Origin of the sequence: Stenotrophomonas sp. CC22-02 (assembly GCF_004365115.1) — a bacterium.
GTDB classification, from domain to species: Bacteria; Pseudomonadota; Gammaproteobacteria; order Xanthomonadales; family Xanthomonadaceae; genus Stenotrophomonas; species Stenotrophomonas forensis.
Genome location: NZ_SOCO01000002.1, coordinates 339,935 through 391,629 on the forward strand (window position 1 = coordinate 339,935; position 51,695 = coordinate 391,629).

42 protein-coding genes and 1 pseudogene (1 of these 43 cut by a window edge) are annotated in these 51,695 nt (G+C 68.2%); 22 read left to right on the top strand and 21 right to left on the bottom strand.

The features are described 5' to 3' along the window. The 3 genes from N440_RS19385 to N440_RS19395 form a co-directional block, all read left to right on the top strand. On the top strand, nt 1-616 hold the final stretch of the coding sequence (locus tag N440_RS19385; protein ID WP_133936334.1) for a polysaccharide deacetylase family protein. Its footprint begins 2,057 nt before the window's first position; only the last 616 of its 2,673 coding nucleotides appear in the window; its start codon lies beyond the left edge, outside the window; its stop codon occupies nt 614-616. A gap of 3 nt (nt 617-619) precedes the next feature. After that, the gene (gene mnmE, locus N440_RS19390; RefSeq protein WP_133936335.1) at nt 620-1,969 is read left to right on the top strand and encodes a tRNA uridine-5-carboxymethylaminomethyl(34) synthesis GTPase MnmE; all 1,350 of its coding nucleotides are present in this window, start codon (nt 620-622) and stop codon (nt 1,967-1,969) included. A gap of 195 nt (nt 1,970-2,164) precedes the next feature. Continuing rightward, entirely contained in the window at nt 2,165-3,280 is a 1,116-nt protein-coding gene (locus N440_RS19395; RefSeq protein ID WP_133936336.1) for a glycerophosphodiester phosphodiesterase, read from the top strand. 90 nt (nt 3,281-3,370) lie between these two features. Here N440_RS19395 and N440_RS19400 read toward each other — a convergent pair whose 3' ends face one another. Together N440_RS19400 and N440_RS19405 are read right to left on the bottom strand one after the other, a co-directional pair. After that, nucleotides 3,371-4,141, bottom strand: coding sequence for a rhomboid family intramembrane serine protease (locus tag N440_RS19400; RefSeq protein ID WP_006479183.1), 771 nt, complete (start codon nt 4,139-4,141; stop codon nt 3,371-3,373). 106 nt (nt 4,142-4,247) lie between these two features. After that, on the bottom strand, nt 4,248-5,210 hold the full coding sequence (locus tag N440_RS19405) for a TerC family protein (RefSeq protein WP_005411722.1): 963 nt from the start codon (nt 5,208-5,210) through the stop codon (nt 4,248-4,250). A 290-nt stretch (nt 5,211-5,500) separates the two neighbouring features. On the opposite strand from N440_RS19405, the gene N440_RS19410 reads away from it, so the two are divergent. Further along, complete coding sequence (locus tag N440_RS19410; RefSeq protein WP_133936337.1) at nt 5,501-6,670, top strand: class I SAM-dependent rRNA methyltransferase; 1,170 nt, start codon at nt 5,501-5,503, stop codon at nt 6,668-6,670. Between the two features lie 95 nt (nt 6,671-6,765). Beyond that, nucleotides 6,766-8,001, top strand: a complete 1,236-nt coding sequence (locus N440_RS19415) for a dipeptidase (protein ID WP_133936338.1) — start codon at nt 6,766-6,768, stop codon at nt 7,999-8,001. Between the two features lie 73 nt (nt 8,002-8,074). On the opposite strand, the gene N440_RS19420 is transcribed toward N440_RS19415, so the two are convergent. From N440_RS19420 to N440_RS19430, 3 genes are all read right to left on the bottom strand, one after another. Next, the gene (locus N440_RS19420) at nt 8,075-9,502 is read right to left on the bottom strand and encodes an amino acid permease (protein WP_053451211.1); all 1,428 of its coding nucleotides are present in this window, start codon (nt 9,500-9,502) and stop codon (nt 8,075-8,077) included. 245 nt (nt 9,503-9,747) lie between these two features. After that, nucleotides 9,748-10,377 carry a leucine efflux protein LeuE gene (leuE, locus tag N440_RS19425; protein ID WP_133936339.1) on the bottom strand — a complete coding sequence of 210 codons (630 nt, stop codon included), beginning with the start codon at nt 10,375-10,377 and terminating at the stop codon, nt 9,748-9,750. A 15-nt stretch (nt 10,378-10,392) separates the two neighbouring features. Next, nucleotides 10,393-11,364 (bottom strand): LysR family transcriptional regulator, encoded by a 972-nt coding sequence (locus N440_RS19430; protein ID WP_133936340.1) that lies wholly within the window; start codon nt 11,362-11,364, stop codon nt 10,393-10,395. A 91-nt stretch (nt 11,365-11,455) separates the two neighbouring features. Between N440_RS19430 and N440_RS19435 the strand changes: the two genes are divergently transcribed. Then, nucleotides 11,456-12,463: a zinc-binding alcohol dehydrogenase family protein gene (locus tag N440_RS19435; RefSeq protein ID WP_133936341.1), complete on the top strand. Its 1,008-nt coding sequence runs from the start codon at nt 11,456-11,458 to the stop codon at nt 12,461-12,463. 27 nt (nt 12,464-12,490) lie between these two features. Here the strand turns inward: N440_RS19435 and N440_RS19440 are convergent, their stop codons facing one another. Further along, nucleotides 12,491-13,096: a glutathione S-transferase N-terminal domain-containing protein gene (locus tag N440_RS19440; RefSeq protein ID WP_133936342.1), complete on the bottom strand. Its 606-nt coding sequence runs from the start codon at nt 13,094-13,096 to the stop codon at nt 12,491-12,493. A 44-nt stretch (nt 13,097-13,140) separates the two neighbouring features. On the opposite strand from N440_RS19440, the gene rmuC reads away from it, so the two are divergent. The 3 genes from rmuC to N440_RS19455 all read left to right on the top strand — a co-directional run bounded on the left by rmuC (nt 13,141) and on the right by N440_RS19455 (nt 15,850). Continuing rightward, nucleotides 13,141-14,697, top strand: coding sequence for a DNA recombination protein RmuC (rmuC, locus tag N440_RS19445; protein ID WP_133936343.1), 1,557 nt, complete (start codon nt 13,141-13,143; stop codon nt 14,695-14,697). A gap of 71 nt (nt 14,698-14,768) precedes the next feature. Beyond that, the gene (locus N440_RS19450; protein ID WP_133936344.1) at nt 14,769-15,167 is read left to right on the top strand and encodes a hypothetical protein; all 399 of its coding nucleotides are present in this window, start codon (nt 14,769-14,771) and stop codon (nt 15,165-15,167) included. Nucleotides 15,168-15,304: 137 nt separating this feature from the next. Then, nucleotides 15,305-15,850: a glutathione peroxidase gene (locus tag N440_RS19455; protein WP_133936345.1), complete on the top strand. Its 546-nt coding sequence runs from the start codon at nt 15,305-15,307 to the stop codon at nt 15,848-15,850. Between the two features lie 100 nt (nt 15,851-15,950). Here the strand turns inward: N440_RS19455 and N440_RS19460 are convergent, their stop codons facing one another. From N440_RS19460 to N440_RS19485, 6 genes and pseudogenes are all read right to left on the bottom strand, one after another. Continuing rightward, nucleotides 15,951-16,967, bottom strand: a complete 1,017-nt coding sequence (locus N440_RS19460) for a VacJ family lipoprotein (protein ID WP_133936346.1) — start codon at nt 16,965-16,967, stop codon at nt 15,951-15,953. A 1-nt stretch (nt 16,968) separates the two neighbouring features. Then, the gene (locus N440_RS19465) at nt 16,969-17,280 is read right to left on the bottom strand and encodes an STAS domain-containing protein (protein WP_008266246.1); all 312 of its coding nucleotides are present in this window, start codon (nt 17,278-17,280) and stop codon (nt 16,969-16,971) included. Beyond that, nucleotides 17,270-17,932 carry an ABC transporter substrate-binding protein gene (locus N440_RS19470; RefSeq protein WP_133936347.1) on the bottom strand — a complete coding sequence of 221 codons (663 nt, stop codon included), beginning with the start codon at nt 17,930-17,932 and terminating at the stop codon, nt 17,270-17,272. Before N440_RS19470 ends, N440_RS19465 begins: the two co-directional genes overlap by 11 nt. A gap of 56 nt (nt 17,933-17,988) precedes the next feature. Next, a pseudogene (gene mlaD, locus N440_RS19475) lies at nt 17,989-18,453 on the bottom strand (outer membrane lipid asymmetry maintenance protein MlaD); the annotation flags it as partial. Between the two features lie 59 nt (nt 18,454-18,512). Next, nucleotides 18,513-19,262, bottom strand: coding sequence for an MlaE family lipid ABC transporter permease subunit (locus N440_RS19480; RefSeq protein WP_005414955.1), 750 nt, complete (start codon nt 19,260-19,262; stop codon nt 18,513-18,515). Next, entirely contained in the window at nt 19,262-20,050 is a 789-nt protein-coding gene (locus tag N440_RS19485; RefSeq protein ID WP_040009260.1) for an ATP-binding cassette domain-containing protein, read from the bottom strand. Before N440_RS19485 ends, N440_RS19480 begins: the two co-directional genes overlap by 1 nt. Nucleotides 20,051-20,239: 189 nt before the next feature. Here N440_RS19485 and recC point away from each other — a divergent pair, with 189 nt between their 5' ends. From recC to recD, 3 genes are read left to right on the top strand one after another with little or no spacing between them, the layout of a single operon-like run. Further along, on the top strand, nt 20,240-23,587 hold the full coding sequence (gene recC, locus N440_RS19490; protein ID WP_133936348.1) for an exodeoxyribonuclease V subunit gamma: 3,348 nt from the start codon (nt 20,240-20,242) through the stop codon (nt 23,585-23,587). Further along, the gene (gene recB / locus N440_RS19495; protein WP_133936349.1) at nt 23,584-27,264 is read left to right on the top strand and encodes an exodeoxyribonuclease V subunit beta; all 3,681 of its coding nucleotides are present in this window, start codon (nt 23,584-23,586) and stop codon (nt 27,262-27,264) included. Before recC ends, recB begins: the two co-directional genes overlap by 4 nt. Continuing rightward, a complete protein-coding gene (recD, locus tag N440_RS19500) occupies nt 27,261-29,141 on the top strand; it encodes an exodeoxyribonuclease V subunit alpha (RefSeq protein WP_133936350.1) in 1,881 nt (626 codons plus the stop codon). The genes recB and recD overlap by 4 nt, the downstream gene beginning before the upstream one ends. A 110-nt stretch (nt 29,142-29,251) precedes the next feature. Here the strand turns inward: recD and N440_RS19505 are convergent, their stop codons facing one another. From N440_RS19505 to N440_RS19530, 6 genes are all read right to left on the bottom strand, one after another. Continuing rightward, complete coding sequence (locus N440_RS19505; RefSeq protein ID WP_133936351.1) at nt 29,252-29,647, bottom strand: hypothetical protein; 396 nt, start codon at nt 29,645-29,647, stop codon at nt 29,252-29,254. A gap of 61 nt (nt 29,648-29,708) precedes the next feature. Continuing rightward, nucleotides 29,709-31,748, bottom strand: a complete 2,040-nt coding sequence (locus tag N440_RS19510; RefSeq protein ID WP_133936352.1) for an FUSC family protein — start codon at nt 31,746-31,748, stop codon at nt 29,709-29,711. A 3-nt stretch (nt 31,749-31,751) separates the two neighbouring features. Next, entirely contained in the window at nt 31,752-33,212 is a 1,461-nt protein-coding gene (locus tag N440_RS19515) for an efflux transporter outer membrane subunit (RefSeq protein WP_133936353.1), read from the bottom strand. Beyond that, a complete protein-coding gene (locus N440_RS19520; protein ID WP_166671587.1) occupies nt 33,209-34,126 on the bottom strand; it encodes an HlyD family secretion protein in 918 nt (305 codons plus the stop codon). The genes N440_RS19515 and N440_RS19520 overlap by 4 nt, the downstream gene beginning before the upstream one ends. Further along, the gene (locus N440_RS19525; RefSeq protein ID WP_025875651.1) at nt 34,123-34,332 is read right to left on the bottom strand and encodes a DUF1656 domain-containing protein; all 210 of its coding nucleotides are present in this window, start codon (nt 34,330-34,332) and stop codon (nt 34,123-34,125) included. Before N440_RS19525 ends, N440_RS19520 begins: the two co-directional genes overlap by 4 nt. 107 nt (nt 34,333-34,439) lie before the next feature. After that, nucleotides 34,440-34,895, bottom strand: coding sequence for a MarR family transcriptional regulator (locus tag N440_RS19530; RefSeq protein ID WP_133936355.1), 456 nt, complete (start codon nt 34,893-34,895; stop codon nt 34,440-34,442). 596 nt (nt 34,896-35,491) lie between these two features. On the opposite strand from N440_RS19530, the gene folE reads away from it, so the two are divergent. From folE to N440_RS19550, 4 genes are all read left to right on the top strand, one after another. Continuing rightward, nucleotides 35,492-36,103 carry a GTP cyclohydrolase I FolE gene (gene folE / locus N440_RS19535; protein ID WP_008267997.1) on the top strand — a complete coding sequence of 204 codons (612 nt, stop codon included), beginning with the start codon at nt 35,492-35,494 and terminating at the stop codon, nt 36,101-36,103. 112 nt (nt 36,104-36,215) lie between these two features. Continuing rightward, the gene (locus N440_RS19540; protein ID WP_006478041.1) at nt 36,216-37,685 is read left to right on the top strand and encodes a DUF3375 domain-containing protein; all 1,470 of its coding nucleotides are present in this window, start codon (nt 36,216-36,218) and stop codon (nt 37,683-37,685) included. Beyond that, nucleotides 37,672-38,373 carry a DUF4194 domain-containing protein gene (locus tag N440_RS19545; protein WP_107231280.1) on the top strand — a complete coding sequence of 234 codons (702 nt, stop codon included), beginning with the start codon at nt 37,672-37,674 and terminating at the stop codon, nt 38,371-38,373. The genes N440_RS19540 and N440_RS19545 overlap by 14 nt, the downstream gene beginning before the upstream one ends. A gap of 16 nt (nt 38,374-38,389) precedes the next feature. After that, nucleotides 38,390-41,770 carry an SbcC/MukB-like Walker B domain-containing protein gene (locus tag N440_RS19550; RefSeq protein WP_133936356.1) on the top strand — a complete coding sequence of 1,127 codons (3,381 nt, stop codon included), beginning with the start codon at nt 38,390-38,392 and terminating at the stop codon, nt 41,768-41,770. Between the two features lie 106 nt (nt 41,771-41,876). Here the strand turns inward: N440_RS19550 and N440_RS19555 are convergent, their stop codons facing one another. Further along, on the bottom strand, nt 41,877-42,665 hold the full coding sequence (locus tag N440_RS19555; protein ID WP_219626123.1) for a TSUP family transporter: 789 nt from the start codon (nt 42,663-42,665) through the stop codon (nt 41,877-41,879). 93 nt (nt 42,666-42,758) lie between these two features. Between N440_RS19555 and N440_RS19560 the strand changes: the two genes are divergently transcribed. After that, complete coding sequence (locus N440_RS19560; protein ID WP_133936357.1) at nt 42,759-43,151, top strand: YchJ family protein; 393 nt, start codon at nt 42,759-42,761, stop codon at nt 43,149-43,151. A gap of 3 nt (nt 43,152-43,154) precedes the next feature. On the opposite strand, the gene N440_RS19565 is transcribed toward N440_RS19560, so the two are convergent. Continuing rightward, entirely contained in the window at nt 43,155-44,435 is a 1,281-nt protein-coding gene (locus N440_RS19565; protein WP_133936358.1) for a GGDEF domain-containing protein, read from the bottom strand. A gap of 150 nt (nt 44,436-44,585) precedes the next feature. Between N440_RS19565 and egtB the strand changes: the two genes are divergently transcribed. From egtB to N440_RS19590, 5 genes are all read left to right on the top strand, one after another. Further along, nucleotides 44,586-45,857: an ergothioneine biosynthesis protein EgtB gene (egtB, locus tag N440_RS19570; RefSeq protein WP_133936359.1), complete on the top strand. Its 1,272-nt coding sequence runs from the start codon at nt 44,586-44,588 to the stop codon at nt 45,855-45,857. Next, a complete protein-coding gene (egtD, locus tag N440_RS19575) occupies nt 45,854-46,828 on the top strand; it encodes an L-histidine N(alpha)-methyltransferase (RefSeq protein ID WP_133936360.1) in 975 nt (324 codons plus the stop codon). Before egtB ends, egtD begins: the two co-directional genes overlap by 4 nt. A gap of 83 nt (nt 46,829-46,911) precedes the next feature. Beyond that, complete coding sequence (locus tag N440_RS19580; RefSeq protein WP_133936361.1) at nt 46,912-48,177, top strand: lytic murein transglycosylase; 1,266 nt, start codon at nt 46,912-46,914, stop codon at nt 48,175-48,177. 40 nt (nt 48,178-48,217) lie between these two features. Beyond that, nucleotides 48,218-49,084, top strand: a complete 867-nt coding sequence (locus tag N440_RS19585; protein ID WP_133936362.1) for a D-hexose-6-phosphate mutarotase — start codon at nt 48,218-48,220, stop codon at nt 49,082-49,084. Nucleotides 49,085-49,135: 51 nt separating this feature from the next. Next, nucleotides 49,136-49,909 carry a GYF domain-containing protein gene (locus N440_RS19590; RefSeq protein WP_133936363.1) on the top strand — a complete coding sequence of 258 codons (774 nt, stop codon included), beginning with the start codon at nt 49,136-49,138 and terminating at the stop codon, nt 49,907-49,909. Nucleotides 49,910-49,915: 6 nt separating this feature from the next. On the opposite strand, the gene N440_RS19595 is transcribed toward N440_RS19590, so the two are convergent. Further along, nucleotides 49,916-51,103: a benzoate/H(+) symporter BenE family transporter gene (locus tag N440_RS19595; RefSeq protein ID WP_133936364.1), complete on the bottom strand. Its 1,188-nt coding sequence runs from the start codon at nt 51,101-51,103 to the stop codon at nt 49,916-49,918. Nucleotides 51,104-51,695 lie beyond the last annotated feature (592 nt).

A 51,695-nucleotide genomic window follows, 5' to 3' on the forward strand; every position in this document is an offset into this window, starting at 1 on the left:
GGTATCGGCGGTTTCGCACCAGACCCCGGCGTTTGGCAGCCTGCCCGGCTCGCAGGGCGGCGAGTTCGTGTTCCAGGTGCCCGACAGCCAGGAGTTCCTCACCGCCGATACGCGCCAGCTGACCGCCGATGCGATCGCGCTGAACAACAAGGTCGATGCTGCCAGCGAGGCCAAGGGCACGCAGGCACCGGTGACCGTGGCCGACCTGCAGGGCGGCAAGGCCAGGCTGGTAGTGCCCAGCGCCGGCCCGGCCTCGGACCGCCAGCGCGCGCAGCAGGCCAACGACCGCGGCCTGCAGCTGTACCGCGAAAAGCAGTACGACGAAGCGGTGGCCCAGTTCACCGAAGCACTGAAGCTGCGCCCGGACTTCGCGCAGGCGGCGAACAACCTCGGCTTCGTCTACTACCGTCAGCAGCGCTATGCGGAAGCGGCGCGTTGGCTGGAGAACACGCTGAAGATCGACCCGTCGCGCGCGGTGGCCTATCTCAACCTGGGGGATGCCTACTTCAACGCAGGCGACAAGCCCAAGGCCAGGCAGGCCTACACCACCTACCTGGCGCTGCAGCCGCAGGGCAGTGGTGCGGCGCAGGCGCGCGCGCAGCTGGAGAAGCTCTGAGCCATGGATACCACGATCCACACCGACACCATCGTGGCCATCGCCAGCGCACCCGGCGCCGGCGGTGTCGGCCTGCTGCGCCTGTCCGGCCCGCGCGCGGCGGCCATCGCCAACGCACTGGGTGCGCCTGCACTGCGCCCGCGCCATGCGCATTACGCGCGCCTGCGCGACGCCGACGATGAGGTGATCGACGATGGCATCGTGCTGTGGTTCCCCGCGCCCAACAGCTTTACCGGCGAAGACGTGGTGGAACTGCAGGGACACGGCAGCCCCGTGCTGCTGCAGCAGCTGGTCGCACGCTGCATCGCACTGGGTGCGCGCCAGGCGCGGCCGGGTGAGTTCAGCGAACGGGCCTTCCTCAACGGCAAGCTGGACCTGGCCCAGGCCGAGGCCATCGCCGACCTGATCGCCGCCGGTGACAACCGTGCCGCGCGCGCTGCACGACGTTCACTGGATGGCGTGTTCTCGCGCCGCATCGAGGCGGTGCTCGAGCAGCTGGTGCTGCTGCGCATCCACGTGGAAGCGGCCATCGACTTCGCCGACGAACCGCTGGATACGCTCGGTGGCGCGCAGGTACGGCGCGGGCTGGAACAGGCGCGCGCCGACCTGGCCCTGCTGCGCCGCGACGCCGAGCGCGGCCGTCGCCTGCGCGACGGCCTGCATGCGGTGCTGATCGGCCCACCGAATGCCGGCAAGAGTTCATTGCTCAATGCGTTGGCTGGCAGCGAGCGTGCGATCGTTACCGACATCGCCGGCACCACCCGCGACACGCTGCGCGAGACGATCCGCCTGGACGGCCTGGAACTGACCCTGGTCGACACCGCCGGCCTGCGCGACGGTGGAGACGCCATCGAGCGCGAGGGCATGCGTCGCGCGCATGTGGAAATCGAGCGCACCGATCTGGCGCTGATCGTGCTGGATGCACGCGATCCGGCGGCCGGTGAAGCGGCCCTCGGCGAGGCGGTGAGCGCGGTGCCGCACAAGGTCTACATCCACAACAAGTCGGATCTGCTGACGGCGCTGCCGACGTTGGACGATCCCGATCGCGTGTTCGTTTCGGCGGCCACCGGTGCCGGGCTCGATGACCTGCATGCGCGCCTGCGCTCAATTGCGTCGGCCGGGGCAGGCGAGCAGGTGGACGGCGAATTTTCCGCACGCACCCGCCACGTCGATGCGATCGAGCGCGCGCAGGAACATGCGCAGCGCGCCGATGGTGAGCTGGCCCATGAGCACCTGGAGCTGGCGGCAGAGGAACTGCGGCTGGCGCACGATGCACTGGGTGAGATCACCGGGCAGATGAGCGCCGATGACCTGCTGGGGCGGATCTTCTCCAGTTTCTGCATCGGCAAGTAACGCTGGGGCCAGATCCCCGAACGGGCTCACGCTCTGGTGGGTGCCAACCTTGGTTGGCACAGGGCGTCCGGGGTCATCGACGTCGGCTGGCAGAGCGCCGACCAAGGTCGGCGACTACAGGATGCATGGGGTCCCCTGCCTGTCACATTGCCGCCGCATACTGACGCCCATCACATACCGCTTGGGGAAGTCGCAGTGAAGTCGTGGGGTTGTGCGTTGCTGTTGTCGCTGGCCGTGGCACCATCGGTGGCCATGAGTGCTGAATCCTCCACCCCGGCCGCGCACAAGGTGTCGGTCTATGGCCACCGCGGTGCAAGCGCGCTGCTGCCCGAGCACACCCTGGCCGCCTATGCGCAGGCGATTGCCGATGGCGCCGACTACATCGAACCGGACCTGGTGATGACCAGGGACGGGAAGATGGTGGCCCGCCACGAGAACGAGATCGGTGGCACCACCGACGTGGCCTCGCATCCGGAGTTCGCCAGCCGCCGCACCAGCAAGGTGATCGACGGGCAGAAGGTCGAGGGTTGGTTCACCGAAGACTTCACCCTGGCCGAGCTGAAGACCCTGTACGCGCGCGAGCGCCTGCCGGAACTGCGCAGCACCGCCTACGACGGCCAGTTCCGCATCGCCAGCCTGGACGAGATCCTGGCCTTCCTGGTGCAGCAGGCGGGCCGTGCCAACCGTGGCATCGGCCTGGTGCCGGAGATCAAGCACCCGACCTATTTCCAGTCGATCGGCCTGCCGATGGAAGACAAACTGCTGGCTGCACTGCGCGGCAACGCCTATACCAACGTCGGCCCGGTCACCATCCAGTCGTTCGAGACCGCCAACCTGCGCTACCTGCGCGGCAAGATCCCGCGCGACAGCAACATCCGCCTGCTGCAGCTGCTGTGGAAGGGCGATACCCAGCCGGCCGACATCGCCAAGGCCGGTGGCACGCTGACCTACGCGCAGATGATGACCCCGGCCGGCCTGAAGGACATCGCCGTCTACGCTGACAGCATCGGCCCGGAGCTGCGCTCGATCATTCCGCTGGATGACAAGGGCGCGCTGGGCACGCCCACCTCGCTGGTGCGCGATGCGCATGCGGTGGGCCTGATGGTGATCCCGTACACCTTCCGCCCGGAGAACCACTTCCAGGCCAGCAACCTGCGCAAGGGTGCCGACAATGCACGCAACGCCGAGGGTTCGATCGCCGAGATGCGCGCGTACCTGGCCACCGGCATCGATGCCTTCTTCACCGACGACCCGGCGCTGGGCCGGCAGGCGGTGGATGGGATGGGTGCGGCGGGGAACGCGGCCAACTGATCCGTCCGATCGCCGAATGCCGTGCGATAGTGGCCAACCTTGGTTGGCCCCATGGGAACAGCGCCGACCAAGGTCGGCATCTACCACACCTCAGCCGCGCGGATCATCCGGCCGCCGGAACGGAATCACCACGTAGTCCTGGCCCTCGCGTGGTTGCCACAACACCGGCACGCGCTGCGGCGACGGCGGCTCCAGCTCGTCGTCGGCCAGCGGTTCGGACTCATCCTCTTCGTCTTCCCAGCTGTAGCGCTGGCGCGGCGGCAGGGGGTCGGCGTTGCGGAACAGCAGCGCGGCAATGATGCCGGCGAAGGCGCCACCCATGTGCGACTGCCACGACACGCCGTCGGCGTGGGGCAGGACGGTCATCAGCATGCCACCGTAGAACAGCATGCCGATCAGGCCGGTGGCGATCGCCGCGCGGTCGCGACGCAGCAGGCCCAGGCTGGCCAGCAGGAACATCAGGCCGTGGGTCACGCCACTGGCGCCCAGGTGCACGCTGCCCGGATTGCCCAGCATCCAGGCACCCAGGCCCGAGCCCAGCCACAGCAGGGGCAGGGCGCGCACGGTGGCTTTTGGATAGACGCTGCCGGCCAGGGTGCCGAGGATCAGGATGGCGATGCTGTTGGCGGCGATGTGCTCGACCGAGGCATGCAGCATCGGGCCACCGACCAGGCCGAGCAGGCCCTTGGCTTCCAGCGGCGCTACCGCCCAGGGGCGCCAGTCGAACGTGCCCTGCAGGGCGAACACGGCCACCAGCACCAGCACGGCGGCCAGGCTGACATTGAACGCCCGCAGGATGCGCGAGCGGTCATTGCGGGGGGCCGGTACGTCGCCGGCGGGCAGGGGCGCGTTGTTGTCCATACCTCAGCAATGGCGGTGGTTGCCGCGAAACCAAGGCCGCTGCGGCGGGAGAGTGGAGGCGGCCGGCGGGACAATCCCGCCGGCCGTGCCGTTCAGCGATTCAGGTTCAGGCGTGGCCCGATCCTTCCTTCGGCGGGTACTTCAGGCTCAGCACCACGGTGGCGGCGATGATCACCGCGACCACGCCCAGCGACACCGGGGTCGGGATCTTGAACAGGTCGATGATCATCATCTTGATGCCGATGAAGCCCAGCACCAGCGCCAGGCCATACGGCAGCAGGTGGAAGCGGTCGGCCATGCCGGCCAGCAGGAAGAACATCGCGCGCAGGCCCAGCACCGCGAACACGTTGGAGGTGAGCACGATGAACGGGTCGGTGGTGATCGCGAAGATCGCCGGGATGCTGTCCACGGCGAAGATCACGTCGGTGACCGCGATCAGGATCAGTACCGCGAACAACGGAGTGAACCAGCGCACGCCATCGCGCTTCACACTCAGCGCGTTGCCGGCGTAGTCCGGCAGCAGGCGCAGGTGCTTGCGCATCCAGCGCAGGGCCGGATTGGTCTCCAGATCGGGTTCCTGGCCGGCGGCGAACCACATCTTCCAGCCGGTGAACAGCAGGAAGGCACCGAACACGTAAAGCAGCCAATGGAACTGGCTGATCAGTACGCTGCCGGCAAAGATCATGATCGTACGCAGCACGATCGCACCCAGGATGCCGATGATCAGCACCTTCTGGCGCTGTTCCTCCGGCACCGCGAAGTAGCTCATGATCATCAGGAAGACAAAGATGTTGTCGACCGCCAGCGCCTTCTCGACCAGGTAGCCGGTCAGGAATTCGAGGCCGACCTTGTTGGCCACGACCTGGCCGGCGGTCTCATTCAGGTAATACCAGAGGCCGGCGTTGAACAGCAGGGCCAGCGCGACCCAGCCGATCGACCACCACAGGGCCTCCTTGAAGGTGACCTTGTGCGGTCCACCATGGCGCATCAACACGAGGTCGACCAGCAGGGCGATGACAACCACCGCTGCGAAGCCGCCCCACAACCACACGTTACCGATCGTCTGCATTGGGAATGTCCGTTGGAAAGATGAATGCCAGGCCGGACGGCGAGGATCTGCAACGGAGGATCGGGAGGGGATCCAGGGACAGAGCTTCGCCAGTACGGCGAAGGTCTCGCTCGCAGTTCCAATGGCTGGAACTGCCGTTGCACCGGAGCCTGCGGGCTCGAATTGACGGCGACAACGTCTGGGAGCTACTCCCCTTCTGGCGCCGATTCTGCCGTCTGCCCGGGCCGCCGTCAATTGCCGCGCCCGTGCTGGATTTCCGGCCCCCGCCGCCCCCCGGCTACAATGGGCGGATGAATACCCCCCTTCCGATTGTCCGCCTCAAGAATGCGTGGCGTTCCAGCCACCCGTGGATCTTCCAGAAACTGGTCGAGAAGCCGACCGTCCGGCCCAAGCCCGGTTCCATCGTCGACGTGGTCGGCATCGATGGCGAGTTCATTGGCCGGGGGTTCTACAACGGGCATTCGCGCATTGCCGTGCGCATCCTCGAAACCGACCCGAACGTGCCGGTCGATGCCGGCTGGTTCTCGCGCAAGATCGCCCAGGCGGTGTCGCTGCGCCGTGAGGTGCTGAAGCTGGATGTGGTGTCCGACGCCTGGCGCGTGGTGCACAGCGAAGGCGACGGCCTGTCCGGCCTGGTGGTCGACCGCTACGGCGACCTGGTGGTGGTCGAATTCTTCGCCGCCGGCATGTTCCGCCACCGCGAGTGGATCTACGACGCGCTGCGCGAGCAGTTCCCGGGCTGCCGCTTCCACAGCTTCGCCGACGAGCACGTGCAGAAGCAGGAAAGCTTCGACTTCCACGGCAATACCACCACCGAAGCGTCGGTGATCACCGAGTACGGCATCAAGTTCCGCGCCGACCCGGCCGGTGCCCACAAGACCGGTTTCTTCGCCGACCAGCGCGAGAACCGCGAGTGGCTGAGCCAGCAGGTGGAAGGCAAGAGCGTGCTCGACCTGTGCTGCAACACCGGCGGTTTTGCGGTGTACGCGGCCGCGCGCGGCGCTTCTGAGGTGGTCGGCATCGACATCGATGAAGACGTCATCCAGATCGCCAAGGGCAATTCGCGCCTGAACAACGTGCGCCCGAAGTTCATCCAGTCCGACATCTTCCCGTGGCTGCGTGATGCCGCCAACCGCGGCGAGCAGTACGACGTGGTGATCCTGGACCCGGCGAAGATGACCCGCGACCGCGACCAGGTGATCACCGCGCTGAAGAAGTACCTGGACATGAACAAGCTGGCGCTGGGCGTGGTCAAGCCCGGTGGCCTGTTCGCCACCTTCTCCTGCACCGGCCTGGTGGCCGAGGACCAGTTCCTCGACATGCTGCGCCGCGCGGCGTATTTCTCCGGCCGCACGATCCAGATCCTGAAGGTGGCCGGCGCCGGTCCGGACCATCCGTTCATGGCCCACGTGCAGGAATCGCGTTACCTGAAGGCCGTGTTCTGCCGCGTGGTCGATTGACCGCGTGACGTTGTAGCGCCGAGCCCATGCTCGGCTCTACAAAACGGCGGGCCGCAGCGCTATGGTCGGGCTCTTCCCAATGCCGGTGAGAGCCCATGCCTTCGTTGCGCCACCTGTCCGTCGTGCTTGCCCTGGCGCTGTGCGCGCCGCTGTCCGCCCACGCCGTCGAGTTCAGCGCGCAGGAGCTGGCCCGTGCCAAGGCGCTGCAACAGCGCCTGGTCACCCTCGACAGCCATCTGGATACGCCGGCCAACTTCGGTCGCAGCGGTTTCGACATCGAGCAGCGCCACGACCGCAACGCGCTTTCGCAGGTGGACTACCCGCGCATGGTCGAAGGGGCGCTGGACGGCGGCTTCTGGGCGATCTACACCGACCAGGGCGACCGCAGCGCAGCGGCTCACCTGGCCGAGCGTGACCATGGCCTGCAGCGGTTGCTGGAAATCCGCGAGATGCTGGCGGCCAATCCCGAGCGCTTCGCGCTGGCGCTGACCGCCGATGACGCCGCGCGGATCAAGGCCGCCGGCAAGCGCGTGGTCTACATCAGCATGGAAAACGCCAGCCCACTCGTGGCCGATCCCAGCCTGCTTTCGTTCTATCACCGCGCCGGCCTGCGCCTGCTCAGCACCGTGCACTTCGCCAACAACGAGTTCGCCGATTCGGCCACCGACCCCAAGGGCGCGGAGTGGAAGGGGCTGAGCCCGGCGGGCAAGGAGCTGGTGCGGCAGGCGGTGAAGCTGGGCATCGTGATCGACCAGTCGCATGCCTCCGACGCGGTGTTCGACGACCTGCTGGCGATGATGCCGGTGCCGTTCGTGCTGTCACACAGCTCGGCCAAGGCCGTGTACGACCACCCGCGCAACCTCGACGATGCACGCCTGCGCAAGCTGGCCAAGGCCGGCGGCGTGATCCAGGTGAATGCCTATGGCGGCTACCTGATCGACACCGCCAAGACACCGGAGCGCAAGCAGGCCGAGGAAGCGCTGAGCAAGCAGCTGGGTGGCTGGGAAGGGATGGGCATCGAGCAGGGCGTCGCCCTGCTGAGGGCCGAGCAGGCGCTGGATCACGAGCACCCGGTGCGCCATGCCAGCCTGGACGATTTCTTCGCCCACTTCGAGCACATCCTCAAGGTGGTCGGCCCCGAGCATGTGGGCATCGGCCTGGACTGGGATGGCGGCGGTGGCCTGAGCGACCTGCCCGATGTCAGCCAGCTGCCGAAGATCACTGCGTGGCTGCTGCGCAAGGGCTACACCGAGCAGCAGATTGCCGGCATCTGGGGTGGCAACCTGCTGCGGGTGATGCGCCAGGCGCAGGATTACGCCGCGGGCAAGTAGAGTCGAGCCATGCTCGACTGCTTCCGGTAGGAACCGCGCGAGTCGAGCATGGCTCGACTCTACAATGCGGCCCTTATTTCGCGATCAGCGCGTGGCGGCGGCTGTACAGGAAGTACAGCACCAGGCCGGCCACGTTCCACAGCAGGAAGTACAGCTGGGTGCGGTGCGGCAGGCTGATGAACAGGTAGATGCAGCCCAGTGCCGCCAGCGGGCCGACCACGAAGGCCAGCGGGGTGCGGAAGGTGCGCTCGCGGTTCGGTTCGCGCAGGCGCAGCACCACCAGGCAGATGCCCACCGCGGTGAACGCGGCCAGGGTGCCGGCGTTGGCCAGCGCTGCGATCTCGTCCAGGCGCGCCACACCGGCCAGCGCCGACACCACCACCGCGGTGAACAGCGTGGTCGCCACCGGCGTGCCGGTGCGGGCGTTGACCTTGGACAGCCCGCGCGGCAGGAGGCCATCGCGGCTCATCACGAAGAAGATGCGGCTCTGGCCATACAGGAAGGCCAGCAGCACGGTCGGCAGCGCGATGATCGCGATCACGCCGATCACCATCGCCGCGGTCGGGTGGCCCAGCTGGCGCATGATCAGGGCCAGCGGCTCGGCGCTGTGGCCGAACACCGCGTAGCTCATCGCACCGACTGCCGCCAGCGCCACCAGCACGTAGACGATGGTGCAGCCGATCATCGAACCGATGATGCCGATCGACAGGTCGCGGCCCGGGTTCTTGGTTTCCTCGGCGGCGGTGGAGATCGCATCGAAGCCGTAGAACGCGAAGAAGATGATTGCTGCCGCCGCCATTACGCCGTGTTCGACGCCATCAGGGCCGATCGACTTGGCAAAGCCATACGGCATGAACGGCTGCAGGTTGGCGCTGTCGAAGGCGGGCAGGGCGACGGCGACGAAGATGGCCAGCGCGATCAGCTTGAACACCACCAGGATGGCGTTGAGGGTGGCGCTCTCCTTGGTGCCGGCCATCAGCATGCCGGCCACCAGCCAGGTGATGACGATCGCCGGCAGGTTGATCATGCCGCCTTCCACGTGCGGGCCGGCGGCAAGCCAGGCCGGCAGGTGCACGTTCCAGCCGAACTGGGTGTGCACCCATTCCAGGAAACCGACGAAGTAGCCGGACCAGCCGACCGCCACCGTACTCACCACCAGCGAGTACTCCAGGATCAGGCTCCAGCCCACCACCCAGGCGAACACCTCGCCCAGCGCACTGTAGCTGTAGGTGTAGGCGCTGCCGGCGGCCGGCATCATCGTCGACAGCTCGGCATAGGACAGCGCTGCGCAGGCGCAGACCGCGCCGGCGATGGCGAAGGAGATCAGCACGGCCGGGCCGGCCAGGTTGGCGCCGACGCCGATCAGCGTGTAGATGCCGGTACCAACGATGGCGCCGATGCCCAGCGCGATCAGGTGTGGCCAGCTGAGTGTGGGGATCAGACGCCTGCCCGCTTCGTGGACGGTGACGGAATCTAGGGACTTGCGCCGGAACAGGGACATGCAGGCCTCGGAAGGGGTGACTAAGAACGACAAGTTCCCGAGTGTGACCGAACGCAGCGCAGCATTACCACTGACGGGGGTCGTGCATGGGTTGAATGCGTCAGCGATGGTGGCTCGCCATCAGCTGAAGTGACGAAATCAGCACAATTGCAGGCAAAGATCGAATTCGTCCGAGGTCCCTCCGGTCGGCAGAGCCGATTCAGCGGGCGGGCGTCCACAGCAGTGGGGTCACTGGGATGGCCGGTTCATCCATTCAGCCCCAGGCGGATACCGAAGCCGACCAGGAACAGGCCGGCCACGCGGCGCAGCGCGTCGCTGATCCGCGGGTGCTGGATCAGCCGGCGGCGGGCCAGGTTGCCGACGCCGATCAGCATCGAGCAATAGGCGATGCTGACCACCAGGATGATACCGGCCAGCGCCGCGAAGGTGGCAATGCCCTGATGGGCCTTCGGGTCGATGAACAGCGGCAGGAACGCCATGTAGAACAGGATCGCCTTCGGATTGAGCAGGCTGACCAGGATGGCCTGCTGGAAGTAGCGGCCCGGCTGCATGCGGATCGGTCCGGCTTCACCCCCTTCGTGCTTCGGGGTCCGCAGCAGGCTGATGCCGACCCACACCAGGTAGGCCGCACCGAGGTACTGCACGGCATGGAACACCAGCGGATTGGCTTTCAGCAGCGCGGCCACGCCGGCCAGGGCCAGCCACATCAGGATCTGGTCGCCGACCAGCAGGCCGGCCAATGCAGTGTAGCCGCCACGCACGCCGCCACGGCCGGTGGCGGTCAGCAGGGTGAAGGTACCGGGGCCGGGCAGGGCGAGAAACACCAGCACAGCGACCAGAAACGTCCACAGGTCCTGGATGCCCATCCACGGCATGACGGTGTTCTCTTGTTACGGGGGGCCGCCATTGTCGGCCAGCGACGCGATTGGCGACAGAGGGCTGACGGGGCCACCGGGCATGCCAGACAGCAGCGGTTGCAGGTGCTGGCGCAGCTGCGCGTGCAGTTGCCGTACCGCCGGCGAGAACTGTTTGCGATGCGGGCACACCAGCTGCAGCGGGATGCTGCTGCCGGCACCGTCGAGCAGCAGCTGCAGGCGCCCGGCCTGCACATCCTCGCGCAGGTCCAGCCAGGACTTGTAGGTGATGCCTTCGCCGGCCACGGCCCAGCGCCGCACCACATCGGCGTCGTCGCAGACCAGCGGGCCACGCACCGGAATCACGCTGCGGCGCCCTTCGACCTCGAATGACCAGCGGTCGTAGGCGCGGCCACTGAGCTGGTAGACCAGGCAATCATGCTCGCGCAGGTCTTCCAGGCGGCCGGGTGTGCCGCGGCGCTGCAGGTACCCGGGCGAGGCCGCGAGTACGCGCCGGTTGCCTTCCAGCAGGGGCAGGGCGACGTAGCTGGCGTCGTCGAAGTGGCCGATGCGGATGGCTACGTCGACCGGGTCGCGGAACACATCAGCCACTTCGTCGGACAGGCGCAGGTGCAGGCGCAGCCGCGGATGCGCGGCGCGGAAGGCGCTCAACCAGGGCAGCAGCAGGTTGCGGCCGAAGTCCGACGGCGCCGACAGCTGCAGGGTGCCGTGCAGTTCGGTGTCCTCGCCCTGCACGCGCGCCTGGCCCTCGCGCAGGGTGGCCAGCACCTCCTGGGCATACGGCAGGTACAGCGCGCCCTCGCCGGTCAGGCGCAGGCTGCGGGTGGTGCGCACGAACAGGCGCAGGTCCAGCTCGCGCTCCAGCCGCGCCACGGCAGCCGCAACCTGGCCGGGCAGCAGATCGGCCTCGCGCGCGGCCTGCGAGAAGCTGCCCAGTGCAGCCGTGCGGACGAACAACTGCAGGTCGTCGAAACGGATCATTTTCATTGCCGGAGTGAAAGTGCTGCCCGATTCTGCGCCTTTCTGCAGCGCCGCGCGCGGCGCAACCTGTGTGCTCCTTCCCCACTGGACCGCTGCCATGCGCGCCATTGCCTACACCCAAGCCGGCCTGCCGATCGATGATGCCCAGGCCCTGATCGACATCGAACTGGAGATGCCGCAGCCCGGCCCGCGCGACCTGCGGGTGGCGGTGCGCGCGGTGGCGGTGAATCCGGTCGACACCAAGGTGCGCCGCGGCGTGGCCACCGATGGCCCGCGCGTGCTCGGTTGGGATGCGGTCGGCATCGTCGACGCGGTGGGCAGCGAGGTGACCCTGTTCCAGCCTGGCGATGCGGTCTACTACGCCGGCGTGATCGACCGCCCCGGCAGCAATGCCGAATACCAGCTGGTGGACGAGCGCAGCGTCGGCCGCAAGCCGGCCAGCCTCGACGATGCCGCCGCCGCGGCGCTGCCGTTGACCGCGATCACCGCCTGGGAACTGCTGTTCGACCGCCTGCGCATCGCCGAGGGCGGCGGCGAAGGCCAGACCCTGCTGGTGATCGGCGCTGCCGGTGGCGTCGGATCGATCCTGGTGCAGCTGGCGCGGAAGCTGACCAAGCTGACGGTGATCGGCACCGCCTCGCGCCCGGATACACAGGACTGGGTGTATGCGATGGGGGCGCACCATGTAATCGACCACAGCCTGCCGCTGGCCGAGGGCCTGGCGCGGCTGGGCATCAGCGAGGTACAGCACGTGGCCAGCCTGACCCATTCCGACCAGCACTACGTGCAGATCGTGGAGCTGCTGGCGCCGCAGGGCCAGCTGGGGCTGATCGATGATCCCGGCCAGGTCGATGTGATGGCGCTCAAGCGCAAGGCGCTGTCGCTGCACTGGGAGTCGATGTTCACCCGCCCGCTGTACAAGACCGCGGACATGCAGCGCCAGCACGACCTGTTGAACCGGGTGGCCGAGCTGATCGACGCCGGCGTGCTGCAGACCACGCTGGGCGAGCACTTCGGGCGCATCGACGCGGCCAACCTGCGGCGCGCGCATGCGTTGCTGGAGAGCCACCGTGCCAGGGGCAAGATCGTGCTGGAAGGCTGGTAAGGCCGGGGTCGTTCCCGCGCCCCTGCCTCAGGCCACGCCGTTGTCGACGTGTTCGGCAAAACCGGCTTGCTGGCGCAGGCGTTCGAACCAGGCCTCCACGTTCGGCAGCGTGGGCGTGCTGCCGGGCGTGCTGCGCCAGCGCTGGGTCGACAGGCCGAGCACGATGTCTGCGAGGGTGAAGGTGTTGCCCGCCACGTAGCTGCCCGTAGCGGCGAGCTGCGCATCAAGCACGCCCATCAATCGATTCCACTGCACCAGGCTGGCCTCGGCGCGGGCATCATCCGGGTAGTCCGGGTGTTGCCGCACCCGGGCCATGAACACGTGGCGCCAGGCGCTGTTGAGGTCGCTGGCCTGCCAGTCCATCCACTGCTCGACGCGGGCCCGCGCCTGAGCGGTGGCGGGCAGCAGGTCGTCGCGCCTGGCGCGTGTGGCCAGGTAACGGCAGATGCTGTTGGACTCCCACAGCACGAAGCTGCCGTCGCGCAGTACCGGTACCTGCCGGTTCGGGTTCAGCGTGGCCAGCAGGTCCGGCGCCGGCGCCGGTTCGTGGTGCAGCGGCAGGTCAAGCCCGGCGCACAGCCACAGCACCTTGCGGACATTGATCGAGGTCGGCTTTCCGTACAGTTCCAACATGGCCCGGCGCAGCGTTTGAGACGGTGCCAGCCTACACTTGCCACATGCAAACCGAATTCCTGCTCATCGGCGGCCTTCTATTGGCCGTGCTCATCCTGCAGCTGGTCGCCCTGCTGCGCCGCCCGCCGCATGACCGCCTGGAACAGGCCGTACGCGAGGAGGCCCGCTCCGGGCGTAGCGAACTGCGCGAGCAGCTCGATGGATTCGCCCGCGCGCTGACCGATCTGTCGACCCGCACCGACCAGCGCCTGGACCTGCTGCGCGAAGCGCTCGGCGAAGACGCCCGCAAGGCACGCGCCGAGGCCGCCGACAGCCAGCAGCGTGGCGCGGCATTGATGGGACAGCGCCTGCAGGAACTGCGCGGCCAGCTGGAAACCTTTGGCCAGCAGCAGGAAGCGCGCATCCACGCCTTCGGCCAGCAGCTGCAGGAGCTGACCGGACGCACCGACACCCAGTTCGGCGCGCTGCGCCAGACCCTGGTGGACGATGCGCGCAAGGGGCGCGAGGAAGGCGCGCAGTCGCAACAGCGGTTGACCGAAAGCCTGGGCCTGCGCCTGCAGGAACTGACCCAGCGCAACGAGCAGCGCATCGCCGAGATGCGCACCACGCTGGAAGAACAGCTGCGCGCGCTGCAGAACGACAACGCGCAGAAGCTGGAGCAGATGCGCCACACCGTCGATGAGAAGCTGCAGTCGACGCTGGAAACCCGGCTGGGCAATTCCTTCAAGCTGGTTTCCGAACGGCTGGAACAGGTGCAGCGTGGCCTTGGCGAGATGCAGCAGCTGGCCACCGGCGTGGGCGACCTCAAGCGCGTGCTGACCAACGTCAAGAACCGCGGCAGCTGGGGCGAAGTGCAGCTGGAGAACATCCTCGAGCAGACCTTGACCCAGGAGCAGTACGCGCGGGCGGTGAAAGTGCGCCCGGACAGCGGTGAAATGGTCGATATCGCGGTGCGCCTGCCGGGGCGCAGCAGCGACGACACGCCGGTGTGGCTGCCGATCGACTCCAAATTCCCGCGCGAAGACTACGAACGTCTGCTGGATGCGCAGGAGCAGGGCGATGCCGAAGGCGTGCGGCTACAGGGCATCCAGCTTGAGCGCGCGGTACGCGTGCAGGCCAAGTCGATCTGCGACAAGTACATCGCGCCGCCGCACACCACCGACTTCGCAGTAATGTTCCTGCCCACCGAGGGCCTGTATGCCGAGGTGATCCGGCGCCCCGGCCTGGTCGACCTGCTGCAGCGCGAGCATCGCGTGGTGGTGGCCGGGCCGACCACGGTCACCGCGCTGCTCAACAGCCTGCAGATGGGTTTCCGCACGCTGGCCATCGAACAGCGCTCCAGCGAGGTGTGGAGCCTGCTGGGCGCGGTGAAGAGCGAGTTCGGCAAGTTCGCCGGCATCCTCGAGAAGGCCGAAAAGCAGATCACCACCGTCGGCCGCAGCATCGGCGAGGCCAGCCGCAAGACGCGCACCATCGAGCGCCGTCTGCGCGGCGTGGAATCGCTGGCTGCCGAACAGGCGCAGTCGCTGCTGGGCGACCTGGCCGAGGGGGACGCCACGGGAGAGGTCGAGGACGAGGGCAGCGACGGCGAGGAGGCCTGAGCCGCGCTGACACGTCGCCTGCACCGTCGATGCGTATGCTGGCGGCCTGTCCGTTTCGATCAGGTATCGCCATGCGCCTGCGCTTCTGTACCAGTGTTGTCCTGACCGTGTTGCTTGCCGCCTGCAGCAGCACGCCACCGGCCGTGGGTACGGCGGGGCAGGCCGGCGCGGCCGCCACGCCCGAAGCCACCGAGGCCTACCGGGAAGCACGCGACGTCGACTGCCAGGCCGCCGGTGGCACCCTGCAGCGGCTCGGCCGCCTGCAGCGCGAGCAGTGCGTGATTCCCTATGCCGATGCCGGCAAGGCCTGCAGCGGCAAGAGTGACTGCACCGGCCAGTGCCTGGCCGGGGGGGAGGTGGCCGCTGGCGGCGCCACCACCGGTACCTGCCAGCGTGATGCCAGCCAGAACTTTGGTTGCCGCCAGCGCATCGAGGACGGCAAGGCGCAGGGCACGATCTGCGTGGACTGATCGTAGTGCCGGCCGCTGGCCGGCAACCGCGTGAACGGCTGGGAACGATCGCACCATTGCCGGCCAGCGGCCGGCACTACCAGCATCGTGCGGCGCTATGCTGGTGGGCCATTCCCCGCTGTAGCCGGAGCCCCCGCGTGAGCACTTCGATCCAGGATATTTCCCTCACCACCATCGACGGCCAGCCGTCCTCGCTTGCCGACTACCAGGGCAAAGTGCTGCTGCTGGTCAACGTCGCCTCCAAGTGCGGCCTGACCCCGCAGTACGAAGGCCTGCAGGCGCTGTATGCGGAAAAGCACGCACAGGGCCTGGAAGTGCTGGGCTTCCCCGCCAACAACTTCCTCGGCCAGGAGCCGGGCAGCGAGGCGGAAATCCAGCAGTTCTGCCAGCTCACCTACGATGTCAGCTTCCCGATGTTCTCCAAGATCAGCGTGGCCGGTGAGGACACCCACCCGCTGTACCAGCAGCTGACCGCCGCCCAGCCGCAGTCGATCGGTGAAGGCTCGCTGCGCGAGCGCCTGGCCAGCAAGGAGATCCCGATCCACGCCGCGCCGGCGGTGCTGTGGAACTTCGAGAAATTCCTGGTCGGCCGCGACGGCAAGGTCGTCGCACGCTTTGCCCCGGACGTGGCCGCCGACGATGCGCGCCTGCGCGAGGCCATCGAGGCGGCGCTGGCAGCTTGAGGGAAGCGTGCCAACCAAGGTTGGCACCTACCGGAAAGAAACGTCGCCGGAAAAGAAAAACCCCGCCGAGGCGGGGTTTTTCATGCAGCGATGAAACGACTCAGTGGGTCCACTGCGGCATCGGCATCGCATCGACCGGGATCGGCGAATTGGCATCGTCATGGCCACGGTCGCGCTTGCTGCGCAGATCGTTCTCGATCTGGTAGTTGCGGCGCTGCATCCACGCATCGCGGACCAGCGAATACTCGTCCACGGCGGTGTCGCGCAGGTCGTCGATCGCCAGCAGCTGTGCGCGGGTATCGACCAGCTGCAGGCCCTGCAGGCCGATGCGGACCTTGTCTTCTTCGATGCGGCGGATCGGCGACAGCGGAATGTCACCGGCCAGGCCGAACACATCACGCACGGTACGCGGGCCGAAGAACGGCAGTTCCACGTAGCGCGAGCGACGCCAGCCCCACACCCCCAGGGTCTGGCCGAAGTCTTCATTGCGACGCGGCACCATCGCCTTGCTGGCCGGATCGAACAGGCCGCCGATACCCAGCGTGCTGTTCATCAGGAAGCGGCCCAGGCTGTCCCATGCATCGGCCCCGCGGCCCTGCAGCAGCTGGTTGGTGATGGTCACCGGCGCACGCAGGTTGCTGAAGAAGTTGCTGACGCCGGTGCGGGCGAAGCGCGGCACCACGTGGGTATAGGCGGTCGCCAGCGGACGGGCGATGCCACGGTCGACCGCGTTGTTGAAGGTATGCACCTTGCGGTTGAACGGTTCCCACGGATCGTAGGCCGCCACGTTGGTGGTGTTGCCGGCGCCGCCATAGAGGGCGTCGAAATCATCGTCGCCGCCGGGTGCGGTGGCTGCTGCGGTGTTCGCTGCATTGCCATCAACGGGCGCTGCCGGAGTGGCCGGCGATGGGGCCGTGGCAACCGGCGCCTGCGCCGCGGGAGCGGCCACGGCAGGGTCGACCGTTCCGCCATCGGCAACTGCAGCGGGGGCTTCTGCAGCGGCATTGGCCGGAACCACGGTGCTGGCCGTCGGTGCGTCGCTGCGTGCGGGCTTGCCGGCGCAGGCGGTCAGGGCGGTGGCCAGGACGATCAGGGGGAGAGTGCGTACGACGTTCATGTCAGCTCGCAGCAGAAGTAGCGTTGAAATCCAGGTCGGGCGACAGCCGGTAGGCCGCGCTCAGTTCGTTGTAGCCGGCCGGCGCGCCGGAGATCGCCAGCGGATGGCCGGCCTTGCGTGCACGTGCCGCCAGTTCGGCCAGCAGGGCCAGGCCGGCGCTGTCCACGCGCTCGACCTCGCCCAGCTCCAGCCTTGCCAGCTGGGCGGGCAGCGCCTGCAGCTGCGGCCACAGTGCGATCACTGCGGCACGATCCAGCACCCCGCGCAGGCGCAGGGTGTCGCCTTCCAGCAGTGCCAGTGCGTTACTTGCCATTGCCCGCGGGCCCGGCCTGCATGCTGCCGCTGTGCAGCTCGCTGGCCACCTGCTTGATGCCCTTCTGGCGCAGCGGGGTGTCGAACTGGTTGCGGAAGGTCTGCACGTAGGAGATGCCTTCGATGTTGACGTCGAAGATCTTCCACTGGCCGTTGACGTTGCGCATCCAGTACTCGACCGGGGTCGGCTCGCTGCCGGCACGCACCAGTTCGGTGCTGACGCGCACGCCGCGGTTGCCCGGCAGCGGGCTCTCGCCCTTCAGGCGGAAGTTCGGCTTGCCCTGGATGTTGAGCAGGGTCGAGCCGTAGCGCTGCATCAGGCTGTCGGCCATAGCATCGGCGAACAGCTTGATGTCGGCATCCGAGGCGCCGCGGGCGTGCGGGCCCAGCACCAGGCGTGCGGCATAGTCGCGGTCGAAGGTGCGGTTCAGTTCGCTGTCGATGTAGCTGCGCAGGCTGGCCGGGTTGCTGCTGAACTCGCTCCGGCGCTGCTGCAGGGTGGTGAGGATGCGCGTGCTGGCATCGATCACCACCTTGCCGGCCTGGCCCTGGGTCGCGGCTGCGGCGGGGGCGGCGGCCTGGGCCTGGGCGAGGAACGGAGTAGCTGCCAGCAGCGCCGAAGCGAGCAGGGCCGGGATCAGTTTCATCTTCATGGTTGCGGTTCCGTTGCAGGCGCCTGCGCGCCATCGTTGGGCTTCTGGCCAGCGCCGCCACCGGCGCCGCCACTGAACATGTACTTGCCGACCAGCTGGATCAGGTCCACGGCGGGCTGGGTGAAGACGATCTCATCGCCGGCCTTCAGTACGTCCGGATCACCGCCCGGCTGCAGACCGATATAGCTCTCGCCGAGCAAACCACTGGTGAAGATGCCGGCCGAGGTGTCTGCCGGCAGGTCCTTGACCTTGCTGTCCATGCGCAGGGTCACGATCGATTCGAACTTCACCGGGTCCAGGTCGATCGAGGCGACCTGGCCCACGGTGACGCCGCCGATCTTCACCGGAGCCTGCTTGCGCAGCTGGCCGACCTGGGAGAAGCGTGCTTTCAGCTCGTAGCCTTCGCTGCCCCAGCTCCAGCGCTGGTTGGTCGAGGCCACGGCCAGCACCATCAGCGAGGCCAGGGCCAGCAGCAGGAAGGCGCCGACGGAGAATTCGAGTCTGGGACCGCGGATGGCCATGTGGATTACCTGATCGAGTCGTAGTGGCCGCGCGCGCCTGCGCACCGCCGGTGGAGGGGTTAGGTGAACAACATTGCCGACAGCACGAAGTTGAACATCAGCACCAGCAGCGAGGCGTTGACCACCGCACGGGTGGTCGCCACCGAGGTGCCCTCGATGGTCGGCTCGGCGTGGAAACCAACGTAGGCGGCGACCAGCGCGGCGGTACCGCCGAAGATCGCCGACTTCAGCATCGCCACGCCGAAGTCGTCCCAGAAATCGACGCTGTTGCGCAGCGCCGACCAGAACACGCCGTTGTCCAGGCCCAGCACATGCACCGCTTCGAAGTAGCTGGCACTGATCGCCAGCGAGCAGAAGATGCCGGTCAGCAGCGGCACGGTCAGCACCGCCGCCCAGAAGCGCGGCGCCACCGCCTTGGCCACCGGATCGATCGCCATCAGTTCCAGCGCCTTGATCTGGTCGGTGGCACGCATCAGGCCCAGCTCGGCGGCGATGGAACTGCCGGCGCGACCGATGAACAGCAGCGCGGTCAGCACCGGCGCCAGTTCGCGGTACAGCGACAGGCCGAGCAGGGTCGACAGCGCGTCGGCGGCACCGAAGGTGGTCAACGTGCGGTAGCCCTGCAGGGTCAGCACCAGGCCGACGAAGGCGCCACCGACGGCGATGATCGGCAGCGAGCGCGCGCCGATCTTGTAGATCTCGCGGGTCAGCTCGGCCAGGAAATCACGCGTGGGCAGCGAACCGCGCAGCACGGTCAGCGAGAACAGGCCGGCGCGGCCCAGCGAACGGGTGGCTTGCACGAACGGCATCAGGCAACCCTCGCGCGCGGCGCGGCATCGAACGGAATGGGGCCATCGGGCTGGCCATGCAGGAACTGCCGCAGCAGCGGGTCCTGGCTGGACTGCAGCGCCTCGGGCGTGCCCTGGAACACGATGCCGCCATTGGCGATCGCGATCACCTGGTCGCAGATCGGCAGGGTCTCGTGCACGTGGTGGCTGACGATGATGCTGGTCAGGCCCAGGCTGTGGTTGAGGCGCTGGATCAGGCTCATGATCACCCCCGAGGCGATCGGGTCGAGCCCGGTCAGCGGCTCGTCGTAGATCATCAGCGGCGGGTCCAGGGCCAGCGCGCGGGCCAGCGCCACGCGGCGCGCCATGCCGCCGGACAGCTCGCGCGGCCACGCATCGGCGGCGGCCAGCAGGCCCACCGCATGCAGCTTCATCTGCACCAGTTGGCGCAGTACGGCGGTCGGCAGGCGGGTGTGCGTGCGCAGCGGCAGTGCGACGTTCTCGGCCACGGTGAGGTCGGTCAGCAGGCCGTTGCCCTGCAGCAGCACGCCCACGCTCTTGCGCATTTCCAGCAGCGCGCTGCTGTCGTGCGGGATCGGCTTGCCGAACAGGGTGACGTCGCCGGCGACCGGGCGCAGTTCGCCGGTCAGTGCCGCCAGCAGGGTCGACTTGCCGCTGCCGGACGGACCCAGTACGGCGGTGATGCTGCCTTTGGGCACCTGCAGCGACACATCGCGCAGGATCGTGCGCCCGCTCCGGTCGATGCGGACGTTGGATAACTGCACCAGACTGGAGGCGGAAGCCGACATGGGCACCATTAACGTTTTTTAGACATCGAAGGATCGGGCCCGTCGGCTGAACATAAGCAGACTGGACGGTGCAGTATTGTTGCACGACAAGGCTTGGCGCAGGCCGGGACAATCGGCGCCTGCCCCGGAACAATCCGTACCGGTGACGGGCCGACCATTGAATACTGCCTGCCGTCCTGCACACTGTGCATGATGAGTGACCCAGGCAGCGATTTCCGCCTCTACCATTCCAATTCCCTGGACGTGCTGGCCGCACTGCTGGCGCGTAACGTGCGCGCGCCGGTCGCGGGCCAGCCGCTGTTGGCACCGGAAGTGGTGCTGATTCCGCAGGTGGCGATGCGGCGCTGGCTGCAAGCGACACTGGCCGCAGAGTTCGGCGTTGCCGCCAACCTCGAATTCCTCACCCCGGGCGAGTTCGTGGCCCGTGCGCTGAAGGCCAATGTCAGCGGTGAGCAGGACGATCTGGACGCGGCCGGCCTGCACTGGCGGCTGTACCAGGCACTGCGCGACCCAGCGCTGCTGGCACAGCCACCGATGCGCGCGCTGCAGTCCTACCTTGCCGGTGGCGACGCATTGAAGCCGTGGGCGCTGGCTGGCGAACTGGCCTCGGTGTTCGAGAAGTACCAGGCCTGGCGCCGTGACTGGCTGCTGCGCTGGGCGGCCGGTGCCGATCCGGCCGATCCGCAGGCGATCCTGTGGCGCACCATCACCCGTGGCCACGATTACCGTGCGCGCCGCATCCAGGAGTACCTGGACCGCTTCGAAGGGGCGGGCCAGCCGTTGCCGAAGGGCTTGCCGCTGCGCATGTCCGCGTTCGCGACGCTCAACATCTCCCCCGACGTGCTGCGGGTGATGGCCACCCAGGCACGGGTGGGCGAGCTGCATTTCTACATGCCCACGCCCGTGCAGTCGTACTGGGGCGACCTGCAGACCCTGGCCGAGCGCCTTCGCAGCGGCGCGCCCGATCCGTTCGGGGAAGCGGCCGGCGAGAACCGCCTGCTCGAAGCCTGGGGCGCCGCGGGCCGCGACTTCATGGCGGTGCTGGGCAGCTACGAGGTGGTGCACCCGGCCGGCGAGATCGCCGCCTACTCCGACCCGGAAGAAGACACCCGGCCGACCCTGGACGAAGGCGGCCTGTCCGACAGCCTGCTGCAACGCCTGCAGCGCGATCTGTTCCATCGCCGCGCGCTGCCTTCGGGCGAACTGCGCGACGGACTGCGCAGTGACGATCCCAGCCTGCAGGTGCACGCCTGCCACACCCGCCTGCGCGAACTGCAGGTGCTGCACGACCAGCTGCGCAGCCTGCTGCAGGACGCGCGTTTCGACCCGCCGCTGCAGGCACGCGAGATCGCGGTGCTGGCGCCGGACATCGATCCCTACGTGCCGTACCTGGAAGCCGTGTTCGGCGGCCGTGGCGGCGAAGAGGAGCACATCCCCTATGCGCTGGCCGACAGCAGCCCGCTGGCCGGCGAGCCGCTGGCCGATGTGTTCGTGCATCTGTTGGGCCTGCCGGTCTCGCGCTTTGGCCTGAACGAGGTGCTGGACCTGCTGGCCAGCGCACCGCTGGCCGAAGCGGCCGGCCTGGAAGCGGTGGACTTCGACCGCCTGCATGGTTGGCTGCAGCAGGCGGGTGTGCGCTGGGGCCTGGACGCGAAGCATCGCGACCAGCACCTGGCACCGGCCGACGACGCCTACACCTGGCAGTTCGCGCTGGACCGGCTGGTGCTTGGCCATGCCACCGGCAGCGAGGCCGACCTGGCCGGTGTGGCGCCGTGGATCGAGCTGGAGGGTGGTGCGTTGGAAGCGCTGGACCGGCTGCTGCGCCTGTTGCGCGTACTGGCGGTCTACCAGCGTCGACTTGGCGAACTGCTGACCCCGGCGCAGTGGCGGCAGCGCCTGCTGTCGCTGCTGGACGCGCTGCTGCCGACCGCGCCCAGTTCGCCCAACAGCCAGCGCGCGCTGGAGCGCCTGCGCAAGCTGCTCAACCAGTTTGCCGAGGACGCTGCCAAGGCCGGCTTCAACGAAGGCGTGCCACCGGAGGTGGTGCGTGCGCACTTCGCCGGGGCACTGGGCGAGGCTGACACGCGCGCACCGTTGCTGACCGGTGGCATCAGCTTCGGCCGCATGGTGCCGATGCGCCTGCTGCCGTTCCGGGTGATCTGCGTGCTGGGCCTGAATGACGGCGATTTCCCGCGCCGTGATCCGGCCGCGGGCCTCAACCAGCTCACCGCCGAACTGGATACACCGCGGCGGCGCCCGGGCGACCGTTCCACCCGCGAGGACGACCGCTTTCTGTTCCTGCAGCTGTTTGCCGCGGCGCAGGAGGTGTTCTACCTGAGCTATCTCGGCGCCGATCCGCGCGATGGCAGCGTGCGCGAGCCATCGGTGCTGGTCAGTGAGCTGATCGATGCCGCTGCCGCCTATCATCTGGATCCGGAGGCGGCCGTGCGTGACTTCACCGTGCGTCATGCCCTGCAGCCGTTCTCGCCTGCTGCGTTCGGCGATGGCGATCCGCGCCGTTTCAGTTATCGGTGGCAGTGGCATCCGGCGGCCGGTCGCCTCACCGGCCAGCGGGGTGGCCTGCTGCCCTGGTTCGACGCGCCGTTGCCACCACCGCTCGACGATGCCGTGGAGAACGAGGTCGCACTCGATACCCTGCGCCGCTTCCTGTGCGACCCGGCCGGGCAGTTCCTGGCGCAGTCGCTGGGCCTGCGCCTGGCCGACGAGGTTGAAGAAGTGGATGACCTGGAGCCGCTGGTGCTGTCCTCGCGCGGCCCGGAAAAGCGCAGCGTGCAGGCAGCGGTGGTACGTGCCACGCTCAATGGCGACAGCGAGCCGCTGTATCCGCGGTTGCGTGCGCGCGGCCTGCTGCCATCCGGTGCATTGGGCGAGCGCCAGTTCGAAGTGGAGCAGCTGAAGACCCGTCCCTATGCCAGCGCGCTGCTGGGCTGGATGCAGGGCGAGCCATTGGAAAGCTGCCGGTATGAAGTCGATATCGACGGCGTGCGGCTGCATGGGCGGGTGGCCGATCGGCATCCCGAAGGGCTGGTGCGCCTGCGCGCCGGCACCCTCAACGGCAATGCGGTGATCCGCCAGGGCCTGGACTGGCTGTTGGCCAACGCCGCCGGCGATGCCCTGCCGTTGGTGCAGTTCCACGATGGCGGCGATGCCGGTCCGGGCCCGCATGTGCTGCCAGCACTGAGCGTGCCCGCTGCCCGCGCCGCGCTGCGCGCACTGCTGCAGCTGCGCCAGCGTGGCCTGCGTGAACCGCTGCGCTTCGCCCCCTATACCGGCTGGGTGCTGTACAACACGGCCGGTGAAAAACAGCGCAGCGAAGGCTGGAAGCAGTGGCACGGCAGCGACCGCAGCTGGGGTGAATCCAGCAGCGACGCCTGGCAGCTGCTGCTGCGCGGTGCCGACCCGTTCGCCACCGATGCCGGCTATGCCGATCTGCTGCGCAACAGCCAGGTGGTCTTCAGTGCGGTGCGCGAAGGCCGCACCCTGGGCGCCGAGGCAGGCCAGGAGGGCAGCGCATGAACAGCACCATCGCAGATGAGCAATCCCAGCGCATGGCGGGCGATCCCTACCTGGCCCTGCCACTGGAGGGTATCCGCCTGATCGAGGCCAGCGCCGGTACCGGCAAGACGTTTACCCTGGCCACGCTGTTCACCCGCCTGGTGGTGGAGCAGGGGCTGCGCATCGGCCAGATCCTGGCGGTGACCTTCACCGACGCCGCCACCCAGGAACTGCGCAAGCGCATCCGCGAGCGGCTTGCGCTGGCCGCGCGCCTGGTCGATCTGGAACCGGCCGAGGGCGAGGCGCCGGACGTGCGCTTGACGCGCGAAGTGCTGCAGCGCCATCTGCAGGGTGGCACCGAGAGCGCCGCTGCGCTGAAGCGTCGCCTGCAGGTTGCCGCCGACGAGATCGATCTGGCTTCGATCTTCACCATCCATGGCTTCTGTACCCGCGTGCTGCGTGAGCACGCGCTGGAAAGCGGCCATACCTTCGACCCGCCGGAGCTGCTGGCCAGTGACCGCGAGCTGCTGGAAGAGCTCGCCGCCGATCTGTGGCGCGTGCACGCCAATGATCCGGCCACGCTGGAGCCGCTGACCTGGCTGTGGTCCAGCCCGGATGCACTGGCCGCCGATCTGCGTGCGCTGCTGGCTGCGCCGCCACTGCATCCGTTGCCACAGCCGGTGGTGCTGGCCGATCCACACCCGGCATTGCACAGCGCGGCGGAAGAACTGTCCGCAAGCGTGCGCGAGCATGGCGAGCAGTTCTTCATAGACCTCTGCGATGCCGTCGACAACAAGTGGATCAACGGCGTGTCCTACAAGCTGGGCTGGCTGCACCCGCTGGGCCGGCAGCTGCTGGCCTGGGCTGATCGTGCCGATCCGCGCGAGCTGCTGGCCAACGAGCGCCTGCCGGCGCTGCTGCCGGAGGCGCTGGCCGCCAAGACCAACAAGAAATTCGCCGAGCGCACGCCGTCGTCACCATTGCAGGCTCCGTTGTCGCGCTATGTGGCGCTGCTGGCAGAACGCGATGCCTGGTTGCGTGCCACCGCGCTGAATTTCCTGCACCGCCTGCGCGACGAAGCCGCGCAGCGCCTGCAGGCACTGAAGCGCACGCGCCGGGTGCAGACCTACGACGATCTGATCGATGGCGTGGCACTGGCCCTGGACGGGCCGCAGCGCCTGGCGCTGGTCAGGCAGCTGCGGGCGCAGTACCGCATCGCGCTGGTCGATGAGTTCCAGGATACCGACGACCGCCAGTGGGGCATTTTCCACGCCGTGTTCGGCGATTCGCCGGAAGTACGCGAGCTGGGCCTGGCGCCGGCGCTGTTCCTGATCGGCGATCCGAAGCAGGCGATCTACGGTTTCCGCGGCGGCGACATCCATACCTACCTGAAGGCCAAACAGGTGGCGCAGCAGGCACCGGTGCTGGACCAGAACTTCCGTTCACGCCCGGCCGTGCTGCGCGCCCTGCAGGCGTTGTACGACAACGGCGGCGAAGACGCGTTCCTCGAGCGCGACATCCAGTTCGAACCTGTGCGCCCCGGTGGCGTGCGCATCGATGCGGACTACCTGCGCGACGGCCGCGCCGCCGTGGCACTGACCCTGCGCGTGCTGCGCAGTGGCGGCGACAAGGCGATGAGTGCCGACGCTTCGCGTGATGCAGCGACCCAGGCCTGCGTGGCCGCGATCCACCAGACCCTGGTCGATGCGCGCGCCGGCAACGCCGTGTTGCGTGGGCGCGCCGTGCAGCCGGGCGACATCGCGGTACTGGTGCGCTCGCACCGCGAGGCGACGCTGGTGCAGCGCGCGCTGGCAGCGGTCGGCATTCCGGCAGTGGCAGCGGGCAAGCAGAGCCTGTTCGCCACCAGCGAGGCACGTGATCTGCGCGCGCTGCTGCTGGCACTGCTGCAACCGGCCGATGAAGGGCGTCTGCGCGCAGCGCTGGCGACCGTGCTGCTTGGCCAGCGGGCGAGCGAGATCGCGGCGATGGAACGCGAGGGCGACCTGCAACGTGGGTTCCAGGCGCAGCTGCTGCACTGGCGCGAGCGCTGGCAACGCGGTGGACCGTTCGCAGTGATCGCCGATGTCTGCGCCGCGCAGGGTGAACGCCTGCTGGCGCTGATCGACGGCGAACGCCGCCTGACCAACTACCTGCAGCTGGGCGAACTGCTGCAGGAAGCCTCGGCACAGGCACTGGGCATGCATGGCCTGCTGGACTGGCTGCAGGGGCAGATGGCCAGCGCCGACCAGGATGACGAGCAGCAGCTGCTGCGCCTGGAATCGGATGCGCGCCGCGTGCAGATCATCACCCTGCACAAGAGCAAGGGCCTGGAGTATCCGCTGGTGTTCCTGCCGTTTGTCGGCATCGACGGCGGTGCGCCGAACAGCGCCTCGCACTGCACCGTGCATATGGCTGGCGAGCGCCAGCTGCACTGGAAGCTGGACAAGAACGAGGCCTGGGAAACGGCCAGCGCCCAGCGCGAGCGCGAACAGCGCGCCGAGGACGCGCGCCTGCTGTATGTCGGCCTGACCCGCGCCGAGCATGCGCTGTGGATTGCGGTGGGCGATCTGGCCGGGTTGGCAAAGACGCGGCTCGCGCCGTTGCTGGGGGACCTGCAGGCGCTGCGCGCCCATGCCGATGTGCACATTGATGACAGCGAAGCGCTCGCTACATTGCCGCAGCTCGCCGCCGAAGTGGAGGGCGAGCTGCCCGCGGTGCGTGCACTGACCCGGCGCGTGCCGCACGACTGGTGGGTATACAGCTTCACCCAGCTGGCGCACGCCGATGCCGGTGCCGGCAGTGATATCGAAGCTGCCGCCACCGAACTGCCGGCGCCTGCCGCCGACGAACCGGCGGGCCCGGAACTGCCGCTGGAACCGGCGCTGCCGGAGCCCGCTGCGGCCGCCGAGGACAGCACACCGATCGATCCGCGCTTCATGGGCAGCCGCTTCGGCAACGTGCTGCACGAAGCGATGGAGAACGTCGACTTCGCCGCCTGGGGTGATTGGCAGCCCGGCCTGGAAGCCCCTGAGGGGCAGGCCGAGGTACTGCGCAAGGCGCTGCACGACGAGGGCTACGCTGATGCCGACCTTGAGGATGGCGTGGCCGTACTGGTGCCGCTGGTCGGTCACACGCTGACCGTGCCGCTGCCCGAAGGCGGGGCGCTGTACAGCCTGGATGAAGGCGAGCGCCGTGCGGAAATCGACTTCCATTTCGCCATCGAGCCGACCGCGGTGCCGGCGCTGTTGCAGGTGCTGCACGCACATGGGGTTTCCAGCGCGCGCCGCGGTTTTGGCCAGCGCCGTCGGCTGGAAGGGCTGATGACCGGCATGATCGACCTCACCTACGTGCGCGATGGGCGCTGGTACGTGCTCGACTACAAGTCCAACCGCCTGCCCGGTTACAGCCCGGACCTGCTGGCCATTGCCATGCGCCACAGCGAGTACGACCTGCAGGCGCTGATCTATACGGTGGCGCTGCATCGCTGGCTGCGTTTCCGCCTGGGTGCGGCCTATGACTACGAGCGCGACATGGGCGGCATCCGCTACCTGTTCTGCCGCGGCCTGGATGCCGCCGGCAACGGCGTGCATGTGGACCGCTTCCCGCTGGCGCTGGTCGATGCACTCGACGCGTTGTTCGCCGGAGGCGAGCAGGCCCAGGCCGAGCTGGCCGCACGTGCCCGTGGAGCCAGCGCATGAGCCTGCTGAAGGAACTGCACCAGAAGGGCCAGCTGCGCACCCTCGACCATGCGTTGGCGACCAGCCTGCAACGACTGCGCGACGACACGCCCGAGAGCGTGGCGCTGGCGGCCGCGCTGGCCTCACTGGCGGTATCGCAAGGCCATGCCGCGTTCGACCCCACGCAACCACAGCGGCTGCTGGAAGGCGTGCCCGAGTGGCCTGCCGCGCAGGACTGGTTGGCGCAGCTGCGTGCGTCGCCGTGGGTGGCGGCACCGGAGCAGGCCGATGCCATCGCCGAGGATGCGCCGCTGGTGCTGGAAAACGGCCTGCTCTACCTGCGCCGCTACCGCGAGTACGAGCGTCAGCTGGCGGCCGGCCTGCAGCGTATCGGCCGGCATCCGCTGCCGGCACCGGACATGGCCGCGCTGGCACCGTTGTTCGCGCAGCTGTTCCCGCAGGCATCGGGCAGCGAGGATCACCAGGCACGCGCCGCCGGCGTGACCCTGCGCCATCCACTGGCGCTGGTCACCGGCGGCCCCGGCACCGGCAAGACCACCACCATCGCGCGCCTGTTGCTGCTGCTGGCCGCACAGGCCCGGCACGCTGGCCAGCCGCTGCCCGAGGTGGCGTTGGCCGCGCCCACCGGGCGCGCCGCCGAGCGCATGGCCGAGAGCCTGCGCGTCGCCGTGCAGCGCCTGCAGGCACAAGGGCTGGACCCGGTGCTGTGCGCGGCATTGCCCAGTACTGGCACCACCCTGCATCGCCTGCTCGGGGTAATTCCCGATTCACCGCGCTTCCGCCACCACGCCGACAATCCGCTGCCGGTGGACGTAGTGGTGGTCGACGAAGCGTCGATGATCGATCTGCCGATGATGGCCAAGCTGGTCGATGCGATCGCCAGTGGCACCCGGCTGATCCTGCTTGGCGACCCCGATCAGCTGCCGTCGGTCGAGGCGGGCGACGTGCTCAGCGCGATCCTGCGTGCCAGCGGCGATGGCATCGGCACCCGTGCCGACGATGCGCAGGCCTTGCATGGCCTGCTGGCGCCGGCCACGTTGCAGCCGCAGGCTGCACCACGCGCTTTTGCCGGGCGCCGCGTGCAGCTGCAGCGCGGTTACCGGCAGAGTGATGCACTGGACCTGGCACCGCTGGCGCATGCCGTGCGTGAAGGTGACAGCAGCACCGCGCTGCAGCTGCTGCGCAGTGGTGAACTGGCCGGCGTGCGTTTCCACGAGGGCGAGGCTGACCCGTTGCGTGGCCAGCGCGAGCATCTGATCGGTCACTGGCGTGCGTTGGCCGACGCGGCTGATCCGGTGCTTGCCCTGCAGCAGGCCGGTCGCCTGCGCGTGCTGACCGCACTGCGCGAAGGCCCGCAGGGCGCACGCGGGCTCAACAGCCGCATTGAACAGCTGCTGGCCGGCAATACGCCGGGCTATTTCCAGGGCCGGCTGCTGCTGGTCACCGAGAACAGCTACCGTCATCGCCTGTTCAATGGCGATATCGGCATCTGCCTGCGCGATGGCAGCGGCGCGATGGTGGCCTGGTTCCCCGGAGACACCGTTGACCAGCCACGCGCCTTCCACCCGGCCGCACTGCCCGCGCACGAAAGCGCCTTCGCGATGACCGTGCACAAGGCGCAGGGTTCGGAGTTCGACGAAGTGTGGTTGCAGCTGCCGCGCCAGGACAGCCGCGTGCTGTCGCGCGAACTGGTCTACACCGGCCTGACCCGAGCCCGCCAGGTCCTGCATGTCGCGGGCAGCGCCGACGTGCTGCAGGCCGCGTTGAAGCGTCATGCCAGCCGGTTGGGAGGGCTGGCCTGGCGGCTGGGCGCGGAAGACGCGGCCGAACAACCAACGCGCATCGAACAGCCCACGGTGCAGGGCACGCTGTTCTGACGCGGGCGCGATGCGCTTACTGTAGAGCCAAGCCATGCTCGGCTGATGGACCCCGGAGTCGAGCATGGCTGGACTCTACAGAAGCGCGCTTCGATCGTTTCGGCGTGGATCTACGCGATCAGGACCAGGCCATCGGGGAACACGATCGCCGCTTCATCGGCGCTCACATCAAAGAAGCCCACACCGTGCTTCTCGGCCAGATCCTGCACCCGGCCATGCGCATGCTCGGCCACCGTGTACGCGAACGCGCCGTAGATCACCTGACTACCGATGCTGTACTCGGTCACCTCGGCACGATCATCGTCGTCATTGCTCAACGGCCCGTTCATTGGCGGGAATTCCTGTGCCATCTCCGCGAACCACGCCTGCAGTGCCGGGCTGCTGACCGCCGGGTCATCGTACTCGTGGCGCTCGTTCCACTGGGTCTGCTTCTCGAACCAGGCGATGAAAGCCGCGGCCTCGCGTGGGGCGACGCTCGCCTCGAACACCATCATGTCGTAACTCATTGAACCGTCCTGTTGCCATGGCGAAAGGCCGCCGGGAATGGCCCGGCACTGCCGAGCATTATCAGGCCGATGCAACGCCGGCGTCCGCCCACCCTGGCGCCAATGCCTTCGCCTCCGGGAACAGCGCGAAGCGCAGGCCGATCAGGCCCATCAGCGCCTCGTCGCGTGCCTTGCAGGCCGCCACGCTGCCAACCCGGCCCAGTGAGGTATCCAGCCGCTCGCGCAGCGCTTCGGCGGCCACAATCGGCCTGCGCGCGGCAATCTGCCGCCGGTAGTGCGCGGCGATCTCCTCCAGGATGTGCTCGACCGCCTCGCGGCTGCGTTCGGGCAGTTCCAGCCGGGCACGGCGCAGCTGCAGGATGTTCAGGCCGATGCGGGCCTCGTTGAGCATGTCCACCGAGGCGATGTCGCTGCCCTCCGGTGTCGCAGCCAGGCGCGGTGCGAGCAGGCCCAGCAGGTCGAGCATGCGCGCGGCGAAGCGCTGGCGGTCCTGCTGGCCGCGGCCTTCGGCGGCTTCGGCCAGCGTGGTCCAGCCCTGCCGTACCAGCCGGCGTGCGGTCCACTCGGCACCCACCGAACGGAACAGGCGGGTCATCACCACTGCAAAGCCAATGCCGATGAACATCGCGATCGACGAATTGAGGAAGGTCTGGATGTTGGCGCTGTAGGTGTTCTGCAGGCTCAGCAGCGCGGCCAGGTTCACCGTCAGCGGCAGTGCGAACAGCGCGCTCTTCGGGTGATGCAGCATCAGCCCCAGTGGCAGGAACACCACCGCCAGCACCAGTGCCAGCAGGCCGAAGTCGTGCACGGCCGGGAACACGCCGAACAGGTACACGCCGGCCACCACCGAAGCGACCATCGCCCACACCAGGAACGACACCATGCTCGGCGCCGGATCATCCTGCGCGGCGAAGAACGCGGCGGTCACCGCGGCCATCATTGCGCCGTTGCCGCCGCCTTCCCATCCCAGAGCGATCCACAGCACGCAGTAGCTCATCAATGCCACGCCGGCACTGAGCGCGGAAAACAGCGCCATGCCGTAGTCGACGTGCTTGTCGGCGGCCACCCGTTCGGTGCGGATGCGGTAGTGCGCGCGGCCCAGCGGTGCGGTGCCATGGTCGATCGCATGCTGCAGCGTGCGGCAGTCCTGCCACAGATCCACCAGTTCCTCCAGGCGCAGCAGCAGGCTGGCCAGCTGCAGGTGCTGCAGATCGCGGTCCACCTGCGGTTTCAGCGCACTGATGCGTGCGCGCAGGCGGGCGTACTCGCTGGCGCTGGTCGGCCCGTCCAGCCAGTCGTGGAGGTCGTCGATCAGTTCCGGCAGGCCCTGCGGCAGCGCCTGGCCATCGCTGCGCAGTGCACTCAGCCGATCGGCGATCGACGACAGCACCGGCAACAGCAGCAGCATGCGCTCGCGCAGGCGCTCCATCGACACCGCCGAACCGGCATGGCGCGGATCATCGCGGCGCAGGAATTCAATCAGCGCCTCAAACTGCACCAGGTCGGCGGCCAGCCGGTTGCGTGGCGCGTGCGCGCGGCCACGTTCAAGAATCTGCCGGCACCACTGCGCGGCGTCCTCCATCCAGGTGCCGATGCGTGCGCGCAGCATCGGCCGCACCGAGGCCGGGAACAGCAGCGAAGCAAACAGCACCGCCACCACCGTGCCCAGGATGATCTCCTCGCTGCGTGCCACCACAGTGTCGAAGATGGTCTCCGGCGAGGTCACGGCCGGGAAGCCGATGAAGGCGGTGGTGTAGCCGGCCAGCAGGAATGCGTAGCCGCGCGGGCCGCGGTTGAGCAGCGCCATGAACAGACAGCCGGCCAGCCAGATCGACATCGCCGCGCTCAGCACCAGCGGCGTCTCCACCAGCGCCGGCAGTACCAGCAGGGTGGCCAGGCCGGCCACCAGCGTGCCGACGATGCGGTACACGCCCTTGGCGCGGGTCGGGCCCAGCAGCGGCTGGCTGACGATGTACACCGTGCCCATCGCCCAGTATGGGCGCGACAGGTTGCCGGCCATGGCGATGTACAGCGCGGCCACCGCGGCCAGGTAGGTCTTGATCGAGAACAGCCAGGCCTGGCGGTCGGTCAGCGCGTTCATGGTTTACTTCGCGGCGGTCGAGGCGCTGGGCGCGGCGGCGCTGGCCTGCCAGCCGCCACCCAGCACCAGGAACAGGTGGATCTGGTCGCGCGACACCTGCGCTTCGGCCGCGGCCAGGGTGGCATCGCTGGTGGCCAGGCTGCGGTCGGCATCCAGGCTGGACAGGTAGGGCGTACGGCCACCCTGGTACAGCCGGCGGTTCTGCTCGGCGGCCAACGCGGCCTGTTCCTGCGCGGTGCGCAGCGACTGCAGCCGGCGCAGGTCCTGCGCATAACGATCCAGCGCGGTCTGGGTCTCGCGCAGTGCCTGCAGCACGGTGTGGTCGAACTCGGCCAGCGCTGCATCGGCACCCGCCTCGGCGGCGTGGATGCGGGCGTGGGTGCCGGACGACGGCAACGTCCACGAGATCAGCGGGCCGATCGACCACTGTTGGGTCATCGGCGTGCCGAAGTCTTCCAGCAGGCCGGCGGCACCGAGCGAGGCACCGAGGCGGATATCCGGGTACAGCTCGGCGGTGGCCACGCCAATCCGCGCGGTGGCCGAGGCCAGCTTGCGTTCGGCCTGGCGCACGTCCGGGCGGCGCTGCAGCAGCGCACGACCATCGCCCACCGGCAACGGCTGCGCCAGGGCGGGCGCGTGCGCGCAGTCGATCACACCGGCCGGCAGCTGGCCCGGGGTCTGCCCGAGCAGGGCAGCGAGCGAATAGGCGGCCGCCGAGCGCTGCGCCTGCAGCGGCGGCAGCGCAGCTTCCAGCACGGCCACCTGGGCATTGGCGCGGGCCAGCTCCGGCGGCGTGCCGCGGCCGGCATCGATCAGGCGCTGGGTGACCGAACGGCTGCGCTGCTGCAGCTGCAGGGAGTGCTCGGCCACATGCAGCTCGTGGTTGGCGTGGCAGATTTCCAGGTAGCTGTCGGCCACCTGTGCAACCACGCTGACCTGGGCAAGATCGCGTGCGGCGGCCACCGACTGCTCGTCGGCGCGGGCCGCTTCGGCGCCGCGCTTGAGCTTGCCGAACAGGTCGAACTGGTAGCTGACCGCGAACTTGCCGTCAGCCAGGTTGATCACCGGCAGCTCGTGCTCCTGCAGGAACGATTCGGCCGACAGCTGCGCGCGGCTGACGCCGGCTTCGGCCTCGTACTCGAAACCGCCTGCGTCCAGCGCTTGCTCGTATACGGCGGCGGCACGGCGCAGATGCGCATCGGCAGCCTTCAGTTCCACGTTGTCGCGCAGCGCTTGGGTGATCAGGCCGTCCAGTACCGGGTCGTTGTACAGCGACCACCAGCGGTCGGGCAGCGCCTGGTTGGCGGCCACCTGCGGGTTCTGGGTGTCAATGAAGGCCGCATTGGCCTGCGGGCGCTTGAACGCCGAACCGTCCGGCAGGGCGTAATCCGGGCCGACGGTCCTGCACGCGGCCACGCTGGCCAGCGCGACGATCAGGCCGAGACGGGGCAGGGTGGCGTTCACAGGCCCGCCTGTGTCGGCGCGGTGCCGGCCTTGTCTGCGTGCTTCGTGCTGCTGGTCTGGACGGTCACCGTGGCGGTGCGGCCGGCGATCAGTTCCACGCCCTCGGGCACCTCGTCGATGCTGATGCGCACCGGGATACGCTGCGCCAGCCGCACCCAGTCGAAGGCCGGGGTCACGTTCGGCAGCAGGCTGCTGCCGTTGCTGCGGTAGCGGTCCTCGATGCCGGCAGCGATGCTCTCGACATGGCCGCGCAGCGGGGTCGATTCGCCCATCAGGCGGATGTCGACGCTCTGCCCCGGCGCCACGCCGCGCAGGCGGGTTTCCTCGAAGTAGCCATCAATGCGGAACGAGCCGGTATCCAGCAGCGCCAGTACCGGCTTGCCGGCCACCACGTAGTCGCCCACGCGCAGGGTGCGGTCGTTGACCCGGCCATCGGCCGGTGCGCGCACCTCGGTGCGGCCCAGGTTGAGTTCGGCCAGGTCGACCGCAGCCTGTGCGGTGGCCAGCGCGGCCTGTGCAGCCTGCAGCTTGGCGCGGCGCACTTCGGCGTCCTCGGCGGCGACCAGGTCCTGCAGGCTGCGGTCGCGGCCGATCTCGCGGCGCAGCTGCGCCACCGAGGCCTGGCGCTCGGCCAGGCTGGCCTTGGCCTGCTCCAGCGCGATGCGGTAGCGCGCGCGGTCGACCACGAACAACAGGTCGCCCTTCTTCACGGCCTGGTTGTCGGCCACGTCCACCGTTTCCACCAGCCCGGACACATCAGGCGCCATCTGCACCACGTCGGCGCCGACATGGGCGTCGCGGGTCCACGGCTCATCCATGTAATAGACCCACAGCTGGCGCAGCACCAGCAGGGCCACGATCACGGCTGCGCTGGTGAGCAGCACCGGCAGGGTCTTCTTCACGATCTTGTTCACGATTGCATCCAACGCAGGAGGTGGAACAGCAGGCCAAGCACGATCCCGTACAGCGCCAGGTTGAACAGCGCCGGGTGCCATACATGGCGGTAGGCGCCGGCACGCTGCAGCAGCGCGTGCAGGCCGCTGTTGACCAGATAGGCCAACACCATCAACCCGAGCAGGGTCGGGACGAACACTCCGTGGAGACTGAATTCACCGGGCATCGGTAGGGGCGGGGCAAGGTGGGGGAGGGGAGGGACAACGAAACAACAGCAACGGGCAAAAGCCGCTGGCGTGTGCACGGCAGCGGCGGGGTTCGGGGGCAGCGGCCTTACGTAATGCGGTCGGCGGCCTCGGCCAGCAGGCGCCATGCCTTCAGCACGGCGTGCAGTTCATCCATGGAAAGCTCGCCGAACACGTCCTGGCGCAGGCCGATCAACTGGTCTTCCAGCTCGCTGACCAGGGCCTGGCCGGCCTCGGTCAGCCACAGCAGGTTGGCACGGCGGTCGCTGGCGTCGCTCTCGCGGCGGACCAGGTCGCTGGCGCACAGCTTGTCCAGCAGGCGCACCAGGGAAGGCCCTTCCATGCCCAGCTGCTGGGCCAGCGCCACCTGGCGGATGCCACCGCCGGAGCGGCCGATCATCAGCAGCGGCATGGTGCAGGCGGTGGAGATCCCGTAGCTGCCGAGCCGGCTGTCGGCCAGGCGCTGCCACTGCCGCCCTGCGTACAGCAGGCCGGAGCTGAGCTGCATCTGCAGCACGGTGCGCTCGTCGAGGGGTCGGTCCATAAGAGATAGATAGGATACTACTAATTTCATTCCTATCAATGGGTTTTTATGAATGGGGGCGTGTGTTGAGGAAAGCGTTGCGCCTGCTGGCTATCGGCTGGGGTGGCGGAGGGCCGGACGGGGCAGGGCACGCTGCAAGTACGTCCATGTAAGCTCGATCGGCGCATCCATGCGCCTCACGGCCCTGCCCCGTCCGGCCCTCCGCCACCCACCCCACATCCCGCGAGCGCGGAGGGTTGGCTCTTTAAAGGCAAGGGCAGAAGCAGTGCGGACCAACGGTCCGCACCTACCAGGGCGGTGGCGGGCCGCTTCCGAAGCCATGAACCCAGCTTTTGACCCCGCTTTCGGGCGGTCCGGCCGCGCCCGCAGGAAACTGTCAGGGAGCGGGAGAGGGGGCTGTGCAGGACCGTTGGCGCCATGGATGGCGCCATCGAGCCCCCATGGACGGGTTTACGGCGTGTCCTGCGCAGCCCCCTCTCCCACTCCAGACCGACAGCAACGACGCGCCAACACGACCCCCGATGAACCGTCCCAACAGGACGGCCCACCCCCCGGTCGGGTACGATGCTCGCCCCCCGTTCGGGACGCTGTACGCAATGAGCAAGAACAACGAAAAGGCCGCCCCGCAGGGCGACGTGACCCAGGACCAGGCCGAGGATGCCGTGCGCATCCTGCTGCGCTGGGCCGGTGAGGACCCGTCCCGTGAAGGCCTGCTGGATACCCCCCGCCGCGTCGCCGAAGCCTATGGCGACTGGTTCAGCGGTTACCGCGACGACCCGCGCGCCTACATGGAGCGGACCTTCGAGGAAGTGGCCGGCTATGACGAACTGATCGTCCTGCGTGACATCGAGTACGAAAGCCACTGCGAACACCACATGGCGCCGATCATCGGCCGCGTGCACGTCGGCTACCTGCCGGCCGGCAAGGTGGTGGGCATCAGCAAGCTGGCCCGCGTCGTCGAAGCCTACGCCCGCCGCTTCCAGGTGCAGGAGAAGATGACCGCGCAGATCGCCCAGTGCATCCAGGATGTGCTGCAGCCGATCGGTGTCGGCGTGGTGGTCGAGGGCGCCCACGAATGCATGACCACCCGCGGCATCCACAAGCGCGGCGTCAGCATGGTCACCTCCAAGATGCTGGGCAGCTTCCGCGACGACGCGCGTACCCGCGCCGAGTTCCTGCGCTTCATCGAAGTGGGCGGCAAGCGCTGAGCCGCTTGCCCGCACCCTGCCGGCCCCGTGCGGCCGGCATGCCCACGGCTGCCCGCGCGGCAGCCGTGCGCCGCTGCTCGTCCCCGCCAGCCCTCATGACTCCCTTCGCTGCATGAAGCATCGCGAACGCATTTCCCGTTACCGCCATCTGCGCGAACAGCCGCAGTGGAAGCTGCTTGCGGCCGACCACGCCCCGGAAATCATCGGCCTGCTGCAAGGGTTGCTGATGGACGGCGAGCGCACGCTGCCGTCGTCGGTGCTCAACGAGCGCCTGCAACGCGCGCTGGACCAGCTCAACGGCGACGAACTGTCGCGCGACCTGCCGCGTACCGCGCAGGCCTACATCGCGCACTGGCTGGCCCAGGGCTGGCTGGAACGTCGCCTGCCCGAAGGCGCCGACCAGGAGCAGTACGAGCTGTCCACCGCCGCACTGCAGGCGATCCGCTTCGCCGACGGCCTCGAGCAGGCCCGCGTGGCCGCCACTGAAAGCCGCCTGGCGCTGGTCATCGAACAGCTCTCGCAGCTGGCGGCGCAGACCGAATCGGATCCGGATGCACGCCTGTCGGCGCTGCGCGACGAGCGTGACCGCATCGACGCCGAGATCGCCCGCGTCGGTGCCGGCCGCGTGATCGCGCTGGATGGCAAGCGCGCGCTGGAACGTGCGCGCCAGATCATTGGCCTGGCCGACGAACTGACCGAAGACTTCCGCCGCGTGCGCGACGACTTCGAGCAGCTCAACCGCGATTTCCGCGAACGCATCATCGATGACGAGGGCGAGCGTGGCGACGTGCTGTCGCAGCTGTTCGAGGGCGTGGATGTGATCGGCGAGAGCGATGCCGGGCGCAGTTTCCAGGCCTTCTGGCGCCTGCTCAACGACGCCGAACAGAGCGCCCAGCTTGATGCCGCGCTGGAAGCAGTGCTGGCACGCGGCTTCGCCCGCCGCCTGGACCGCAACGAGCGCAACTTCCTGCGCGGCTTCACCAGCACTATGCTCGAGCGTGGCGGCCAGGTGCACGACGTGCTGCAGAACTTCGCGCGCAGCCTGCGCGGTTTCGTGCAGAGCCGTGGCTACCTGGAACAGCGCCGCCTCAATCAGTTGTTGAAGCAGGCACAGTCCGAAGCGCTGGCACTACGCGATGAGTTCCCCGCACAGCGCGGCATCGGCCGCGACCTGCAGCTGACCACCAGCCGCCTGCGCTCGTGGTCACAGTGGAAGCTGCATGATCCGCGCAGTGCCCAGGTCGATGGCAATGTCGAGTACAACGACGCCGCTGCGATCAGCCTGGAGAGCGTGGGTGATCTGGTGGCATCGTCCGAGATCGACTTCCGTACCCTGCGTCGTGACCTGCACGACCTGCTCGATGCACAGCCGCGGCTCAGCATCGCCCAGGCCTTGTCGCAGCGCGAAGCGCCGCAGGGCCTGGGCAGTGTCATTGGCTACCTGTCGCTGGGCACGCGCTTCGGCAACGTGGTCGCCGGCGAGCAGGAGCTCGCGCAATGGCGTGGTGGCGACGGCCAGATCCGTCGCGCCCGCATCCCGCTGGTTTGGTTCACCCAGGAGAGACGCCATGAGCTGGCATGAAGATCCGATCGACGCACCGCAGGCCGACGTGGCGGAAGACGCCTACGAGGCCGAACCGGTGGCGACCGTGGCGCAGCCCCGCCGTGGCAACGACGTGTACTACCTGGGCGACACCGGGCGCCTGCCGCTGGATGCGCGCCGCGCGCTGTGCCAGCTGCTGATCGGCCCCAGTATCGACCAGCTGCGCCACGCCAAGCTGTGGCCGGCGCTGATCCGCAGTGAAGCCGCCATTCGCTCCGCGCTGGCCGATCTGTTCCTGGAACTGGTGCTGGACCGCGACAGCGGCGTGGCCTTCACCCGCCAGGCCGACACCGAAGACGTTGATGCACCGGTACTGCTGCGCACCTCGCCGCTGACCTTCATCGACTCGGTGCTGCTGCTGTTCCTGCGCCAGCAGCTGGCCGAAGCCGATGCGCGCGGCAACCGCGCGGTGGTCGCCGACGCTGAGATGGCCGAAGCGCTGGCCATCTACGAAAAGAACCTGTCCACCGACCGCGCCGGCTTCAATCGCCGTGTCGCCTCGGCGGTGCAGAAGATGAAGGACAACCACATCCTGACCCGCCTCAGCGGCCAGGAAGACCGCCACGAAGTCTCGCCGGCGCTGAAGCTGCTGTTCTCCGCCGAAGACGTGTCCCAGCTTTCGGCGGTCTACCGCCAGCTGCGCGAAACCCCGGCCGCCGAGGCCTGAGAGACCCGACCATCGCATGGCTATCTCCAAGCACACTCCCGCCCTGTTCAACGAAGGCCTGCCGGACCCGCGCCTGCAGCAGTTCCGCATGCGCCGCCTGCAGGTGCACAACTGGGGCACCTTCAACGGCCTGACCGAAGTACCGATCGCCGAGCGTGGCTTCCTGTTCGTCGGCCGTTCCGGCTCGGGCAAGTCGACCCTGCTCGATGCCATGTCCGCGCTGCTGACGCCGCCGGCCATCGTCGACTTCAACGCCGCCGCGCGTGAAGCCGAGCGCAGTGGCCGCGATCGCAACCTGGTGTCCTACGTGCGCGGCGCGTGGGCCGACCAGCAGGACAGCGGCACCGGCGAAATCGCCACCCAGTACCTGCGCAAGGGCGCGACCTGGACCGCGCTGGTGCTGGAATACCGCGCCGGCGATGGCCGCGTGGTCAGCCTGGTGCGCCTGCTGTGGATATCCGGCAACGGCACCTCGGCCGGCGACGTGCGCAAGCACTACATGATCGCCGAGCGTCCGTTCGACATCGCCAAGGATCTCGGCGGCTTCGACCTGGACCTGCGCAAGCTCAAGCAGAAGCTGTCCGACCTGCACCACTTCGATACCTTCTCCGGCTATGCCGAGCGCTTCCGCGATCTGCTCGGCATCGACAACGAGATGGCGCTGCGCCTGCTGCACAAGACGCAGTCGGCGAAGAACCTGGGCGACCTCAACGTCTTCCTGCGCGACTTCATGCTCGACACGCCGAAGACCTTCGACGCCGCCGAGCGGCTGGTCAGCGACTTCGCCGAGCTCGATGGCGCGCACCAGGCGGTGGTCACCGCCCGCCGCCAGGTGGAAACCCTGCTGCCGGCACGCGCGTACTACAACGATCTGAAGGAAATGCACCGCCAGCGCGGCGACGACGAAGCGCTGAAGCTTGGCGTCGACAGCTTCCGCGAAAGCCGCCGCCAGGCGCTGATCGAAGCGCGCCTGCGCGAGATGGACGTGCGTGACCGTGGCCTGCTCGGCGAAGAAGCCCAGCGCCGCGCCGCGCTGGACAACCACACCGAGCGCCTGGCCGAACTGGAACTGCAGCGCCGCCAGCAGGGCGGTGAGCGCATCGAGGAACTGGAACGCGAGCAGGGCCGTGCCGAAGCCGAGCGCGACCGCCGCCAGGCCAAGCGTGACCAGGCCCAGGAAGCGGCACAGCAGCTGCAGGCGGAACTGCCCGACGATGCGCACGGCTTCGCCGAACTGGTCGAGCGTGCGCAGAACGAACTGCAGGACCGCCAGCGCGCCTCGGCGGCACTGGACGATGCGATCAGCGATCGCCTCGGCGGCAAGCGCGATGACGAACGCCGCTTCGGCGAAGTGCGCAGCGAGCTGGAGGCGATGCAGCGCACGCCGTCCAACATCCCGGCGCCGATGCAGAAGCTGCGCGCGCGCCTGGCCGAGGAAACCGGCATTGCCGAGGCGGCGTTGCCGTTCGTCGGCGAGTTGATCCAGGTCCGCTCGGAAGAGCAGGGCTGGCAGGGCGCCATCGAGCGCGTGCTGGGCGGTTTCGCGTTGTCGCTGCTGGTCGATGACAAGCACTACAACGACGTCGCCGAGTGGGTGAACCGCACCCACCTGGGCATGCGCTTCACCTACTACCGCGTGCGCCGCAACGACGACGCGTTTGCCCGCGAGCCGTCGGCCAAGTCGCTGCTGCACAAGCTGGAACTGCGCGAGCACGTGTTCGAAAGCTGGCTGCGCCGCGAGCTCGGCAAGCGCTTCGACTACGAGTGCGTGGATGCCAAGCAGCTGCGCAACGTCGATCGCGGCATCACCCGCGAAGGCCAGGTCAAGCATCCGGGCGATCGTTTCGAGAAGGACGATCGCAGCGCCGTTGGCGATCGCCGCCGCTGGATCCTCGGCTTCAACAACCACGACAAGGTGGGTGCCTTCGAGCGTGAAGCCCAGGAACTGGCCAAGCGCATCGCCAGCTGCGAGACCGACATTGCGCGCCTGCGCGGCCAGCGTGACCGCGACAACGAGCGTCGCCTGGCCTGCCACGAACTGGTGAGCATCAGCTGGAACGAGATCGACATCGCTGCCCCGCAGCAGCGCCTGAGCGATATCGAGGCGACCCTGCGCGACCTGCGCGAAGGCAACGCCGACCTCGCCAAGCTGGCCAGGCAGATCGACGCCGTGCGCGCCGACATCGAGCAGTCCCGCCGCACCTATGAAGACGTCCGCGTCGAGCGTGGCCAGCTGGTCAAGGAGCGTGATCGCCTCGACCGCGCGCGCCAGCAGAGCCGTGCACTGGTGCTGCCGAGCCTGGCCCAGGCGCAGGAGGCCGGGCTGGCCGAGCGCCTGCAGGAGCAGGGTCCGCTCAGCCTGGAAACGCTGGAAGCGCACATGCGCCAGGTCAGCAACGCGCTGAACGAACAGCTGTCGTCCTCGCAGCAGGACCTCAACCGCATCGAGAACCAGCTGATCGGCTGCTTCCGACGCTTCATCCAGCAGTGGCCGGAAGAATCGGGTGACTTCACCGTCTCGGTGGCTTCGGCCGAGGACTTCCTCGCCCGCCTCGAACGCCTGGAGCGTGATGGCCTGCCGCAGCACGAAGAACGCTTCTTCGATCTGCTGCAGAACCAGAGCAAGAACAACCTGCTGGCCCTGCAGCGCCACAGTGCAGAGGCCCGCAAGTCGATCGGCCAGCGCCTGGACGAAGTGAACGCCAGCCTGGAACAGGTGCCGTTCAACCGCGGTACGCTGCTGACCATCGAACTGAGCGACCGCCGGCTGCCGGAAGTCGGCGAGTTCCACCTGCAGCTGCGCGAGGTGCTGTCGCAGCAGCAGACAGAGCAGCGCGAGCTGGCCGAATCGCAGTTCACCGTGCTGCGCCAGCTGGTCAACCGGCTGGGATCGCAGGAAGGCGAGGACAAGCGCTGGCGCGAGCTGGTGCTGGACGTGCGCATGCACGTGGAGTTCATCGGCGTCGAGCTGGATGCTGAAACGCGCCAGCAGGTCGAGATCTACCGCAGCGGCGCCGGCAAGTCCGGTGGCCAGCGCCAGAAGCTGGCCACCACCTGCCTGGCGGCAGCCCTGCGTTACCAGCTTGGCGGTGCCGACAGCCAGTTGCCCAGTTACGCCGCGGTCGTGCTCGACGAGGCCTTCGACAAGGCCGACAACGAGTTCACCGCATTGGCGATGAACATCTTCGACAACTTCGGCTTCCAGATGGTGGTCGCCACCCCGCTGAAGTCGGTGATGACGCTGGAACCGTTCATCGGTGGCGCCTGCTTCGTCGAGATCAGCGGCCGCCACGACTCCGGCGTGCTGTTGATCGAGTATGACGAAGAAGGCAAGCGCCTGAAGCTGCCAGAGCGCAGCCGCCAGCAGGCCAATGAACCGGAAGAAGCCGAGGCCTGACCGCCTCGGTCCAGCGACCCGTAGAGCCGAGCCATGCTCGGCTGCTCTTCGCGACCGGAAACAGCGTGCCAACCAAGGTTGGCACCTACCGGGGCATGACGCTCATTCACGCACCGCGGAACGTATCCCACGCCATCCGTGCGATCAGCACCACCACCAGCCCCACGAACAGCTTGCGGATGAACGGCGTGCCGCCCTTCAGCGCCAGCCGCGTGCCCACCACCGATCCGATGATGTTGGCCGCCGCCATCGGCAGCGCGAACAGCCACAGGATGTTGCCGGTCGGCACGAAGAACGAGATCGCCGCCACATTGGTCGCCAGGTTCACCACCTTCGACGCGGCCGATGCACGCAGGAAGTCCAGCCCGAAGAAGCGCACGAACAGGAAGATCAGGAAGCTGCCGGTGCCCGGCCCGAAGAAGCCATCGTAGAAACCGATCGCCGCACCGATCGCCAGCGCGATCACCAGCTCGCGGCGGCCGATCTCCTGCGGCCGGTGCAGCGCGCCGAAGTCCTTCTTCCACAGCGTGTAGGCCAGCATCGCGATCAGCAGCACCAGCACCAGCGGGCGCACCGCATCCTTGGGCAGCAGGCTCACCGCCGTGGCCCCGGCGAACGAGAAGATGAAGGCGGTACCGGCCGCGAACAGCACCGGCTTCCACGGGAAGCGCACGTTGCGCGCATAGCGCCAGGCCGCCGCACCGGTGCCGAACATCGAACTGAACTTGTTGGTACCGAACAGCATCGCCGGCGTCTGCTGCGGCAGCACCGTGAACAGGCCGGGCAGCTGCACCAGGCCGCCGCCACCGACGGCGGCATCCACAAGACCGGCGATGAAGGCGATCACCACCAGCCACCACAACTCAGGGGGAACCAGTTCCAGCACGGCGGTCATTCAATGTGGGGGCGCGACAGCATACGCCTGTCCTGCTGCAACTGACCTGTGCCGCGCGTGGATCAATCCGTGCAACCCGGCGACAATGGCGGCATGACCCGACACCCCGCCGATCCCTGTCCCTGTGGCCTGAACGCCGACTACACCGCCTGCTGTGGACGCTTCCATGCCGGCGAAGCCGCACCGGATGCCGAGCACCTGATGCGTTCGCGCTACAGCGCATATGTGCGTGGCCTTGCCGATTACCTGCGCCAGACCTGGCACCCGGACACCCGCCCCGCCGAGCTGTCACTGGACGAAGCACCCGGCCAGCGCACGCATTGGCTGGGCCTGTCCGTGTACGAGCACACCTCCACAGGCGCCGACAGCGCGGAAGTACGCTTCACCGCGCGCTACCGCATCGGCGGCGGCAGTGCGGTGAAAATGACCGAACACAGCCGCTTCCTGCGCATCGACGGCCGCTGGTACTACCTCGACGCGGTCTGAGCCTCAGCCGCCGCGCACGGCCAGCACGCGCTGGCCAGCATGCGCGTGCACCTGGTTGCGGCCGCCGTCCTTGGCCAGGTACAGCGCCTGATCGGCCGCCTTGATCACCGCCGCCGGCCGTGGGTTCTCGCGGCTGTCGGCCAGGCCGATACTCACCGTCACCTGAACCACCTGGCCGCTGCCGCCGCGACCGCGCTGCTGGCGGCCGGTGTCGTCATCGCGGCTGCGGGTACTGCGGTCGCGCAGCTGCATGCGGGTGTCCTCGATGCTCTGCCGCAGTGCTTCCACGGCATCGACACAGGCCGCCGCCGGACGGTCCAGGAACACCACGGCGAACTCCTCGCCGCCATAGCGGAACGCGCGACCACCGTCGCCTACCCGCGACAACCGCGAGGCCACCAGGCGCAGTACATCGTCGCCGGTGTCGTGGCCATGGGTGTCGTTGAACGATTTGAAGTGGTCCACATCCACCATTGCGATGCTGTAGGTGCCGCGCGCCCGCTGCAGGGTCTCGTTGAACGCGCGGCGCCCCGGCAGGCCGGTCAGTTCATCGCGGAAGGCCATGTGGAACGACTCCTGCAGCATTGCACCCAGCATCAGCAGCAGGGCGGCACTGCTCAGTGCCGGCAACAGCACCGGTTGCAGGAAAATCCGCGGCAGCATCCACCACAGGCACAGCAGGGCCAACAGCATCGCGGTGTGCAATGGCCGCGGATGCCGCCACGCCTGCCAGCCCAGCGCAGCGGTGGCCAGCAGGAACAGCAGGGCCGGCACCTGCGCCAGCGCGTTCCATTCGGCTGGAATCCAGCGCCAGTGACGGTTCGACAGCAGGTCGTGCATGCCGCTGGGCTGCTGTGCTGCCAGCAGCAGGAAGGCGGCAAGCGCCAGGCCGCAGACCACGCCGCGCAGCAACAGGTCCTGGCGTCGGCGCCCGCGCTCCGGCCACAACGCCAGTCCGGCGAACAACAGCGGCAACCAGGCCGAGATGGCATGGAAGCGCAGCGGGGTCAGGGCGGTCACATGGCCACTGCGCAGGTAGCCACCCACGTCCTGGTGCAGCAGCGCGAACACCGCCGCCACCAGCAGCAACAGGCACAGCGCACGCACCTGGTGGTAGAGCAGGGCCAGCCCGGCGCCGAGGCTGGCCAGCAGCCACGGCAGGATGCGCTGGGCCGGGCTGGCAACGTCTTCGTTGCCCAGCGCCGTCCACAGCAGCAGTGCGACCAGCACGGCGGGCAGCACGAACAGGTAATGCGCAGGCTGGCGGAGCGGATGCAGGGGCAAGCAGGAATTCCAGCGCGGTGACGACGCGGCCGCAGCATTGCCGTTAGCGGCGTTCGGGCCCACTTCTTGAATGCGGGCGGGTCACCCATGTGAACGATGTGACGCCGAACCATGACGTCGCACTCACCGGCCTGCGCCGATGCTGCCTGCATGGACAGCGTACCTGCCGCCGTCGCTGCCCCGCAGCACGATCTCGCCCACCAGTTCGCGCGGGTGCGGGCCCGCAGCCTGCAGCTGGCCGCGCCGCTCAGCGCCGAGGACGCCATGCTGCAGAGCATGGCCGATGCCAGCCCGAGCAAATGGCACCTGGCCCACACCACCTGGTTCTTCGAACGCTTCGTGCTGGCTGGCCTTGCCGCCGCGTCGGCGCACGATCCTGGCTGGGACTACCTGTTCAACAGCTACTACAAGAGCATCGGCCCGGCCCATGCGCGGCCACAGCGTGGGCTGCTGTCGCGCCCCTCGCTGCAGCAGGTACGCGATTACCGCCAGCAGGTGGATGTGCAGGTGCAGTCACGCCTCGCTGCCGGCGACCTCGACCCCCAGGCGCTGCAGCACCTGCAGCTGGGCCTGCAGCACGAACAGCAGCACCAGGAACTGCTGCTCACCGACATCAAGCATGCGTTCTGGTGCAATCCGCTGCAGCCGGCCTACCGGCAGGACCTGCACGCCACCACCAGCATCGCCACTGCGCAGGGCTGGATCGAATCGCCAGAACGCATCGTTACCGTGGGTGCCGCGGCGTGGCCGCAGCACGCCTCCTTCGCCTACGACAACGAATCGCCTCCGCACCGCGTGCTGCTGCCCGCCCACGCCCTGGCCGAGCGCCCGCTCAGCAACGCCGAGTACCTGGCCTTCATCGAGGCCGGCGGCTATCGCGAGCCGCGCTGGTGGCTCAGCGAAGGCTGGGCGCTGCGCGAAGCAGAGGACTGGCAGCACCCGCTGTACTGGGACGACGCCCTGCAGCGCGAATACACCCTGGGCGGTTGGCGCGAACTGGACCCGCACGCGCCGGTCTGTCACCTCAGTTATTACGAGGCCGACGCCTGCGCCCGCTGGGCCGGTGCACGCCTGCCCAGCGAGTTCGAGTGGGAAGCCGCTGCCGCCTCGCAACCGCTGTGCGGCCATTTCGCCGATGACGATGGCCTGCACCCGCAGGCCGGGCAGGGCAATGGCCTGCGCCAGATGTTCGGCGATGTCTGGGAGTGGACCCAGAGCGCCTATGGGGCCTATCCGGGTTTCCGCCCGTTCGCCGGCAACCTGGGCGAATACAACGGCAAGTTCATGTGCGGGCAATGGGTGCTGCGCGGTGGCAGCTGCGCCACTCCGCGCGGACATGTACGTGCCAGCTACCGCAATTTCTTCATGCCGCCGGCGCGCTGGCAGTTCTCCGGGCTGCGCCTGGCCAGGGACCTCACATGAGTACGGTCGATGACGCACTGCAGGCGCTGACCGATCTCACCCCGGGGCGCCAGCAGATCCTGGCCGATGTGGTGGCAGGTCTGTCGCGCCCGTCGCGGCAGTTGCCCTCCAAGTACTTCTACGATGCCCGCGGCTCGCGCCTGTTCGAGCAGATCACCCAGACCCCCGAGTATTACCCCACGCGCACCGAACTGGCCCTGCTGAAGCGCGTGCTGCCGGACATCGCCCGTACCGTCGGTCCGCGCCTGCACGTGGTGGAGCTCGGCAGCGGCAGTGGCCGCAAGACCGCGCTGCTGCTGGCGGCATTGCACGAGCCGGTGGCCTACACGCCGATCGAGATCTCGCGCGCCGCACTGCTGTCCAGCATCGATCATCTGGCACCGGCGCTGCCCGAGGTCGAGATGCTGCCGGTCTGCGCCGACTTCACCCGTCCGGTGGCCGTGCCCATGCCCGAGCGCGAACCGGCACGACGCCTGCTGTTCTTCCCCGGCTCCACGCTGGGCAATTTCGAAGGCGAGGACGCCGTCGCGCTGTTGCGCGCGATGCGCCAGACCATGGGCGGTGAGGGCCTGGCCCTGGTCGGCATCGACCTGCACAAGGACCCGGCGCTGATCGAGGCGGCCTACAACGACGCGCAGGGCGTCACCGCTGCCTTCACCCTCAACCTGCTGGCCCGGCTCAACCGCGAGATCGGTAGTGACTTCGATCTCGACGGATTCCGTCACCGTGCGTGTTACAGCACCGCGCGGCTGCGCATTGAAACCGACCTGGTCAGCCGCTGGGCGCAGGATGTCCATCTCGATGGCCGGACCTTCCACTTTGCCGCCGATGAGCCGATCCGCGTGGAGTACAGTCACAAGTACACCGATGACAGCTTTGAAGCGCTGCTGCAGCAGGCCGGGCTGCAGGTCACCCAGCGCTGGGATGCCGACCGTCCTGCCTACGGCCTGCGCCTGCTGCGTGCGGTTTAGCCCGCCGGCGGTCCGGGTTCCCTTCAGGTTCGGCGGCATCGGTACCCCTAAGATGGCCCTGCAACGGCAACACGGAGGACGCCATGCCCATTCTCACCACGCTCGGCCTGGCGGCCGCCCTGGTTTCGGCCCCCACGCCTGCGGCAGCCGATGCCAGTGTCGATCCCGCCTTCAGCCGCTGCCTGGCGAACCTGCAGGCCACCGCCGCCAGCCAGGGCATCCGTGCCGAGCGCTTCACTGAGATCACCGCAGGCCTCACGCCCGACCCGAGTGTGCTTGGCCTGCTCGATGCGCAGCCGGAATTCACTACACCGATCTGGGACTACCTGGCCGCGCTGGTCGATCGCCAGCGCGTGGATGATGGCCGCGCGATGCTGCAGCAGCATCGTGACCTGCTCGATCGGGTGTCTGCACAGTACGGCGTCGATCCGGCCACCATCGTCGCGGTGTGGGGCGTGGAGAGCGACTACGGCCGCGTGTTCGGCAAGCGCCCGCTGTTGCAGTCGCTGGCCACGCTGTCCTGTGCCGGCCGCCGCCAGGCCTTCTTCCGCGGTGAACTGCTGGCCCTGCTCACGCTGATCGACCGTGGTGACCTGCAGGCACAGGGCCTCACCGGGTCCTGGGCAGGCGCCTTCGGGCATACGCAGTTCATGCCCAGCACCTACGCACGCATCGCTGTGGATGGTGATGGCGATGGTCGCCGCGACCTGGTCGGCAGCATCCCCGATGCGCTGGCGTCCACTGCCAACTACCTCAAGCGCGCCGGTTGGCGCAGTGGCGAGCCGTGGGGCATGGAGGTGCGTGTCCCCGCCGGTTTCAATGCCCGGCAGGCGGGGCGTACCCAGCGCCGCGCCCTGGCCGAGTGGCGCGCGCAGGGAGTGACCGCGCTGGACGGCAGTGCGCTGGCCCCGGCCAAGCTTCCCGCCGACGCGCGTGCCGCCCTGCTGCTGCCGGCCGGCAGCAAGGGCCCGGCGCTGCTGGTGTTCCGCAATTACGACGCAATCTACAGCTACAACGCGGCCGAGAGTTACGCACTGGCCATCGCCACGCTGGCCGACCAGCTGCGCGGTGGCACCGGATTGGCCACGGCCTGGCCCACCGACGATCCCGGCATCGGCCGCGACGAGCGCCGTCAGCTGCAGACGCTGCTGCTCGCCCGCGGCCACGATATCGGCAGCGCAGACGGCATGATCGGTACTGCCACGCGTCGCGCGATCCAGGCCGAACAGCAGCGCCTTGGCTGGGTCAATGCCGATGGTCGCGCCGGGCAACGCATCCTGCGCGCGCTGCAGGAAGAGGCCGCCGCTGCCGCGCCCAGTGCGCAGAAGGCCTTGCCGGCGGCACGTTGACCGCGACATCATCGCCGCGGTCTTCAAGGAGCGTCATCGCATGCAGTCGAATCCGGACATCAGCAACGGCCTGTATCACGGGCTTGAGGCCTGGCACGTGCGCACGTCCAGCGCCACGGCGGTCATCAGCGTGTTCGGCGGGCAGCTGCTGTCGTTCATTCCGCAGGGACAACCGGATCTGTTGTGGTTGTCGCCCACGCGCGCCGAACTGCCGACACCGATCCGCGGTGGCGTGCCGGTGTGCTGGCCATGGTTCGGTCGCCAGGGCCAGGGCGCTGATGCTCCCGCGCATGGCCGGGTACGCACCGCACGCTGGGAACTGCTGCACGTGCACCAGAGCGATACCGGCGTGGTGGAACTGCAGCTTGCCCCGTCACTGTCCGATCCGCTCGGTCTGCGCCTGCAGATGACGCTGCGCATCGGCCATCAGCTGCACCAGCAACTGACCACCGAGAACACGGGGTCCGCTCCGGCGACGTTCACCCAGGCCCTGCACAGCTATTTCAGGGTGGGTGATGCCACCCGTGTGGACGTCGAGGGTGTCGACGGCCTGCAGTACCTGGACAAGTACGAGGACTATGGCCAGGCGCGAGTGCAGCAGGGGCCATGGTCGTTGCGTGACCCGCGTGATCCGGGTCGCAGCGACCGCATCTATACCGGTGCACAGGGCCACTATGTGCTTCGCGATCCCGTCCTGCAGCGGCGGATCGAGATCCGCAGCGAAGGCAGCCAGACCCTGGTGGCCTGGAACCCGGGAGCCGAGGCCGCGGCGAAAATGTCGGATGTCGGCGAGGGCTGGCGCGACTATGTGTGTCTGGAAGTGGCCAATGCCGGTCCCGAGCCGGTCACGCTCGCACCGGGTGCGCGCCATCGACTGGCGCAGACCCTCTCCAGCGAACCGCTGTAGGCCGTGGCAGGGAATTCCGTTCTGAAGAAGCCGTGAGCAGGGAAGGACAGCATGCAGGAAGCACAGTGGTGGTATGCCAACAGCAGGCAGAGCGAAGGACCGGTGGACCTGGCCGGCCTGCGTCGCCTGCGGCAGGAAGGTACGGTGACGGCGCGCACGCTGCTGTGGTGCGAAGGCATGCCGTCGTGGCGTCCGTTGTCTGAGCTGGAACAGGCTGCAGCGCCCGTCGAGGCCGCTCCGGCCGCGGAGTTCGACGCAGCCGTTGCCTCCGGGAGCAGCGCACCCAGCGTCGGTGATCCTTCCGATCCCTACCGTGCACCGGCGGCCGCAACGGACACCGCCGTGACGGCGGGGCTGGAAGGCGAAATGGCACTGTATGCCGCCGTGGTCGGCGGCAACTTCCCGATCTATCGCCAGCGCTGGCGGCTGGATCAGGGCATCGCCACGGGCAGCGGCACCTGGCACTGGCCGGCGTTCCTGCTGGGCCTGGTCTGGATGATGTACCGCAGGATGTATCGCCTCGCAGCGATGTGGGCGGGCCTGCTGCTGCTGATCAGCGTGATCGAGACGCTGCTGGATGTGCCTGATGGCCTGTCGCTGATCATCACTGTCGCGCTCAGCATCACTACCGGTGCCTTCGGCAATACCTGGTACCTGGCACATTGCCAGCGCCTGATTGCCCGGGCCCGAGCGGAGAGCCGTGGCGACGAGACACGGCTGCACACTGAGCTGAGCGCGCGCGGTGGCACCAGCGTGGTCGCCACCGTGATCGCCCTCGTCATCGCGGCGGTGCTGAGTACCGTTGGTGCAGGATTGGCCGGGTAGCCCTGTTCAGCGGCCCTGGCGGGGCCGCAGCACCAGCAGGCACAGCGCGCCAGCCACCAGGCCCCAGAACGCCGAACCAATCCCGGCCAGCGATACGCCCGAGGCGGTGACCAGGAAGGTGACCAGTGCCGCCTCGCGGTCACGCTCCACCGCCAGTGCACTGGCCAGGCTGTTGCCGATGGTGCCGAACAGTGCGATACCGGCGACGCAGGCCACCAGTTCCCTCGGGAACGCTGCAAACAGCGCCGCCACCGTGGCACCGAACAGGCCGATGACAATATAGAAGGCGCCTGCAGCCATGGCGGCGGTGTAGCGTCGTGCCGGATCCTCGTGCGCATCGCGGCCCATGCAGATCGCTGCCGTGATCGCCGCCAGGTTCAGCGCGTACGCGCCGAATGGCGCCAGCAGGGTGTTGACCACACCGATCCAGCCGATCAGCGGCGATACCGGGGCGTCATAGCCGGAGGCACGCATCACCGCCACGCCGGGAATGTTCTGCGAGGCCATGGTGACCACGAACAAGGGCAGCGCAATGCCCGCCACTGCGGTCCACGACAGTGAGGGCATCACCCACTGCGGTACCGCCAGTTGCAGCTGTACCTGCTGGGCGTGCAGCAGGCCACGGCTGGCGGCGATGGTGATACCGACCAGCAGGGTGGCGATGACCGCATAGCGCGGAAACAGGCGCCGCCCGGCCAGCCAGGTCGCGAACATCGCCAGGGCCAGGATCAGTTGGCTGTTCATGGCCACGAACACATCCAGGCCGAAGCGCAGCAGCACCCCGGCCAGCATGCCCGCGGCCAGCGCCATCGGCACCCGCTGCATCAACCGGGCGAACAGGCCCGAGAAGCCCGCCAGCATGCCCAGCACGGCGGCGAGCAGGAAGGCGCCGGTCGCTTCAGAGAGCGAAGCGCCGCCGGCACCCACCACCAGCATGGCCGCACCCGGGGTCGACCACGCGGTCACTACCGGCACGCGATAGCGCAGCGACAGGCCAATGCAGGTCACGCCCATGCCCAGCCCAAGCGCCCACATCCACGAGGCGATCTGCGCCTGGTCGGCACCGACGGCCTGCGCGGCCTGGAACACGATCACGGCGGAACTGGCGAAGCCGACCAGCACTGTAATGAAGCCGGCAACGATGGCCGGCATCGAAAGATCGCGCCACCACGTGCGTGTCACCTGCATGCTCATTGCTCTCTCTCCACTGTGCATCCCTGCATTGATAGCGGCTACGGCGTTGACCGCGCAACGCGCGGGCAACGCCGCAGTGATCTTCGAGCGTACGTCATGCGTGATGTCGCGGTGCTTCTGTCATCACCCTGCAAAAAAAGCCTTGACGAAATCTGCAGGATCTCTAGAATTCGCTCCCTTGCTGCAGCGCATCGCTTCTTCGGAAACGGCACGCGAACAGCGACGCCACCGCCGACGAACGAGATGATCGAACGAAGGTGTTGACGGACTCGGAAAGTCCGGCATAATAGGCGGCTCGCAACGACGAAAGGCCTTCGGGTCCAACGCCGAAGCGGCATCGGCAACAACGTCCACTCCGGTGAGACGGCCTTGAAAAAAGGTGTTGACGAAGCGGAAAAGCCGGCTATAATGGGCGGCTCGCTACGAAGGAAACTTCGCAGCACACGGGAACGGCGCTGAGGCCACTTCCCCGGATCTTTGAAAGTATGCGCAGGTATCTTGTGAAGGCGCCTGCAGGAAGGATGATTGTCCATCTTGCAGACGTTTGATCAAGCAACTATTAATTGTTTTAAAGCAAGCGATACGTTGCCAG

Excerpts from the sequence above, each read along its gene's own strand:
- N440_RS19485 (WP_040009260.1), bottom strand. The coding sequence starts at position 20,050 with ATGTCGGCTTCCGCCTCCAGTCTGGTGCAGTTATCCAACGTCCGCATC.
- N440_RS19545 (WP_107231280.1), top strand. The coding sequence starts at position 37,672 with ATGAGCTGGCATGAAGATCCGATCGACGCACCGCAGGCCGACGTGGCG.
- N440_RS19410 (WP_133936337.1), top strand. The coding sequence starts at position 5,501 with ATGAATACCCCCCTTCCGATTGTCCGCCTCAAGAATGCGTGGCGTTCC.
- N440_RS19555 (WP_219626123.1), bottom strand. The coding sequence starts at position 42,665 with ATGACCGCCGTGCTGGAACTGGTTCCCCCTGAGTTGTGGTGGCTGGTG.
- mnmE (WP_133936335.1), top strand. The coding sequence starts at position 620 with ATGGATACCACGATCCACACCGACACCATCGTGGCCATCGCCAGCGCA.
- N440_RS19480 (WP_005414955.1), bottom strand. The coding sequence starts at position 19,262 with ATGCCGTTCGTGCAAGCCACCCGTTCGCTGGGCCGCGCCGGCCTGTTC.
- recC (WP_133936348.1), top strand. The coding sequence starts at position 20,240 with ATGATGAGTGACCCAGGCAGCGATTTCCGCCTCTACCATTCCAATTCC.
- N440_RS19430 (WP_133936340.1), bottom strand. The coding sequence starts at position 11,364 with ATGAAAATGATCCGTTTCGACGACCTGCAGTTGTTCGTCCGCACGGCT.
- folE (WP_008267997.1), top strand. The coding sequence starts at position 35,492 with ATGAGCAAGAACAACGAAAAGGCCGCCCCGCAGGGCGACGTGACCCAG.
- leuE (WP_133936339.1), bottom strand. The coding sequence starts at position 10,377 with ATGCCGTGGATGGGCATCCAGGACCTGTGGACGTTTCTGGTCGCTGTG.
- recB (WP_133936349.1), top strand. The coding sequence starts at position 23,584 with ATGAACAGCACCATCGCAGATGAGCAATCCCAGCGCATGGCGGGCGAT.
- N440_RS19590 (WP_133936363.1), top strand. The coding sequence starts at position 49,136 with ATGCAGGAAGCACAGTGGTGGTATGCCAACAGCAGGCAGAGCGAAGGA.
- N440_RS19595 (WP_133936364.1), bottom strand. The coding sequence starts at position 51,103 with ATGAGCATGCAGGTGACACGCACGTGGTGGCGCGATCTTTCGATGCCG.
- N440_RS19550 (WP_133936356.1), top strand. The coding sequence starts at position 38,390 with ATGGCTATCTCCAAGCACACTCCCGCCCTGTTCAACGAAGGCCTGCCG.
- N440_RS19405 (WP_005411722.1), bottom strand. The coding sequence starts at position 5,210 with ATGCAGACGATCGGTAACGTGTGGTTGTGGGGCGGCTTCGCAGCGGTG.
- N440_RS19465 (WP_008266246.1), bottom strand. The coding sequence starts at position 17,280 with ATGGCAAGTAACGCACTGGCACTGCTGGAAGGCGACACCCTGCGCCTG.
- N440_RS19470 (WP_133936347.1), bottom strand. The coding sequence starts at position 17,932 with ATGAAGATGAAACTGATCCCGGCCCTGCTCGCTTCGGCGCTGCTGGCA.
- N440_RS19400 (WP_006479183.1), bottom strand. The coding sequence starts at position 4,141 with ATGGACAACAACGCGCCCCTGCCCGCCGGCGACGTACCGGCCCCCCGC.
- egtB (WP_133936359.1), top strand. The coding sequence starts at position 44,586 with ATGGACAGCGTACCTGCCGCCGTCGCTGCCCCGCAGCACGATCTCGCC.
- rmuC (WP_133936343.1), top strand. The coding sequence starts at position 13,141 with ATGCAAACCGAATTCCTGCTCATCGGCGGCCTTCTATTGGCCGTGCTC.
- N440_RS19450 (WP_133936344.1), top strand. The coding sequence starts at position 14,769 with ATGCGCCTGCGCTTCTGTACCAGTGTTGTCCTGACCGTGTTGCTTGCC.
- N440_RS19415 (WP_133936338.1), top strand. The coding sequence starts at position 6,766 with ATGCCTTCGTTGCGCCACCTGTCCGTCGTGCTTGCCCTGGCGCTGTGC.
- N440_RS19580 (WP_133936361.1), top strand. The coding sequence starts at position 46,912 with ATGCCCATTCTCACCACGCTCGGCCTGGCGGCCGCCCTGGTTTCGGCC.
- N440_RS19460 (WP_133936346.1), bottom strand. The coding sequence starts at position 16,967 with ATGAACGTCGTACGCACTCTCCCCCTGATCGTCCTGGCCACCGCCCTG.
- N440_RS19435 (WP_133936341.1), top strand. The coding sequence starts at position 11,456 with ATGCGCGCCATTGCCTACACCCAAGCCGGCCTGCCGATCGATGATGCC.
- N440_RS19440 (WP_133936342.1), bottom strand. The coding sequence starts at position 13,096 with ATGTTGGAACTGTACGGAAAGCCGACCTCGATCAATGTCCGCAAGGTG.
- N440_RS19420 (WP_053451211.1), bottom strand. The coding sequence starts at position 9,502 with ATGTCCCTGTTCCGGCGCAAGTCCCTAGATTCCGTCACCGTCCACGAA.
- N440_RS19540 (WP_006478041.1), top strand. The coding sequence starts at position 36,216 with ATGAAGCATCGCGAACGCATTTCCCGTTACCGCCATCTGCGCGAACAG.
- N440_RS19560 (WP_133936357.1), top strand. The coding sequence starts at position 42,759 with ATGACCCGACACCCCGCCGATCCCTGTCCCTGTGGCCTGAACGCCGAC.
- N440_RS19525 (WP_025875651.1), bottom strand. The coding sequence starts at position 34,332 with ATGCCCGGTGAATTCAGTCTCCACGGAGTGTTCGTCCCGACCCTGCTC.
- N440_RS19510 (WP_133936352.1), bottom strand. The coding sequence starts at position 31,748 with ATGAACGCGCTGACCGACCGCCAGGCCTGGCTGTTCTCGATCAAGACC.
- N440_RS19530 (WP_133936355.1), bottom strand. The coding sequence starts at position 34,895 with ATGGACCGACCCCTCGACGAGCGCACCGTGCTGCAGATGCAGCTCAGC.
- recD (WP_133936350.1), top strand. The coding sequence starts at position 27,261 with ATGAGCCTGCTGAAGGAACTGCACCAGAAGGGCCAGCTGCGCACCCTC.
- N440_RS19505 (WP_133936351.1), bottom strand. The coding sequence starts at position 29,647 with ATGAGTTACGACATGATGGTGTTCGAGGCGAGCGTCGCCCCACGCGAG.
- N440_RS19585 (WP_133936362.1), top strand. The coding sequence starts at position 48,218 with ATGCAGTCGAATCCGGACATCAGCAACGGCCTGTATCACGGGCTTGAG.
- egtD (WP_133936360.1), top strand. The coding sequence starts at position 45,854 with ATGAGTACGGTCGATGACGCACTGCAGGCGCTGACCGATCTCACCCCG.